This window comes from Rhodococcus erythropolis R138 (assembly GCF_000696675.2).
Lineage (GTDB): Bacteria > Actinomycetota > Actinomycetes > Mycobacteriales > Mycobacteriaceae > Rhodococcus_F > Rhodococcus_F erythropolis.
On the sequence record NZ_CP007257.1, the window covers coordinates 1 to 57671 of the forward strand.

Annotated in this window: 43 protein-coding genes and 6 pseudogenes (1 of these 49 running past the window's edge); 27 read left to right on the forward strand and 22 right to left on the reverse strand. The window is 60.9% G+C overall.

From position 1 onward, the window contains the following. Positions 1-1150: 1150 nt before the first annotated feature. From H351_RS29090 to H351_RS29100, 3 genes are all read right to left on the reverse strand, one after another. Positions 1151-2335: a beta-propeller fold lactonase family protein gene (locus tag H351_RS29090; protein WP_158510651.1), complete on the reverse strand. Its 1185-nt coding sequence runs from the start codon at positions 2333-2335 to the stop codon at positions 1151-1153. 563 nt (positions 2336-2898) lie between these two features. Then, entirely contained in the window at positions 2899-4161 is a 1263-nt protein-coding gene (locus H351_RS29095; protein ID WP_144440144.1) for an McrC family protein, read from the reverse strand. A 385-nt stretch (positions 4162-4546) separates the two neighbouring features. Beyond that, entirely contained in the window at positions 4547-5053 is a 507-nt protein-coding gene (locus H351_RS29100; protein WP_029257032.1) for a hypothetical protein, read from the reverse strand. A 631-nt stretch (positions 5054-5684) separates the two neighbouring features. Here H351_RS29100 and H351_RS29105 point away from each other — a divergent pair. From H351_RS29105 to H351_RS29115, 5 genes are all read left to right on the forward strand, one after another. Beyond that, positions 5685-5867 carry a hypothetical protein gene (locus H351_RS29105; protein ID WP_029257031.1) on the forward strand — a complete coding sequence of 61 codons (183 nt, stop codon included), beginning with the start codon at positions 5685-5687 and terminating at the stop codon, positions 5865-5867. Then, a complete protein-coding gene (locus tag H351_RS31955; protein WP_144440145.1) occupies positions 5864-6088 on the forward strand; it encodes a hypothetical protein in 225 nt (74 codons plus the stop codon). Before H351_RS29105 ends, H351_RS31955 begins: the two co-directional genes overlap by 4 nt. Before the next feature lie 36 nt (positions 6089-6124). After that, a complete protein-coding gene (locus H351_RS32150; RefSeq protein WP_158510652.1) occupies positions 6125-6301 on the forward strand; it encodes a hypothetical protein in 177 nt (58 codons plus the stop codon). After that, positions 6298-6468, forward strand: a complete 171-nt coding sequence (locus H351_RS32155; protein ID WP_158510653.1) for a hypothetical protein — start codon at positions 6298-6300, stop codon at positions 6466-6468. Before H351_RS32150 ends, H351_RS32155 begins: the two co-directional genes overlap by 4 nt. A gap of 393 nt (positions 6469-6861) precedes the next feature. Continuing rightward, entirely contained in the window at positions 6862-7500 is a 639-nt protein-coding gene (locus tag H351_RS29115; protein ID WP_059016395.1) for a hypothetical protein, read from the forward strand. Positions 7501-8120: 620 nt separating this feature from the next. Here H351_RS29115 and H351_RS32830 read toward each other — a convergent pair. From H351_RS32830 to H351_RS29125, 3 genes are all read right to left on the reverse strand, one after another. Continuing rightward, on the reverse strand, positions 8121-8252 hold the full coding sequence (locus tag H351_RS32830; RefSeq protein WP_276328052.1) for a hypothetical protein: 132 nt from the start codon (positions 8250-8252) through the stop codon (positions 8121-8123). A 177-nt stretch (positions 8253-8429) separates the two neighbouring features. Beyond that, on the reverse strand, positions 8430-9194 hold the full coding sequence (locus H351_RS29120; protein ID WP_029257029.1) for a hypothetical protein: 765 nt from the start codon (positions 9192-9194) through the stop codon (positions 8430-8432). Positions 9195-9377: 183 nt separating this feature from the next. Further along, on the reverse strand, positions 9378-10067 hold the full coding sequence (locus tag H351_RS29125; RefSeq protein WP_051636562.1) for a PE-PPE domain-containing protein: 690 nt from the start codon (positions 10065-10067) through the stop codon (positions 9378-9380). A 398-nt stretch (positions 10068-10465) separates the two neighbouring features. On the opposite strand from H351_RS29125, the gene H351_RS29130 reads away from it, so the two are divergent. Beyond that, positions 10466-10687, forward strand: a complete 222-nt coding sequence (locus tag H351_RS29130) for a hypothetical protein (protein ID WP_029257027.1) — start codon at positions 10466-10468, stop codon at positions 10685-10687. 311 nt (positions 10688-10998) lie between these two features. Here the strand turns inward: H351_RS29130 and H351_RS29135 are convergent, their stop codons facing one another. The 4 genes from H351_RS29135 to H351_RS29150 all read right to left on the reverse strand — a co-directional run bounded on the left by H351_RS29135 (position 10999) and on the right by H351_RS29150 (position 15399). Further along, a complete protein-coding gene (locus H351_RS29135) occupies positions 10999-11964 on the reverse strand; it encodes an FUSC family protein (protein WP_029257026.1) in 966 nt (321 codons plus the stop codon). 239 nt (positions 11965-12203) lie between these two features. Next, the gene (locus tag H351_RS29140; protein ID WP_029257025.1) at positions 12204-13193 is read right to left on the reverse strand and encodes a linear amide C-N hydrolase; all 990 of its coding nucleotides are present in this window, start codon (positions 13191-13193) and stop codon (positions 12204-12206) included. 146 nt (positions 13194-13339) lie between these two features. Then, the gene (locus tag H351_RS29145; RefSeq protein ID WP_029257024.1) at positions 13340-15106 is read right to left on the reverse strand and encodes an oleate hydratase; all 1767 of its coding nucleotides are present in this window, start codon (positions 15104-15106) and stop codon (positions 13340-13342) included. Between the two features lie 56 nt (positions 15107-15162). Further along, positions 15163-15399, reverse strand: a complete 237-nt coding sequence (locus tag H351_RS29150) for a LapA family protein (RefSeq protein WP_244891522.1) — start codon at positions 15397-15399, stop codon at positions 15163-15165. Positions 15400-15896: 497 nt separating this feature from the next. Between H351_RS29150 and H351_RS29155 the strand changes: the two genes are divergently transcribed. Further along, the gene (locus tag H351_RS29155) at positions 15897-17645 is read left to right on the forward strand and encodes an alpha/beta hydrolase (protein ID WP_081051213.1); all 1749 of its coding nucleotides are present in this window, start codon (positions 15897-15899) and stop codon (positions 17643-17645) included. 455 nt (positions 17646-18100) lie between these two features. Here the strand turns inward: H351_RS29155 and H351_RS32670 are convergent. Continuing rightward, positions 18101-18205 (reverse strand): annotated as a pseudogene (locus H351_RS32670) (IS481 family transposase); the annotation flags it as partial. Positions 18206-18460: 255 nt separating this feature from the next. Between H351_RS32670 and H351_RS29160 the strand changes: the two are divergent. Further along, positions 18461-19522: an IS110 family RNA-guided transposase gene (locus H351_RS29160; RefSeq protein WP_029256907.1), complete on the forward strand. Its 1062-nt coding sequence runs from the start codon at positions 18461-18463 to the stop codon at positions 19520-19522. Between the two features lie 14 nt (positions 19523-19536). Here H351_RS29160 and H351_RS32675 read toward each other — a convergent pair. Next, positions 19537-20439 (reverse strand): annotated as a pseudogene (locus tag H351_RS32675) (IS481 family transposase); the annotation flags it as partial. Between the two features lie 143 nt (positions 20440-20582). Next, a complete protein-coding gene (locus tag H351_RS29170) occupies positions 20583-21224 on the reverse strand; it encodes a hypothetical protein (protein ID WP_029257021.1) in 642 nt (213 codons plus the stop codon). Positions 21225-21394: 170 nt separating this feature from the next. Between H351_RS29170 and H351_RS29175 the strand changes: the two genes are divergently transcribed. The 4 genes from H351_RS29175 to gad all read left to right on the forward strand — a co-directional run bounded on the left by H351_RS29175 (position 21395) and on the right by gad (position 26984). Further along, positions 21395-22675 carry a metal-dependent hydrolase family protein gene (locus H351_RS29175; RefSeq protein ID WP_051636561.1) on the forward strand — a complete coding sequence of 427 codons (1281 nt, stop codon included), beginning with the start codon at positions 21395-21397 and terminating at the stop codon, positions 22673-22675. Positions 22676-22870: 195 nt separating this feature from the next. Continuing rightward, entirely contained in the window at positions 22871-23506 is a 636-nt protein-coding gene (locus H351_RS29180) for an ATP-binding cassette domain-containing protein (RefSeq protein ID WP_029257019.1), read from the forward strand. A 3-nt stretch (positions 23507-23509) separates the two neighbouring features. Then, positions 23510-25495 (forward strand): YhgE/Pip domain-containing protein, encoded by a 1986-nt coding sequence (locus tag H351_RS29185; protein WP_029257018.1) that lies wholly within the window; start codon positions 23510-23512, stop codon positions 25493-25495. A 109-nt stretch (positions 25496-25604) separates the two neighbouring features. After that, positions 25605-26984, forward strand: a complete 1380-nt coding sequence (gene gad / locus H351_RS29190; RefSeq protein WP_029257017.1) for a glutamate decarboxylase — start codon at positions 25605-25607, stop codon at positions 26982-26984. A 197-nt stretch (positions 26985-27181) separates the two neighbouring features. Here gad and H351_RS32160 read toward each other — a convergent pair whose 3' ends face one another. Then, positions 27182-27799 (reverse strand): FUSC family protein, encoded by a 618-nt coding sequence (locus tag H351_RS32160; RefSeq protein WP_158510654.1) that lies wholly within the window; start codon positions 27797-27799, stop codon positions 27182-27184. Between the two features lie 819 nt (positions 27800-28618). Here H351_RS32160 and H351_RS29200 point away from each other — a divergent pair. Beyond that, positions 28619-28999, forward strand: coding sequence for an SHOCT domain-containing protein (locus H351_RS29200; RefSeq protein ID WP_029257015.1), 381 nt, complete (start codon positions 28619-28621; stop codon positions 28997-28999). A gap of 326 nt (positions 29000-29325) precedes the next feature. Here the strand turns inward: H351_RS29200 and H351_RS29205 are convergent. Continuing rightward, positions 29326-30521: pseudogene (locus H351_RS29205) on the reverse strand (IS256 family transposase). Between the two features lie 167 nt (positions 30522-30688). Here H351_RS29205 and H351_RS29215 point away from each other — a divergent pair. From H351_RS29215 to H351_RS29240, 4 genes and pseudogenes are all read left to right on the forward strand, one after another. Next, positions 30689-31795, forward strand: a pseudogene (locus H351_RS29215) (IS3 family transposase). 83 nt (positions 31796-31878) lie between these two features. Further along, positions 31879-33034: pseudogene (locus tag H351_RS31650) on the forward strand (IS3 family transposase). A gap of 614 nt (positions 33035-33648) precedes the next feature. Beyond that, positions 33649-35097, forward strand: a complete 1449-nt coding sequence (locus tag H351_RS29235; RefSeq protein ID WP_051636560.1) for an Abi family protein — start codon at positions 33649-33651, stop codon at positions 35095-35097. Positions 35098-35672: 575 nt separating this feature from the next. Beyond that, complete coding sequence (locus H351_RS29240) at positions 35673-36614, forward strand: DUF2971 domain-containing protein (protein ID WP_029257009.1); 942 nt, start codon at positions 35673-35675, stop codon at positions 36612-36614. Between the two features lie 132 nt (positions 36615-36746). Here H351_RS29240 and H351_RS29245 read toward each other — a convergent pair whose 3' ends face one another. The 3 genes from H351_RS29245 to H351_RS29255 are packed head-to-tail and all read right to left on the reverse strand — an operon-like array spanning position 36747 to position 40058. After that, positions 36747-38588 (reverse strand): AAA family ATPase, encoded by a 1842-nt coding sequence (locus H351_RS29245; RefSeq protein WP_158510655.1) that lies wholly within the window; start codon positions 38586-38588, stop codon positions 36747-36749. A 5-nt stretch (positions 38589-38593) separates the two neighbouring features. Then, positions 38594-39073 carry an ABC-three component system middle component 2 gene (locus H351_RS29250; protein WP_037120035.1) on the reverse strand — a complete coding sequence of 160 codons (480 nt, stop codon included), beginning with the start codon at positions 39071-39073 and terminating at the stop codon, positions 38594-38596. After that, on the reverse strand, positions 39057-40058 hold the full coding sequence (locus tag H351_RS29255; RefSeq protein ID WP_037120736.1) for an ABC-three component system protein: 1002 nt from the start codon (positions 40056-40058) through the stop codon (positions 39057-39059). The genes H351_RS29250 and H351_RS29255 overlap by 17 nt, the downstream gene beginning before the upstream one ends. Before the next feature lie 354 nt (positions 40059-40412). On the opposite strand from H351_RS29255, the gene H351_RS29260 reads away from it, so the two are divergent. From H351_RS29260 to H351_RS29280, 5 genes are all read left to right on the forward strand, one after another. Beyond that, positions 40413-41549, forward strand: a complete 1137-nt coding sequence (locus tag H351_RS29260; RefSeq protein ID WP_029257005.1) for a hypothetical protein — start codon at positions 40413-40415, stop codon at positions 41547-41549. Positions 41550-41736: 187 nt separating this feature from the next. Beyond that, a complete protein-coding gene (locus H351_RS29265) occupies positions 41737-43332 on the forward strand; it encodes an exonuclease domain-containing protein (RefSeq protein WP_051636558.1) in 1596 nt (531 codons plus the stop codon). Positions 43333-43428: 96 nt separating this feature from the next. Beyond that, positions 43429-43986, forward strand: coding sequence for a hypothetical protein (locus tag H351_RS29270; RefSeq protein WP_029257003.1), 558 nt, complete (start codon positions 43429-43431; stop codon positions 43984-43986). A 238-nt stretch (positions 43987-44224) separates the two neighbouring features. After that, entirely contained in the window at positions 44225-45271 is a 1047-nt protein-coding gene (locus tag H351_RS29275) for a hypothetical protein (protein ID WP_144440147.1), read from the forward strand. A gap of 269 nt (positions 45272-45540) precedes the next feature. Continuing rightward, entirely contained in the window at positions 45541-45678 is a 138-nt protein-coding gene (locus H351_RS29280; RefSeq protein WP_244891523.1) for a hypothetical protein, read from the forward strand. Between the two features lie 56 nt (positions 45679-45734). On the opposite strand, the gene H351_RS29285 is transcribed toward H351_RS29280, so the two are convergent. Next, positions 45735-46124, reverse strand: coding sequence for a histone-like nucleoid-structuring protein Lsr2 (locus H351_RS29285; RefSeq protein ID WP_051636556.1), 390 nt, complete (start codon positions 46122-46124; stop codon positions 45735-45737). A gap of 496 nt (positions 46125-46620) precedes the next feature. Continuing rightward, positions 46621-47934 carry an alpha/beta hydrolase family protein gene (locus H351_RS29290; protein ID WP_029256999.1) on the reverse strand — a complete coding sequence of 438 codons (1314 nt, stop codon included), beginning with the start codon at positions 47932-47934 and terminating at the stop codon, positions 46621-46623. Positions 47935-48236: 302 nt separating this feature from the next. Here H351_RS29290 and H351_RS32165 point away from each other — a divergent pair, with 302 nt between their 5' ends. From H351_RS32165 to H351_RS29315, 5 genes are all read left to right on the forward strand, one after another. Beyond that, entirely contained in the window at positions 48237-48515 is a 279-nt protein-coding gene (locus H351_RS32165; protein ID WP_158510656.1) for a hypothetical protein, read from the forward strand. A gap of 51 nt (positions 48516-48566) precedes the next feature. Continuing rightward, entirely contained in the window at positions 48567-48791 is a 225-nt protein-coding gene (locus H351_RS29300) for a hypothetical protein (RefSeq protein WP_029256997.1), read from the forward strand. Between the two features lie 1398 nt (positions 48792-50189). Continuing rightward, entirely contained in the window at positions 50190-54272 is a 4083-nt protein-coding gene (locus H351_RS29305) for a Pls/PosA family non-ribosomal peptide synthetase (protein ID WP_244891524.1), read from the forward strand. Beyond that, entirely contained in the window at positions 54269-55009 is a 741-nt protein-coding gene (locus H351_RS29310) for a BPL-N domain-containing protein (protein ID WP_081051217.1), read from the forward strand. The genes H351_RS29305 and H351_RS29310 overlap by 4 nt, the downstream gene beginning before the upstream one ends. Next, positions 55006-56241, forward strand: a complete 1236-nt coding sequence (locus H351_RS29315) for a heparan-alpha-glucosaminide N-acetyltransferase domain-containing protein (protein ID WP_051636555.1) — start codon at positions 55006-55008, stop codon at positions 56239-56241. The genes H351_RS29310 and H351_RS29315 overlap by 4 nt, the downstream gene beginning before the upstream one ends. A gap of 184 nt (positions 56242-56425) precedes the next feature. On the opposite strand, the pseudogene H351_RS32975 reads toward H351_RS29315, so the two are convergent. Then, positions 56426-56650 (reverse strand): annotated as a pseudogene (locus tag H351_RS32975) (IS6 family transposase); the annotation flags it as partial. A 260-nt stretch (positions 56651-56910) separates the two neighbouring features. Beyond that, positions 56911-57671: the 3' portion of a hypothetical protein gene (locus H351_RS29320; protein WP_029256993.1), read on the reverse strand. The gene runs 103 nt beyond the window's last position; 761 of the gene's 864 nt are visible here — the last part of the coding sequence; its start codon lies off the right edge, out of view; it ends in the stop codon at positions 56911-56913.

Genomic DNA, 57671 nt, shown 5'->3' on the forward strand with positions numbered 1-57671 from the left:
GTTGTTCACGCCAGCGGGCCCACACGTGCGGTCGTCCAGGCTGCGCGGAGGTCCTATTCGGCCAGCGCCGGACCTCACTCCACAGAGAGGGACGAGCCCACCAGCTCATGACCTCATCGGAATTCCCTGGTGCCGACACCATCCTGCGGACACGAACAAGATTCCGGCGCGCAGGTTGTCGCAAAGGTACACGCACGCCAAGAATTTTTGTGATCCCTGTCACATTGGATTTTTGCGGAAACTACCCCCATGCCCGCGCCAACTGACCTCTAGCCCCCCTCTAGCGCGGTTTTACGCCACCGGCGAGATCGCGGACCGAGTGTTGTGTTGGCTTTCCGGGAGAAGGGCACCAGTTAAAGTTGTCGACAGTGACGCACCAACCGAAGTTCTAAGAGACATTCGGCCAAGGCATCACATCGCCTCCAAGCCTTCAACGGTGGCTCTCCACATTCTGCGCTCCGCTCCCGGAGCCGCTCATGAGGGGAAGGAGGTGAAACGAATGGTCAATCTTCCGCGTAAAAAACGGAAGGACCGGGACTACGTGGCGATAGTTACCGCTATCGCGTCAGTGGCCCTGGTCCTCATTGAACTGTTCCGTTAGGCAGACCAGCTGGGCTTTCGTTTGGATGCGGATGCCCAGCTTTTCTGTTTCCTCAGCATGTCAGGGTTGGCTTGCAATCCTGACAAGTTGCGTCGGTGCAACCCAAAGTATCGCCATTTCGAAAGTTCCGCAAAAGGGTCGCGGCTGAATTCGCATCGCAAGATCGCTACTTTCACCCTTACCCAGAGACACTGGCCGTCGATTCACCGCTCAGCGTGGACCTCAGAGGCCGAAACGCTGCCCACACGAAATGCTTGACGAACACCCCTCGACCGAGGGCGGCGAGCCCAAGGATTTTCAGCATGCCGCGCGGGCTCCACGACCTCGGTGTCGAGATGTAGCGGGGATCAGCAGGACACGCTGCTCCACTGTGACGGATTCCGGGTGTGTCGCGTTCTGTCGCTGATCTAGGTGGCACGAGTCCGGTCGAACCGCCCTTCCGGTGTGATGCCGGGCCGCGTCCTGTTTCTGCTGTCCTGTCGGCATGAACGACGGTGGCCGCCCACCCCCGTCGGGGTGGGCGGCCACCGGGCATGTGTGGTGCTGGGGTCAGGAGGTCCAGGTCGCCGAACCGAAGGAGCCGAGCGAGCCGGTCGGGGTCGGGGTGGTGTCGGTGATCTCGAGAACCACCGGCAGAACGGCATCGTCACCGATGCCGTTGGAGGCGGTGAGGGTGAACTCGAATCGACCAGCGACCGTGGGGGTTCCGGAGAGCACTCCGGTCGGGGTGAGGGTGAGTCCGTCGGGCAGGGCGCCGGCGGTTGCGGTCACGGTGGGGGCGAGTCGCCCGGTGGCGGTGAAGGTGTGATTGTAGGACTGGCCGACGATCCCGGCGGGTGGGGTTCCGGTGAGGGTGGGCGGCTGCTCGATCGCGATCACCGACACCGTGCTGCTTCCGAGGTCGGTGATGTAGGCGTGGTTCCCGTCTGGGGTGATCGCCGCCCCGCGCGGAATCGTGCCGACCGGGACGGTCGCGGTGACGGTGTTGGTGGTGGTGTCGATCACCGACACCGAGTTACTACCGGCGTTGGTGACGTAGGCGCGGTCACCGTCGGGGGTGATCGCCACCCCGTATGGAGCCGAGCCGACCGGGACGGTTGCGATGACGGTGTTGGTGGTGGTGTCGAGCACCGACACCGAGTTGCTGAGCTGGTTGGTGATGTAGGCGCGGTCACCGTCGGGGGTGATCGCCACCCCGTATGGAGCCGAGCCGACCGGGACGGTCGCGATGACGGTGTTGGTGGCAGTGTCGATCACCGACACCGAGTCGCCGCCGAGGTTGGTGACGTAGGCGCGGGTGCCGTCGGGGGTGATCGCCACCCCGACCGGAGTCGTGCCGACGCCGACCGGGACGGTCGCGATGACAGTGTTGGTGGTGGTGTCGAGCACCAACACCGTGCCGCCGGAGAAAGTGGTGATGTAGGCGCGGGTGCCGTCGGGGGTGATCGCCACCCCGAGCGGAGTCGTGCCGACCGGGACGGTCGCGGTGACGGTGTTGGTGGTGGTGTCGAGCACCGACACCGTGTCACTGTTCCCGTTGGTGATGTAGGCGTGGTTCCCGTTCGGGGTGATCGCCACCCCGGTCGGATTCGTGCCGACCGGGACGGTCGCGGTGACGGTGTCCGCTGACGCCGGCACCACCGAGATAGAGAGCGCTGCGGCCACGGCCACGGCCGCACCCAGAAACAGTCGCATCCGCCGCATCGGCAGACGTGATCGATCGACAACGGTCATAGAAACTGCGTCCTTCCAGGTGCGGACCGCACCCGTGGGGCGCGCAGCAGCCCACAAGCGACGCGGGGTACCAGAAAATAACATAACGGTCATCCGTCCCGAAACCGATTGCCCGCCGGAAACACGGCACCGACAGTCCCGGATGTTCGGTGGCAGTCAAACTAGCGTCGCGCTTCGCTAATCTTCGCCGCAAATCGACACTCGGCAACCTCCTGCCGGTGTCGCGGTCACCACCATCGACTCCGAACGGACCACGGCGATTGTCGACCACAGAGTCGTCGACTCGATACTTTGGGCGCCGCAACCCTCTATCGACATCCTTCGTCTACGTGGATCCGGCAGTGCCGTCATGTCTGACGATCGTGAACACCGACACGCCTCCGGCCCCGATTCTCACTTGGTCGCCCTGCTGCACGAAATTCTCCTCTGACGAGATGCCGATGACTGTCTATCTTCTCAGCTGCTCGCCGACGAATTTCCGTCTGTCTCATTCCACGACGTCGACAAGCCGATGCGTCATCGGGCCCAATGCGTCATCCTCAGATCCTGCTTGCCCGCAACGACTACGAGTCGTGTCCGACCACCGAGAATTCATCACCTTGCCGAGCCCTCATAGCCTCGACGAGCACGTCGATCGAGGCCAGCAACTCCGCTGGCGGCGTGGTCAGGTCGAGGGCGTGGCAGTAGATGGTGATGTCGGCGCCGACAACCTCGACCGCATGGGAAGCGGTGTCGCCTTTCGCGTAGATCAAGTGACCTTCCCGTAGTCCGAGGGCAGTGCAATAGGCGGTCAGTTGATACATGTCCGCGTTCGGACCCCTCTTGCCGGCAGTGATCGTTTTGTACTTGGCGTCGATCACTGCCACAGGCTTGTCGTCGCTGTCGTACCAGGTCAGGTCAGGTTCGATCGTGACACTGCGGCCATGATCGAGATACCGCGTCGGGCCGGATCCGGGGCGCACACCCCTACCGCCCCGGCGGGCGATCGCAGCAGCGGTGGTGGTCATCAGGAAATCCTCGAACACTTTCCACATGTCGAGGACGAAGCCTCGCACGACAATGTTCCCGATGCGGTGCTCGATGGACCGATGCTCGGTGATCAGCTCCGACAACTGCAATGCCCAGTGGTAGCGCTCGTTCAATCTCGTTCGCGCCGGGGACGGTTCGGCACCAGAGGTGGGCAGCGTGACGTCTGCGAGGGCGCGGCGGAGCCTGGCCAGCCTCGTCTGCAGACGGGGCGGGACTACCGCGGAATCGAGCAGAATCAAGGTGGCGGCGAGCAGCAGCTGGTTTTCGGCGATGTCTTCGTCGTATTCGTCATAGCGGATCTCCACAGGCAGTGCGAGCCCGAATCGTCGGGTGATCTGATCGCCCGCGCGTAGCCGTCCGCGCAAGACCGGGCCCGAGTCTTCGACTTCGCGGTAGCCGGAAAGCAACCCGCGGACAGTCGCGCGCTCGGCGGCGACGACGAACGCTTCGGCCAACGCCGCAACCAGGTCGGTATCCGTATCGGCGAGTGCGGTGTGCTGCGACCACCACGCAGGGTCACCGGCGTAGCCCATCATCCACATCACGCAGCTGATCGGTGTTTTCGGTTCCACCCTCACCGTGAAAGCGTCGATGGTCACGGCACCGATCTTCCGGGTGGCGGACAGTGTGAACACTCCGGGAGTGCTCGTGGGTGTGACCGTGACCAGCCCAGTGGCCGCGAACGCTGCAGCACCCTCCGGCGTCAACGCCACCTGCGGGCGGCACACCAGGCAGCCGGCGCAACCGTAACCGCATGGTGCCCGCTCGAAGAGGGTCACCGTGACTGGAACATTCACCGGTGGTCAGGCTCTTCTCCACAGCAGCAAGGCCGTATCGGGCATCGAGATCCACAGTGCGGTCAACGCTTCTCGGCTTGATGGGCAGACCCCGACAGCACGCAACGATGGCTGTGAGCACCTTCCACTCCGGGCGGCGTAGTCAATCGAGATTGCGATGTAGCCACGCGAGCACTTTCCCCTGGAGCGATGTCGAAAAACGCACGGCTGCTGCACTCTTCGACAGTCGTTCACAGCTGATCAGTAGAGACGCGGAGCGACCACACGAACTCCTGACGCAGACCGGCGTACCGTCCCGGCATGCGCAGCGCACCGCGGTCGAGCTCCCCAGGCAGGGGTCAGGGTGCACCGACCGCGCTGCGCCAGTGGAGATTCCGGCCCTCAGTCAGCTTCCGAAGTTCACGCCCGTCTCCGGTATGGGTGCATCTGTGCTGGGGATTGTCACAACCCATGATGCTTGTTGCACTGTGTAGACGGTGTAGGGGAACACGGTAAGGTAGGGCTCGATTCCTGGATAATCCGATATCCACATGCTCGTAGCTTCGCCACTACTGGTGCACGTTGCCAGAACCACGTATGAGCCGTCGGGGATGTCCGTCACGACCTGAGCGGTTGTCGCGGCCGGGATCTCGCCAGTGGTTCCAATCGTTTGACCCGCTCGCAGCGTGTCCTCGACCGGCGGCAGCACTCCTCCGGGCGCATTGCCGAGCAGTGTCCCGCAGTGCAGCGGCACTCCCGAATTGTTGGTGATCGTATTGGTCACCGTCGACCCCGATGCGGTGTACGCGAAACTGACGTCCGCGGCAGTGGAAGCTGATGCCAGCGTGGGCGCGGCCATAGCCAGAGGAAGAGTTGCAGCACCCACGAGCGCTGCGCGCGTGATCGATCGCATTGAATCTCCTTAACGTTCACGATGAATCGTCATCACCGATCTTTACACTAAAACAGACCGACCACGCCGATTTCGGCAGATGTCGGTTCCTTTGTTAACAATCTGACCCTCAGCATCGAGACGTAAGCACGCGGCGGTCATGCAGGATTCCAGGCGGATGTCGGGCGAGGCTCCCCGATCCCTGATCTCGTCGAAACTTCACAGGGGGCAGGGAGGATCAAGGCCAAAACTGCACCGGTACAACATGCTTAACGATCGGATACGTCACCCCACGTAGATCTTTACTGTCATGCAGCGGAGGTGCCGTACTGAGATCGTCCGATCCGGCGTTGAAGTGCCCCCTACTCGAATCCAGTCAGGTCAGTTCACGCCCGATCGAAGTGTGTGTGCTCCAGAGAAGAACTGGGGCACACACACTTCGATTCAGATGTGGCTTACTCCAGTGGGGCTAGGGTGAAGCTGCGAACAGGAACCCGCTCGAGAATCGCCGGTCGGCGGACGTTGCGCCGCCGAGTTCGATGTCCGTTTCGCCGATTCGTCGCATCCGGTCCCGTTGTACGCCTTCACGAACCCGTGACTGTTGTACGAGCCGGTACCGCAATCGGAATTGGATTGGGATTCAACAGAAGCGATGGACACTCCTCTCGCCCAGACGTACAGCAACCAAAAGGTCTTCAAAGCTGCAGTCAACGCCCTCGGCAGCAACTCCCGGAACTGGGCGAGTTTCGTCAAGGTCCGTGACCAGCACCTCGAAGGACTTCTCTACGACTTCGACCCCGAAAAATCCACACCGCCGTCCTCGACGGGACGTTGACCCTCGCCGATCTCCGCGAGCATTTAAGCGGGCAGGGACGCCGGCGATACAAAGCGATCATCCGCTGGGCGCAGCTGCTGACCAAGCATCCCAATTACTACGACCAGATCCTCGGAATCGCGCGCCTTCGTCGCCCTCGCAGAGATGCCGACCACCCGCTCGGCAACCAGCATCCGATGATGTGCCTCGCCGGCTACCTGATCGCACCTCCCCGCCGCTGACCCGGCGATAAACACATCGACACCGACATCGTGTCGATGACGCCCCGCGATCGAGACCTCCCCGGCATGGGCTTCCCCCTCGCCAGTGAATTCCTCCGCAACCTGCATTGGAACGGGTTCAAACCCGACCGCCACATCACTAGGCGCCTGCGTCTCTGGGTTCCCGAACTCGCGGACACTGTCGGACCGACGTCGACCGTCTCTGCACCTTGATCGGAAGCCGGAACCAGTCCCTGCGCTACTTCCTCAAATATTCACTGATCGGTGTTGCCATCACCCCGGACGGCAACTACTCGCGCGCCGACAACCTCATCTGGATGCTCGGCGCCTATCTGGAAAAGAAGAACAAGGAATCGGACGTGCAGTACATCCACGACTAGAAGTCTGTCGCGGAGGAGCAGAGTTCGGACACCTCTTACCTTCCCGGCCGCTGCTCCCTGGACCCAAGCGGTAAGAGGAGAACACTCAGCACACCCCCCCGGGGGTGACCCACCCGGCTGGTCGTCAGTACCAGCCAGGTGGGTCGAGTGCGCCCAACTCTGGGGGGCCAGGCACACGATCAGTGAGCGGCCCGCCTGAAGTCATGTGACAACATCTCGGCGAGCCCCCATCCATCGCCGTCTCGACCAGAGACGACGCGGAAAAGGAATGTAGCGCACACAGTTCCGCTGATCCGCCACCGCCCTGCGACTTACAGCGGCCACGTCCCTCCCACAGTTCGGCCGATCTAAGCTCACCTGAACAACCAAAGCCACACCCTCACAGGAGCAGCGATGAGTCCTCGGCCCACCTGGCTCCACACCCGATCCACCGAACTCCGGTCCGCCCTCCTCGATCTCGGGCTCACGATCACCGACACCGACGCCCACACAATCCTCGACGACAAACTCACCGAATACGCGACCCTGATGCGAGTCACCCGCCAGACCGCACAGCGAGACTTCACCGACGAACGCCTGATTGCCTTCGCGCAATCACTGGCACGGTCCCTCTCCGACGAAGCCCCCGGCGCCGACCTGATCGAATTCGAACGCACCATCTCCATGCCCGTCGCCGCCGTCGGGTTGACCACCGCGGCACTGGCCGAAGCCTTGAAAGTCGCGCACATCAACCTCGACGACAAAGAAGCCGTCGCCGGCCTGTCCCTACTGTCGACTCTCGGCATGATCACCGCCGACGCGAACGACTCCGTCGTCCCGACCCCACGTCCGCTGCTCTTGCGGATCGCTCGTTACCTCGACGGCGCCGCGGCATCCATCACCGAAGGTGCGAATCTTCCCGACGGACTCGACGACACCCACAGACGGCAATTCGCGGACATCCTTGCCCAGGACGCCGACGGAATCCGGGCCCTCGCCAACACCGACGACGGCGACACTCCGACACTGTGGCGCACCCCCAACCCACGATGACCACCGGGCAGCGAATCGCAGTCCACACGCCGAAAACCTGCCGGACGGCTCGCCCGCCGATAGACCAGGGGTGGCTACCGGCGGAGCGTTCGCCATACCCGTTGGGGACCGGGTGATGCCGCCCCCGAAAATTTACGTGCCGCCCACCCCGGTTACCAGTCTTCGCACAGTTACAGCTACTTGAGCATTGAACTTTGTGTCCGAAACGCATGGTTCATCTTCAGGCTTGCCTGGCGGGTTACCGCTGCCTCAGGGGCGACCTTGTGGCCACAAGATCGCTGTCGGCTTCTTCATGCGTATCGATTCCCACGAGCGTGATGTCATCGTCGGCCGTCAAAATCCAGCCTTTCGCGAAAAACCACCCACGTGCACCTCCACCTATTTGCTTTGTCTGCGTCCGGAACGCTGTACAGCCGTGGACAATTCACGCAGGTCGAGCGCTAGCAAGATATATCAGTCATCGCTCAATGACCGTACGCCGATGTTAAGCATCTGCCTGCCCGGTCAGTGAGAGACTTCCTGCACGTCGGAACCGATGAAAATTCGGATCCCACGTGCAGGGAGTCGTTGATGCCGAGCTCACACTCCGGTGACATGCTCGGCGTCGGGCTGAATGGTGCTCAGCTGAGCGAGTTCAGGGCGGTGATGAAGGAGACGGTAGTGATGCCGAGCTTGAGCAGTTCGCTGATCTTGCCGAGATTCAGTTCCTCGAGCGATTCGGTGCTCAGCGATGCGGTGTCGAAAGATCCCATGAAAACTCCTCAGTACATTATCGATTGAACGGTAGTGACAATCAGCGGAGGGAGAAGGGGGCAGACCCCGGATACACAGGGCTCCGCCGCCTTCTTTGCCTTGGGGCTGCCAGTGCGCCGGGAGGTGGCCGTTCGCAACCGCTACCGCACAGTGGACCTGCCCCTGCCCTTCCGCATCTAGCTGCCGAAGATGTTGCCCAGGTTGCCCAGTGAGCCGGTGCCGGTTTCGGGCTCGGCATCCTTCTTGGCGAAGTTGGTGGTGCACCCGTTGAACGTCACCGCGTCGACGAGGGTGGAGGTTGCGGCCGAGCCACGGCCGATACTCACACCGTAGTGGTCGACGACAGCGTTCGGCTGCGCGTCGGCGATAACGTCGAGGCTCACACGTGCGAAGTCCTTTGCGCCGTCGATGTTCTGGGTGCTCCACCACTGGCCGTCCTGAAGGTTGGCGTGCACGGCGCCGTCGGTGGTGTCCGGTGCGGTAACGCCCGGAACCCACACGAGGGTGGTGAATCCGGTGGACTCGGTGAACTTTCCGCCGGTGGTGCCACTCAAGCGCAGCTGGAACGATGCCTTCGCAGTGGCTGCGCGCTCGGCGAAGCCGATTTCGGTGTCGAGGATGTCGGAAAGCTTCACACCGCCCGCCGAGTGATACGACACGGAACGGTCTTCGACGCCGTCGACCTCGAGCTCGAGGGAGCCGTCCTCGTCGAGGACGTTCTCGGCCGAGTACGAGGCAGTCTGATCCTTCTCGTCGTCGAACGGGATACCCCAACCGTTAGTGCTGGTTTCGGTGGAGGTCGCATCACACGTGAAGCCAGGCGCCGTCTCATCCGAGCCGAGCGAACCCGTGGGCAGGGCGCCGGCGACGGCGGGGGCGATCAGGACTGCGGAGCTGACGAGTGCGGCGACAATTCCGGCGCGGCGAGCAGTGGTGGACATACGAGTTGAACCTCTCGATAAGGAATACGAGTAAAGATCAGCAAAAATTAGCACAGACTGTCCGGTTTGTGAACGTTTAACTATCGCGTGACCGTAATTCACACACAACCGGAAAGCATTGCCCAGTAACGTGTTCCAGTTTTCGCATGATCGTTCAATTTCCCATAATGTGGGATCACATTCCTAGCGATAACTGGTGTGCGTCATCAGATAGCCGGCGAAAGTGTCCGCGCCGAGCGGTTCCCGGGCATCACATACTCCATCGGTGGGAGCGCAGATCCACTCGACCTCCACCAGACGGAACGGTGCCCGCTCTCCCGTGAAAGTGACGCCGGTCGGGGCTCTCTCTCCCGCGAGGGCGACCTCGATTCCTGTCTGCGGCTGACGGGGGTCGGCGTAGAGCCGGACTTGGACCCGGGCGGCGAGATCCGTGCCGAGGTCGCCGCGGTCGATCTCCGCAGCCAGATCCCCGACGATGCGCGCACCCTGGGAGTACCCGAGGAGGACGTATCGGGTCGACGAGCCGCACGCGTGTTCCTGCACGGCAATCCGATCGCGAAGCCGTGACGTGCCGATCGCGACGGAATCGTCGTAGTTCCGCGTCCAGCCGGCGACGCCGGCAAGGATTCCGCCCGGATACTCCACATGCTCGACGACGTACCCGAGAGCCCGGTAGTCGCCGGCGATGGCGTTGAGCGGCGAGGCGGGATCGATACTCGTCGGTGTATGTGGACCCTTCGTGCCGTCCACGGCGAGCACCAGCGGCACCATGCACGTGTCAGGAACGGAGGCAGAGGAATATTGCTGCGGGAATGCGACGGTGATGGCAATCGCTGCTACAGCGACGGAAACGAAACGAGATTTCTTGAACACGACAGTTTTCCCGGTGTACGAGGCGGATGCAGCGAACGCTGCGAGAAGGTAACCGCATGTGAAATTAGCGATCCGGGAATCGGCGCGCGAGGTGATATATAGGGTGACCCGCCCACAAAGCCACCGAACAGGAACGCGTTTCGCTAATGCCTTGCGGCTTGTTCGATCGCGTCCTGCCCCAGCCCGGGTTTCGCATTACCAGTTCACGATCGCGATCCGACAGGAGAGGGCGAAGCTCGACATTGCCTCCCGAGCACCGACCGGTCAGCAATGACGCAGTAACATCCCTGACCGTGGTGCGCTGCTTTCCGCCTCGGTTCCAGCGCACCACCCCACACCAACACAGGCAGTCACTTCCCTTCGCGCTGCCTGAATGATCGACACTGCAGGAGCTACCCATGACCTCCCCCGCCGAGCGTCTGATCGCCAAACTCGAGCAACTCCCCATCGGCGATGACGCCCCCATGTGTTCACTCCTGCGCACAACGCTGCTCACACACGCGCAACACGGCAGCGACATCACCGAACCCACCGTGCTCGGACTGCTCGCTATCACCGGAGTCCTCGAAGAACGCCTCACCCGACTCGAAGCCACGATCCAACCAGCCGTCACTCCATGACCCCAGCACCGCCTCGCTCGAACCGACGAACGCATGCACGAACGGCTCGGCGTGTCAGTCGAAACTGCTCTGATTCTCGGCTGCATCCTCTTCGCCATCGTCATCGCCTGGTGGGCGGCCTGAAAGAAACTTCTCTGTCGAAAAGGCAAAGACAGCAGGTTTTTCGACATAGATTGTCGACACGAAATCTCGACACCCCGACCTCACAACGATCTGCGGGCATGCATACCTCACAAAAGCGTCGAATACCGATCAGTTCTCGACAAGTGTTCGTTCCAGCTCACGGACTTTTTGCGAGGAAGCGACCTTCTTCACCGTTCCGTGCGGGTGTGATCCCGGTGCAGCCACTTGTGATAGTTGCCGAGCACAAAATACAGCACGACAGCGACCGCACCGGCGACAAGGACGGCGACAACGCGTTGTGCTCCGAGATCGACCACCCTCGACGATCCGGATAACGAAGCCATGAGAATCACCGTCGGTGTGAGCAACGAGATGTAGAGCAGCCGTTTGTCATCCTCGAGGTAAGCGAGCGTCAGTATCGCGCAGACGAGAAGCAGTACCACCACGAGCGGCGTCGGGAGAAACGACGCCAATGCCGTGACGGCGACAGCGCCGATCGCCGTCCCGAGGATGCGTTCACTGATCTGTCCGGGGTGCTCGTGTGGATCTGGAACGAAGATCAGGCAGAACGCGAGCAATGCCCAGGTCACTCTGGGTAGGTCGAGCAGATCCATCACACCGACAATCACGACGCAGCCGAGTGCGAGTAGAACTCCGTATTCGAATGCTTGCCGTGCCGGCAACGCGTGCCGGGTAGGGGGCAGACGGGCAATGTATGCCGCCGCAACGACGAGCAGGGAACCGAGCAAGGTCCCCGCCGCGGCTTGCCACGGCGACGAGCCCGGCTCGAACCCACTGAACACTACGAAGTTCACCGGTGACCCCGAGATCGCGGCCACGCTGCCACTCGCGAACGCGCCCTGCACGAGGCACACGCCGATCAGCACGACCAGGATCAACCACCTGTCGCTGCCGGCCATCTGGACGCCCAGGAAACTCACCGCGCTGGCCCATAGTGCGGCGAGCAGTTGCTGGCGTCGGGACAGCCGACGAATCGCTGGAACCAGAAACATCATCCCGAGGTAGGCAGCATTTGCGAAATGGGGTCCGCCGACGAACGCAATGCTGCCTATCACGATCACCGCTGTCAGGACGAGACCGGCAGCCGTCATCACCGATTTGCGTGAAACACCGAACGCCTGAACGTCAACCATCTCACTCCCGTGCCGCCGGGTACGGCCCGGTTCGAGAAGTTGCTTACTGCAATAGAAATACACTGGTTAGTGACGATCAATCGTTGCAACACTGGTCCATTGATAGACCAATGGCGTGCGACTGTGCTGCCTGCCGCCCGGCCAGCTCGCCAATGTGACAGTGCCTCGGTCACGAACAGTGCCAGCGAGGGTGGCCACCTGACTGGGTGGCCCCCCTCCCTGCGAACTGCTGACTTCGATCAGGCCGACAGGGTCAGGAATTGCATCGCGGCTGTCTTCTCGAATCGGCGAGAGACGTTGCCGGCAAGCCCTCCTTCGAGGGATGTATCGCCCATCAGATCGAGTTTGCCCGCAGGCGCACCCTCGCTGAAGTTCAACTTGTCCAGATCCACCCAGACGACATTAGGTCGCGTGGTCGAGTCGAAGACGTACCGCTTGTTGGTCAAGTCTGCCACCGTCTGCCAGATCGTCTGCGATGCATAGGGTTTGTCCGGGTCAGGAATGCGGAAAGGTTGCGCCGCATTACGGATCACACTGAACATTCCCGCGACAGCCTCGACTTCACTCTTAGGTTGGGGCAGTCGGCCTACGTAGTATGCGGCGCGGGCGAACCGGTCGGCTGCGAGTGTGGTGCCAGGCAGAGGGGTAGTGCCCCCGAAGCCGTCGACCTCTTTGAGAAGTTCGATCTGCTTGTCGTAGGCCGGGGAATTTGTCATCACGAGGTGTTCGCGGCTGTGCCAGACGGTGGCCTTGCCATCCAGGTATTCGATGATCGCCGAATCACCGGTCGCATCGTCCAACGCGAGATGAACTGCAGGCACTTCGCCGGTCGCCGGATCGCCCAGTGGGACAACCTGAACGTCGACGTCGCTGATCCACGCGGCGGCATCGGCAACGGTGGAGAAGTTGTCCAGGAAGTACTGCAGCCAGACCGCCATGCTCAGAGCCGGTCTCGACGTGTCGTGAGTACCGTAATCCGATTCCGCTAGCCACAGAATATGACCTGCTAATCCCGCTTCGTTCATACCGTCGACCGACATCATGTCGAAAGCGCCGGCCACGACACTGCCGTATTCGGCAGTCCAACTCAGAGAACCGCCTACGCCGTCGTCGCGTTTGATCCCACGCGGAAGCGACCACAGGTTCGTACCGGTGTCGCGATGGTAATCCATATTTCGTCCGACAAGAACAGATCCGGCCGCGTCAGGCCACATCACCCTGGTACACATTGATTTTGCCTTCCGTAGTTCTTCGAGAACTTCATAGTTGCCCGAGGTCCAGACCGAGATTCAGCTCCGAGACGCCCCTTCGACCACACCCGAACGGGCATTTTCTCTCAGAAGACCTCATTGACAAAGACATTCAGAAACCAGCGTCATTCTCGGGGGAGAATGTGGTATTCGTGCAGCAGCTGTCCGATCTCGTTCTCGTCGAGCTTCTTGTCCAGTCGGCGGCGAAGTAGTTTCGGCAACGGCACGCTCTCCTCCTTCTTGTCATTGAGGAAGTAGGTTGCTTGGAGAAGTTTGCGGATGTCGTAGGTGGAGCCGAAAACTTCCGGCACTCCGCGCTCGATCCCGAGCAGGCTGTACGCGGCCTCCATCCCGGTGCGGACCGAGTACTCCGTCGTGAAGATGCAGTCGCGTGTTGTTTCCGCGAACTGGCCGAGGAAGGCGAAGTTGACAGCACCATCCGGTACAACCGCAGGCCGGTCACCGGCCTGACGGGGCATGAAAAAGGAAGTGACATAGGGCATCATCACTGGAACGGTCTTCGCCGCATTGGCCGCGAGTTCCGGGATGTCCTCGACTGGAACGCCCATGTGATAGAGCCACTCTTGGGTGATTTCCTCGCCGGTGCATTCCTGCATCGGCTTGTCGACGTAGTCACCGGGGACGTCGACGAATAGTGAGTAGACCCAGACGACGATCTGATCCTTGGGTTGTTGTTTGAAATGCGGTTGCCGGTTTACGGTCCAGCTCATCAACCACTTCGAATCTCGCGCTGTCACGATGCCGCCGGTGACTACGCGTCCGCTGAATGGGTCACGCTTGCATATCTTTTCGATGTATTCTGGGATTCGGGCATCCAACGTGGTCACTGTCGCCGATTCCCACTTGGTTTCTGCGACGTGCCCACCGAAGACGTCTGGTCGCCCGAATGCGGGGTCTTTCGTTGCTATACGACGCCACAAATCCCACGCTGGAGCAGGGCCCTCGTCGAGTTTCGCCGGCGTGTGATGGTCTCCGTTGTTCGAGTTCTCGGTGAGCGAGCCGATGGTAGTCAACACCAAATCGCCGTCACCGAGGTCGACCCCACCCGTAACACCCTCGGATTTCCAGTGAATGCGTTTGGCCCGCTTGACTTCACCCGTGATATCGAAGTCAATGTCGGTGACTTCAGTATCGAACCGAAAATTCACTCCCTGATCGAGCAGCCACGTGTACAGCGGCAGCACGAGAGACTCGTACTGGTTGTATTTGGTGAACTTGAGGGTACTCAGGTCCGGCAGGCCTTTGATGTGATGGATGAATCGATGCAGGTACAGCTTGATTTCGAGAGCACTGTGCCATTCCTCGAACGCGAACATCGTGCGCCAGTACAGCCAGAAATTGCTTGCGAGGAAATCCTTGCCGAACACCTCGTTGATGCGCTTGTTCTCGAGTTCGCTACGCGGAGTGAGAAAGACCTTCATGATGTCCTTCTGCGCCTTCGAGTTCAGATTGAACTTGAAGTCTGTATGCGCGTCCTCACCCTGACGTTCGGTGACGCGCTGCAGCGAATAGTTCGGGTCGTCTTTGTTGAGCCAGTAGAATTCGTCGAGCACACTGGCGTCCTCGACCTCGATCGAGGGGACAGAGCGGAACAGGTCCCACAGACATTCGAAGTGATCTTCCATCTCGCGGCCACCGCGAATGACGAAGCCCTTCTCTGGTTCCTTGATCCCGTCGAGTGCACCGCCGGGCAATTTCAACCGCTCCAGGACGGTGATGTTGTTTCCCGCCATCCGGCCGTCGCGGATCATGAATGCCGCACCGGCAAGCGATGCAAGCCCCGATCCAACGAACCATGCAGTCTTGCCGTCCACCCCGTCAGGCTTGCGTGGCCGCGCGAACGCTTCGTAGTTTCCACTGCTGTAATACATTGTTCCCCATCTCATTTAGAGGTGTAGCGATAGATGTATTCGTCGGAGTCATGGTTTCAATTGGTGGTTTTCGTGCGGCGGGTGGTCAACAAGCCGGCGATCCAGCCGAGAAGGAGGATCACGACAAGGGTGAGCCAGAGCGGGGACTGCACGGATACCCAGAACAGTTGGATCGTGGTCGCGGCGCGGTTCTGGACGATGAAGATCACCGCCAGCACCACCAGCACCGAGGCGAGGATGTTACGGGAGGTGAGCAGTGATCGTGCAGAGGTATTCCGAGTTTCCGAACCCATAGGAGGCTCCCCCTTTCCTTGTCAGTGATATCGACCAAATCCTTTGTTCGACGAGACGCCAGGCTCTCCCGTGAAGGTCCAGTTCCTCCTCACCGCAATCGGTGAGTATTTGATCGTCGGCGAGCATGGAAATGTCGTGTGCCGCTGGGTCATGACGTCATTCCGGGTGATGCCGTAAATTCCGGAACAGCGTCAACGAGGGAGGTCGTGACAATCGAAATCTAACACGCGCTACGGCGAAATGTCGGGTTTGCAATTCGGGTAGAAAGGTCGACTTCTTCTCTCGCCCATCTGGTAATTTCATGTCGACTACCGGACTTTGAATTCAACGCAAGTGTCACTTCATGTCACACCAATTCAGTGCGCCGTCCCGTGATCAGCGCAAACTATAGGCAGTGTGCGGGGGGGCAGCTGTCCCAATAGTCGAAGAATCTTGGGGAGCACCTGTTGTACGAAATCAAGTCCGTCGTGATCGGCGGCCGAGAGGATCAACGCCCATGAGCACCGCGACGGTCACCCCCGAGTTGGGCCCGCCTCAGGATCCCTTGGGCGGGCGCGGACCCTGGTTGGTCGCCCGTGCCACGTCGAATCTTCGCCGGTGGCTTGCGCGTTTTCATCCGGTCGGCCTCGCAGGGGCCCTGTTGTTCTATTGCTGGTCACTCTCGCCGTCTCTACTCCCCCGCGCGTGGTACCTGCAGGGAGTAGCCACAGGCATCAGTCTTGCGACCGGGTACGGACTGGGCGTTCTCATCGCCTGGGTCGTACGCAAGGTGGGGGTATCCGTGCGCTGGTCGGCGAGGCAGAAGAGGATCGGTTGGTACCTGCTGGCTGCTACCGCGCTCATCGTTGTCCCGTTGTTTCTGGTTCTCGGATCGTGGTGGCAGGACATCAGCCGAGATCTGGTGGGCATGGAACCGGGAAGTAGCTGGGACTACCCCGGGGTGCTTGCCGTCGCGGTGGTCGTCGCGGTCATCATATTGGTCGCCGGACGCGGGTTTCGTCGTGTCGCACAGCGGCTCAGCCGCCTCACCATGCGATTTCTTCCCGCACCCGTCGCGCGAGCCTCCAGCGTGTTGGTCGTCGGCCTTGTCATGGTGCTGCTGGTGGAAGGGTTGGTCTCGACCGAGATTGCACGGATCGCGCACGGATCGGCAATGGCGACGGATGAGGGCACCCCCGACGGCATCGTCGCGCCACAGGCCCCGGAACGCTCCGGCTCGCCCGTCTCCCTCGAACCGTGGGATTCACTCGGCCGTGAGGGCCGCACGTTTGTCGCCGGCGGCCCGGACCTGCAGGAAATATCCGCAGTCACGGGAGAAGCAGCGTTGACACCGATTCGTGTGTACGCGGGATATCGGTCGCTCGACGGAACCGGCGCCGAACCCGGTGAGGAGTCGATGGGCATCCTCGCCGACCATGTCGTAGCGGAACTCGAGCGCACCCGCGCATTCGAGCGGGAGTATCTGGCAGTGGCCACGACGACCGGGCGCGGGTGGGTCAACCAGGATGTCGCGGCCGCGCTGGAGTACCTCGCTGGCGGTAACTCGGCGATCGCGGCGATGCAGTATTCGTACCTCGCGAGCCCCTTGGCATTCCTGGCCGACCGGGTTTCGCCCCGTACGGCAGGTCGTGCTCTGTTCGAGGCGGTATACGACCGGTGGAGCCAACTTCCGGCGGAGACACGTCCGAAGTTACTCACCTTCGGCGAATCCCTCGGATCGTACGGAGGCCAGTCCGCGTTCTCCGGCATTCAGGACATGATCACCAGAACAGACGGTGCTCTGTGGGTGGGAACCCCCAATTTCACCGAACAATGGCGCCGCATCACCGACTCCCGAGATCCGGGAAGTCGCGAGATCCTGCCGGTCGTCTACGGCGGCCGCAACGTACGTTTCGCGGCCACACCGGCAGATCTAGCCGACATTGACGGTCTGGGAGAGTGGGATTCACCCCGGATCGTGTATTGGCAGCACCCGAGCGATCCCATCGTGTGGTGGTCGTCCGACCTGATCTTGCATCGCCCCGACTGGTTGGCCGAAGAACGCGGCGCAGACATCGACCAGGGAATGTCCTGGATCCCGTTCGTGACGTTCTGGCAAGTCACCCTGGACATGGTGTTCGCCGCCGAAGTACCCGGCGGGCACGGTCACTCGTATACGACCGAGGCCGTGCTCTTTTGGGCAGATGTTCTCGGCATCGAAGATTCCGGGCGCATCGACCGCATATTCGACAAGATGAATCCGTAGAGCGACAAGTGAGTCGGCCGCACGGGTAGCACCATGAACCGCCGCGAACATCACTCACGGCCTTAACCCCTACACCCGATTACCTCGCCGGTTCGTGAAACGCTGAATCGAAAAGGACAATTCAATCGAAACTTCGCTACACGATCTCAGACGAACCTGCACTTCGGATATAAACCGCACTTGAACTATTAGCAGCCGCTTCGAATTAACCAGGTCAGGACGTCTCACACCCTGACATCTTGGTAGCGTTATACCATCGGCAGTTTCGTGTGCTTCACGGAAAAGGACTCACGTCACCGTCAAACACCGAACGCACGCGTGAGATACCGAGAACAACCTCGCGCGCAACTGTCCCGCGATATTTGTGCGAACAAGAACGAAGGCTCGTCGAGGCAGTACAGAGAACGCCACGATGGACTAAGGACGGCGGCAGTCCCTTTCCGCCGCCGCCGTTCCTAGTTGAATGAGGCACGGACGTTAGTTGCGCGGTGCCGGCGGTAAGCGGCGGGCGGTCGTCCTCCGCGTGCTGAATGCGGTCGGTGGTAATTGTAGTGAACATTCCGACTTATATGAGTATCACGGCAAGTGACCGGGATTGCAGCCCATAGCGTGTCGTAGCAGGCCGGAAGGAATGACTCGTGAACATTCTGTCTCCCGCAGTCGGGATGACTCTTGTCTGGTGTGTCACCCCCTCCGGTCTGCGTTCGCGGTGTGACTCGAGAGAGGCGTGACCACAAGCTGCTGTGAGAGGTACTTGAAGTCGGATTGTCCACCGCGGATCCCCCATCCATCGAGCGAAAAGGGAACCGAACCCCATGATCGTCATCGGTATCGATCCACACAAGTCCACCCATACTGCGACCGCACTCGACTCCGCCACCAACACCGATCTCGGTTCGATCCGCATCGACGCCTCGGTCATCGAATACAAGCGATTAATCGTTTGGGCCAAAGCCTGGCCGGACCGACGCTGGGCCATCGAGAACGCCGACGGCCTCGGGCACCACCTCGCACTGTGGCTCCTTGCCATCGGTGAGGTCGTGCACGATATTCCCACTACCGCCACCGCCCGAGTACGTGAACTCTCCCGTGGTGGACGACGCAAGAACGACCGCATCGACGCTGCGGCCGCAGCCAGCGTCGCAGCTCTGCACGGCGACGCCAGGCAGGTCTATCCGGAGACCGTCAACGATGCGCTTGCTTTGCTCGACGAGCGGCGAGTCAATCTGTCGTCCAGTCGAACTCGCACCGTTAATCAACTTCACGCCTTATTACGTGAGCTGATGGCCGGCGGTGCGCCAACGTCGTTGACACCCAAAAAAGCTGCTGCCGCGATCCGAGGCTTTCGGGCCAGAACCGCACCGGACAAGATCCGACTCGAACTGGCCAAGGAGCTGATCACGGACTTCGCGCGGTTCGACGAACAGCTCGCGGCGAACAGCCGCAAGATCACCGCGTTGCTCGACGAGCACGGCACACATCTGCGCAATATCGACGGAGTCGGTCCAGTTCTTGCTGCCCGCATCCTAGGCCGCAGCGGCCGAGCCAGCCGGTTCCCCACCGCTGCTGCGTATGCCAGCTACACCGGAACTGCACCCGTCCAGATCGCCAGCGCCGACTCCTCCCATCACCGATTGTCGAGATTCGGCGATCGGCAACTGAACTCCGCCCTCTACACGATCGCCATGATCCAGATCCGGATGCCGTCGAGCACGGGACGAGCGTTCTACGACAAGAAAATCGCTGAAGGAAAAACACCCCGGACCGCCGCTCGCGCACTTAAACGGCACCTCGCTACACACCTGTGGCGAGCCATGCTCGCAGATGAAAAACGGGGCATTCGAGCCATATCGAGAGAATCCCTCACTGCCGCTTGACAAATAGAGAGGCACCAGACTTCGACGGCGGTGCGACGCTGGGCTTCGCTGGTGTACTCGCGGGAGTACAGCAGTTCTTCGGCGAAGATGCGGTTGTACCGTTCGACTTTCCCGTTGTGTTTCGGGGTGTACGGCCGGATGCGGTAGTGCCGAGCTTCGCGGAGTGAAGATGTGAAATCTGCTGCCCGATAGCATGATCCGTTGTCGGTGATCACGCGCTCGATCCGGGTGATGCCGTGTGCGGCGAAGAAGACGCGGGCGTTGTTCATGAAATCGATGGCTGTTGCAGCGGTTTCGTTGTCGCGTGCCTCGGTGTACGCCAGGCGGGTGTTCCCGTCGATCGCGGAATGCAAATAGGTGTACCCGACCCGGGCTGGCTTGTTCTTCTTTTTCCGGCGCTGGGATCGTTTGGCCTGCTCGGAGCCGCGGCCGTGGGCACGCCACCCGCCGCCGTCCGGGATCTTCCCGACCTTCTTGATGTCGACATGCACCATCTGGCCAGGTCGTTTCGCAACGATGACCTGCGGTTTTCGGTTGGTTTCGCCGTTCGGGTCGATGAACCGGCGACGGTGCAATCCCAGGCCTCTCAGGATTCTCGTGACCGTTCGACGGGCAATGACGATGCCGTCGGTTCCCAGTTCGAAAGTGATGCGTGAGGCCGACCATTTCCGGGTTCGGCGCATCGCTTCGATCTCGGCCACGATGCCCGCGGCTGTGGCGGTCGGCTGATGATGTGGCGTACTGGACCGGTCCTGTAATCCCAGCTCACCGAACTTGCGATACCGGTTGACCCAGGTGGAGGCGCATTGTCGTGAAATCCCCATTTCGGCGGCGACGTGGGCGATCGGACGACTCTGGCACCGCTCGACGAGTCGTCGTCTTCCTTCGACAGTGAGTGGGGCATTACGGTGTGTCACAGGGCTGGTCCTTTTTGGTCGAGAACGGTTGTGTCGCAACTCCCATTCTTACGCCGAGGACCAGCCCGTCTACTTCAGTCCCGCGTCAACAACGTCCATACCCACAACACCTAGTTCTCGATATCAGCGATGACGTAACTCGCTCAGACTGCTTCTGCCATCGGAGCAGCAGGACGACTGCTCCTTCCGAGGAATACTGCGGACGCCAGCAGGAAGAATATTGCGCCGACAAAGGTTCCGATATTAGCCATGTTCGGATCCAACGTGTTCCCGTCTCGCAAGACGAACGATCCGATCGCAGAGACTCCGAATGCGATGGATCCCAAGGTATTGAGCCACACGCTCTGCCATTCCTTCGATTGCGGTGCCCAGTAAGCGCCTTCCCTCAGCAGGATGAGGACAGCCAGTCCGCTCGAGACGAGGAAGGCTATCGAGCCCTCCGCGTTCGGATTCCAGACCAAATGCATCTCGCCTCGTAACGTCAGCGCGTGCAGCGCAGCCCCGGTACTGACGTTGAACAAGATCGTCCCGAGTAACTGCACAGCCGCAGACAACCAGACGGCCCGGATCGCGGGACGCCCCGAGTCGGTGGTGGTTGCTGGCCCGGCCAGCACCAACTGAACGAACGCCGCGCAGGTAAAGAACCAGGAGCCCGCGAAGAAGAAACTGTTGGCGAGTGCGGCACCGAAGAAGACCGACAGAAAGGGTGCCGACCCGAGCGCGAAGAGGGCGGATCCGATGACGAATCCCCAGGACTGCATTCGAAGGGTCGGATGAATCAGCATGCGCTGCAGTGTACTTCGAATCCGCTCAAAAGGTTCGCGATCGGGACCTTGGTCACCGCGCAAAGGTTTTCGATACGTCCGCGACGGGTATGTAACAGCCGAGTTATAACAATCTGAACATTCTCTTTTTTACTGAGTCATGACTCAGTTTTGGTGCTAGTGTCCGATTTATGACAGCCACCCCGCCTGCTGGACATCGTTTGCTGTTTCGTAACGTTCGAATTTTCGACGGCTCCTCCTCGTCTCTTGTTGCCGGGGACGTGCTGATCGACGGAGAGACGATCGCCGCCGTATCGGAGTCCCCGATCGGCGATTACCCGGGCCGGGAGACCACCGTCGTCGACGGTGGAAATCGAGTCTTGATGCCGGGCATGAGCGATGCTCACGTGCATCTGGTCGGCAACGCGAATACGTACATGGACATGGTGACGGGCAGCGAAGCGCATATCGCCCTCAACGGCCTCGCTGAAGCAAAGAACATGCTGCACCGCGGGTTCACCACGGTCCGGGACATGGCCGGCGACACCAGCAGCATCAAATCGGTCATCGACCGAGGCCTGTTCGAGGGGCCGCGCATCTACCCTTCCCAGGCTGCCATCTCCCAAACCAGCGGACACGGCGACTTCGGATTCGTCTACGAATGCCCGACCGCGTTGGGAGGCAAGCAGTCTCGCGCCGAAGAAATTGGTTTCATGCGCGTCGCAGATGGCCCTGACCGGGTACTGGCAGCTGTTCGCGAACAGCTGAAGAAGGGCGCATCTCAGATCAAGATGATGGTCGGCGGCGGCGCAGCGTCGATGTACGACCCGCTCTACACGGTCCAGTTCACCGATCCCGAACTGCGTGCAGCAGTGCACGCGGCCACCGACTACGGCACCTACGTCGCCACCCACGTTTACAACGTCACCGGCATTCGCCGCGCCATCGATGCCGGCGTGAAATCCATCGAACACGGTCATCTCGCTGACGAGGCGACGATCGCTCTGATGGCCGAGAAGGACATCTGGCTTTCGATGCAGCCCTTCGCCTTGGGTGACCATCATTACCCCGACCCTAGCCGTGCAGAAAAGGACCGCGAAATCTGCACCGGCACCGACGACGTATACAGCTGGGCACGCAAACACGGCGTCAAAACGGCCTGGGGCACAGATCTTTTGCTCGAACCGCAGCTCGCGCCGCGGCAGAGTGAAATGGCCGCCCGACTCGGTGATCACTACAGCAATGCCGAAGCACTTCGGATGCTCACCTCCGGAAATGCCGAACTCTTCCGTCTTGCCGGCGAACGGGACCCCTACGGGCAAGCACCACTCGGAGTGATCGCCAAGGATGCGTGGGCAGATGTTCTTCTCGTCGACGGGAACCCTCTCGAGGATCTGAGCCTGCTCGCCGATCCGGCCAAACATCTCTCCGTCATTGTCAAAAACGGTCACGTCGTCAAAAACATTCTGTGACAACACCTTCATCGCGCTGAGCCGTCCGGGTGCAGATCGAGCTGCACCCGGAGGAGACTTTCGCATCGCGTTCCACCATGCCGGGAGTCAAAATTGGTTGAAACAAGTTCGGAGAGCTGGCAATTACCCGCAAATTCATTGACGGGGACGTTAGTCTCCGCTCGAGGCATCGAGTTACACGGACCCTGGGGCCGCGTGTTCGGTCCACTCGACATGGATATCGATGCAGGCGGTGTGACTGTGATCGCCGGCCAGGCCGGCGCAGCGCGAACCGCCCTGCTGATGGCCCTATGCGGACGGATGCGATTGTCGTCCGGGTCATTGACTGTGCTGGGCTACGAGAAACCCTCGAGAATTCTGGCTGTCTCGGCGATCGCATGTCTGAACGAACTCGACGAAGTTCGCCCATCGGTGACGGTGCGGGACATGGTGACCGAACAGTTGCGATGGAATTCACCGTGGTACAAGTTCGTTCCCCGGGTGAGCGAAGATCAAGTAGCAGATATGTGTGCGTACACATTTGGCGGCGTAGACCTCCCCCCGCTCAATGCCTTCGTCGACGATCTCCCGGAGATCCAACAGCTGTTGCTGCGGATCGCCGTCGCGAACACCAAAAGACCACCGCTACTGGTGGTGGGTCGAGTCGACAAGATCGCCGACGACGACGAGCGGACAATGTTGTTACGCCGACTGGTCGCATTGGGAGAGCACCAGTCGGTGATCACCGCCGATGTCAACGACCTTCCGCCGGACAGCGGCGTCCATGCCGTGGTGAACATGCACGGCCTGCTGGGCGCCGGTGACATCGGCGTCATGACCGAAGGACGGTGAGCGATGCTCGCAGGTATATCTCTGGGCAGTGATATCAAACGCTACTCCCGCGGCACCCTGCCACGAATCGCGATCGTCACCATCATCTTGTTGCCGTTGCTCTACGGCGCCATGTACTTGTGGGCTTTCTGGAACCCGTTCGGCGAGGTGAACAAGATCCCCGCAGCGATTGTCAATAACGACTCGGGGCGAACATCGACAGGCCAACAAGTCGATGCCGGCGATCAGGTCGTCAAGTCGCTCATCGCCTCCGGGCAACTTGATTTGGCGGAGGTCTCGGATCAAGAAGCCCAAGCCGGACTCTCGAGCGGCAAGTACTATTTCACCATCACCTTGCCGGAGAACTTCAGCGACGCTGTCGAGTCCCCCAACGGTGACAACCCCGAGAAGGCCGATCTCACCTTCACCTTCAACGACGCCAATAATTATCTAGCCACCATCATCGGGCAGGACGCGTCCGAACAGGTCATCAATCAGGTCAACTCGACCATCGGCGCCCAAGGCGTCGGCCAAGTCCTGACGGGCCTACAGACCGCCGGTTCGGGCCTGGGCCATGCTGCCGACGGAGCGAAGACCCTCGCGGCCGGGATCGAGACCGCCAAAGGTGGGGCCGATCAACTGAGCTCCGGTGCAGGCGAACTCGCCACCAACATGGTCACCGCACGCGATGGTTCCGCGCAGCTCGCAGCCGGCGCCGGGCAACTCGCCACAGCCATCGACGGCGTCGCCGACCCACTGCTCAACGCCCTCGACTCCACTGCCGTCTCCGACGTCGGTGCGCAAGCTGCGCAACTGCGGCAATCCCTCACCACCCTCGGGGATCGCCTCCCCAAGCCGCCACAGGTTACCGTCTCCCCGGCAATCCAGCGGGTGCTCGACCTTCTCGGACCCAGCACCGATCCGCTCGCACAACAGGCCGTTGCAGCTCTCACACCTCTCGTGGCAGCACAACCCCAAAGTGACACTGCCGCACTACAAGCGGAGATAGCGCGCCTCAGCGGTGATGCGCGCGCGCTCGAATACCAGTTGACGGATCCATCCAGTCCCCTGCAATCCGGACTCGCGCTGCTGCAAAACGGCGGGCTCGCCTCCGACGTCCGGCAACTACGCGACGGCGCCGACCAGCTCAGTTCCGGAGCCACGACTTTGAACTCCGGACTGATCCAGTTGACCGACGGCAGCACCCAGCTCGCGAGCGGAGCCGATCAGTTAGCTTCGGGGATGGTCGAGCTGCAATCGGGCTCGGGCGAACTGGCAGACGCACTCGCACAGGGCGCTGGGCAAGTACCCAGCTGGACCGACGCGCAACGCAACGCTACCGCGGACACCCTGTCCACCCCAGTCGCACTCAAGCAGGACTACACCAACGAGGCACCCACATTCGGTACCGGATTCGCGCCGTTCTTCCTCTCCTTGGCCCTGTTCGTCGGCTGCATCATCACCTGGATGCTGCTGACCCCGCTACAATCCCGCGCAACTGTCAGTAACCTCGGCCTCTATCGCACAGTTCTGGCTTCCTACTGGCCGGCACTGCTCATCGGCATCCTCCAAGTGATCACGATGTACGCCGTGGTCCACATCGGGGTCGGCCTGGACGTCAAACACGTTCCCGGAACTATCCTGTTCCTGATGCTGGTCTCGGCGACGTATTTGGCGATGATCCAGATGTTCAATGCTCTCTTCGGCGTCGCAGTCGGCCGAGTGGTGACATTGGCCTTCCTGATGCTGCAACTGGTCTCCGCCGGCGGCATCTATCCGGTGCCCACGACAGCGACGCCCTTCCAATACATTCATCCGTTCGACCCGATGACATACACCGTGAACGGACTCCGGCAACTCATCACCGCCGAACACGTCGATTCGCGACTCTGGACAGCTATCGCCGTTCTTTCCGGCATTCTGCTCGTCTCGATGACTATCAGCGCACTCTCGGTTCGCCGCAACCGGCGTTACACCATGGAACGCCTGTACCCGTCAATCGAAGTGTAGAACCGAGGCGCAGACCAGAGGTATAGAGCGCTGCGCCACAACACCTTACGACCGATCTCCACTTGCCAGACTGATCCGTCACCGCTCGTTCGACCATTGGAGGAGAAAGATGTCAGACTTTATTGCAGCTCCCACCGAAACCCTCGCACCCGCGTACACCGGCAGGCTCGGCACAGACCCGATTCCCGCTCTGCGGATGCCCAAATCCGAATCCGAACCCGAAGCGGTGTACCGGTTCATCCACGACGAACTGATGCTCGACGGCAGTTCACGACTGAACCTGGCAACCTTCGTCACCACCTGGATGGACCCTCAGGCAGACAAGCTGATGGCCGAGACATTCGACAAGAACATGATCGACAAAGACGAGTATCCCGCGACAGCGGAGATCGAAACTCGTTGCGTCAACATGGTTGCCGACCTCTTCCACGCAGAAGGGCTGACCTCCGACCCTGCGTCCGCAACGGGGGTCTCGACGGTAGGGTCCTCCGAAGCTGTGATGCTCGGCGGCCTCGCACTCAAATGGCGCTGGCGCCAGCGCCGCGAACAAGAAGGTAAAGACACCACGAAGCCCAATCTCATCCTCGGCAGCAACGTTCAGGTCGTCTGGGAAAAGTTCTGCCGCTACTTCGACGTCGAACCAAAATACCTCCCCATGGAAAGGGGCCGCTACGTCATCACTCCCGAACAGGTCCGTGACGCCGTCGACGAGAACACCATCGGCGTGGTCGCCATCCTGGGCACTACATTCACCGGCGAGCTCGAACCCGTCGCCGAGATCGCCGAAGCCCTCGACGAAATCGCCTCAAACGGCGGTCCCGACGTCCCCCTCCACGTCGACGCTGCCAGTGGAGGTTTCGTCGTCCCGTTCCTGCACCCCGAGCTGATGTGGGACTTCAAGGTTCCGCGTGTGGTCTCGATCAACGTCAGTGGCCACAAGTACGGCATGACATATCCTGGCATCGGTTTCGTCGTCTGGCGCTCGAAAGAACACCTACCGGAAGACTTGGTGTTCCGGGTCAACTACCTCGGCGGCGACATGCCGACCTTCACCCTCAACTTCTCTCGATCTGGCAACCAGGTCGTCGGGCAGTACTACAACTTCATCCGCCTCGGCGTCGCCGGATACACCCAGATCATGGAATCGCTGCGCGACACCGCGCTTATGCTTTCCGCCGCAATCTCCAAGATCGACAACATGGCGATCATCACCGACGGCACCGCTATACCGGTCTTGTCCTTCGAAGTCGTCGACGACCCAGGCTTCACAGTCTTCGACATCTCCCACGAACTCCGGGCACGCGGATTCCAAGTGCCCGCATACACGATGCCCGCCGACGCCGAAGATGTCGCCGTCCTACGGATCGTGCTACGAGAAGGCTTCAGCCAAGATCTCGCATACAAACTGGTGACAGCACTGAACGAAGTTGTCTCTCAACTGAAAAGCAGCGCCGCCGACAGACCTGCAAAGAAGGCATTCGCACACTGACCGTTGTCGAGGGGAAGCCGCGGATGGCTCCGCTTCCCCTCGACAACGCCCAGTCCGGTTCGATCCTCAATGCACTTCGGACCTTACTGAACGCTTTTCCTGACTACGCGTTTTGGAATATATGTTTGGTAGGTTCAGCCCGCACAGGGGGCCTTATTTATCGTTTTTCCGCACCACCCGTCGGCGTATTCGCGGACTTACCTATTCTCAATTTTTTCCACAGGCCTCAATGCCATGTCAGATACTTTCAGCACCAATACCGTTGCTGCCGCAGCAAGGAGTGTAAACCCTGCTCTTTCGGCATATCCGTGCATCACGGTCTCCGGGGTGAATGACAAGCACATCAGTGCAGCGGTGAGGAGAGCCGCGAAAACCCAGTACGGCGCTTTCAGATAGGCGATTCCACTGAGAACGGCCACGCATACCCCAATAGCCGTAGTGACGGAATTGATGCCGATGATATTGACCAGGACTGCAGCGACAAGCCCGCCGGCCACAGTTCCCAATACGCGATGGAAGGTTCTTCTGCTGGTTCCAGCAATACCAGGCTGAAGTACTACCAGGATTGTCAGTACCACCCACCATGCGTGCCCCCCGGGTAGCCAGAGCTTGGCGGCGAGAGTCCCGAAGAAAACCAGACAGATCAACATGATCGTGAACCGGCGTAGGTCCTCGTCCGCAGGTCGCTCGTGGTCCTTGTGCGGCAGGTCATCGAGAAGCAGGATGCCCATCAGTACAACCCATGCACCTCCGACGAGCACGAAACCTGTCACGACTGCTGCCGATGCGAGCGAGTTCGGTGCCGAATCGGTCAAACGCGCCCCGGGAGCCGCGATTGCCGCCAAAGCGCCCTGGCTCGCTATGTACGTCGCAGCGCCTTGCCACCCTTTGGTGTACGACCACGCAACGCCTACACATATCGCTGCAACGAACACCGCCGAAATCCAGGCGGAACCACTAACTACTAGCCCCAGGAACACCGAAATCGGAGTCACTACCGCAGTCGCCGCCGCGACCCGCATCCCACGTTCGAGAGCCACTAGAGCCGGCAGAAGTCCGAGGTAGATAAACGGTGCGTACGAACTCCACGCACTCAGATAAAGGCAAACCATCGGAACGAAGCACAGGAGCAGACCCGACACCCACCGCACCATCGACGTACTACTCGTTCTCATACTGTTTACGCCCATGCACCGCGCCAATCCTGTAGACGTAAATACGATATTTGCGGCAAGGATTTCAGATCATCAATGCAGAAAACCTTACCCGAAGGGAGTCAAACGGCACGTGTTTAGGACAGCTCGAGTCGAAACTACCGTGACGGCCAGGCCAACAGGATTCTCGATCGAACCGGGATGGAGATTCATCCTCGGCTCAGCCCACTGTTGGACACGCAGGTGGACCGGAACCGGCCATGCAGGTGGTCACAAATTATTCTGACACGCCCACGGTTGATGCCTGGCATTGATTTTTTCAGGTGCGTAATCATCGGGCGATAGACAGTTTACTTCGCAGTGACTCGACCGAAAGGTCCACGCGATAAGTGGTGCGGCTGCAGCCTTCTGATAGTACTGTCACATCGGCCGCCAATAACTGTGCCCTCGGCCCGTTTCCCTATTAAAGGAGTGCTTTACGTGTTTGATTCTATGTGGGATATTTTTTGGTACACCCTAACCGTGTTTGTGTTCGTGGCGTACTTGTTGGTGCTGTTTCAGATCATCGGTGACCTATTTCGTGACCGTTCGATGTCGGGTTTCGTCCGAGTGTTGTGGATCATCTTCCTCGTCGTGTTCCCCTATCTGACGGCATTCGTCTACATCATCACTCGCGGACGCGGAATTGCTGAGCGTCAGGCAGCATCCCGCACCGCGGCGAAGAACGCCGCAGATGAGTACATCCGGGATGTCGCGGGTAAATCCGCATCGGAGCAGATTTCCGAAGCGAAGTCACTTCTCGATACCGGCGTGATCGACGCAGCGGAGTTCGCGACGCTCAAAGCGAAAGCCTTGAGCTGACCCCGATCGGCTGCGGGAAATAATCACTACCCTCGAAAGCCAGAAGAACCGATGATCTGAACCTGTGGCCCAGTCCGGAAAGACCGAGCCACAGGTTGCGATCATGATCGCAACGTCAGCGGCTATGTCGGCCTCCTCCTCATCGGACTACCGATCAGACTTGGTCGGAGTCTTCGAAAGGCCTGCTTCGACGACTTCGTCGACGACGCCTTGAGCCCGCCTGAATCTTCCAGTCGTCCACCGAGAAAAACACGAGTGACAAGTGCCCTACTAGGTCAAGTCCAAATGCGTGGTGTGTGAGGACGGGCACTGCGTGATCTCCTCGTTCAGGCTGTCAGTGCAGCAGAGGTAGTCGAGTTCATCTCCTCGTCAATTGTGTTGTCGTCACCGGTTTCCGAGGTAACGAGACTTACTCGGGAGCGAGCCAAGACGTCCAGTCCGAGGTATCGGCGTCCTTCGGTCCACTCGTCGTGTTGCTCGGCGAGTACCGCTCCGACGAGCCGGATCAGGGAGGTGCGGTCAGGGAAAATGCCGACGACATCGGTCCGGCGACGGATCTCCTTGTTGAGTCGTTCCTGTGGTTTGTTAGACCAGATCTGACGCCAGATTTCCTTCGGAAACCGGTGAACGCGAGCAACTCGGCGCGGGCGTCATCGAGATGCGCCGCCGCCTTCGGAAGCTTGCCAGACAAGGCATCGAGCATCCGATCATACTGTTCCTCAACACCTTTACGGTCTGGTCGATCGTAAATCGAATGCAGCATCGTCTTCACCCACGGCCATTGCGTTTTCGGGGTGATCGACATGAGATTGACCGCGTAGTGGGTGCGGCAGCGTTGCCACAATGCACCAGGCAGTGTCGCCCCGATTGACGCCACAAGGCCGCCGTGGGCGTCGGAGGTCACCAACTTGACCCCGGTCAATCCGCGGGCGACCAAGCCGCGAAAGAACGTCAACCAGCCGGCCTTGTCCTCCCCGGACGAGACGTCGACACCCAAAATTTCTCGGTGCCCGTCGCGGTTGATTCCGACCGCCAACAGCACGTGCACGTTCATCACGCGCCCGTTCTCACGCACCTTGAGCACCAGTGCATCGGCGGCGACAAAGGTATATGGGCCTTGATCGAGTAGCCGGGTGCGAAACGATTCGACTTGCTCGTCGAGGTCACGGGCCATGATTGACACCTGCGACTTCGACAAGCTGTTGATGCCCAACGATTCGACGAGTTTCTCCATCCGCCGCGTCGACACCCCAAGCAGATAGCAGGTTGCCACGACAGAGGTCAGGGCACGCTCGGCGCGCTTGCGGCGCTCGAGCAGCCAATCAGGGAAATACGAGCCCTGACGCAACTTCGGGATCGGGACGTCGAGTGTGCCTGCACGAGTGTCGAAGTCGCGGTGCCGGTAACCGTTGCGCGAGTTGACGCGGTCGTCGCTGCGTTCTCCGTATCCGGCACCGCACAGGCTGTCAGCTTCGGCGCCCATCAGCGCGGTGATGAACGTTCCGAGCATCGATCGGAGCAGGTCGGGGCTCGATGCGGCGAGTTGGTCGGACAGAAACTTTTCGGGGTCGATAAAGTTGTGATCGGTCATCGCGTGGTCTCTCTTCAGGTCGAGTTGGTAGCTCTCTTGAAGAATCACGCGGTGGCCGTCCTCATCGGGGTAGCGACACGCCCACAGTTTCAGGACGAGTGGTCGTACACCACTCTGCTGGACTCAACCTTTTTCAGATCGCGAAAGACTTCGGTGTCAGCGAGGCCACGCTGCACAATTGGCTGAAGAAAGCCGACATCGAAGACGGCAACCGCCCCGGAATGACCAAGGACGAAACCGCCGAACTCCGCGAAGCGAAGAAACGAATTCGCTTGCTCGAGCAGGAAGCCGAAGTGATGCGACGTGCCGTCGCCTATCTGTCTCGGGACGTCAACCCAAAATGATGTTCCCGCTGGTCCGCGACCTCGCCGTAGACGGAATTCCCGTCACGGTGACCTGCCGGGTGCTCGGCTTCTCCACGCAAGGGTTCTACACATGGAAGAGAAACCCAGTCACGCAGCGCGACTGGGATAACGCGCATCTGATCAACGCCGCCTACGACATTCAGGCCGACGACCCGGCTTTCGGATACCGATTCATCGCCGACGAATTACCTGGCCGCGGCATCATCGCCAGCGAAAATCGTGTCGCCCGGCTGTGCTCGCAGCAACGGATCTGGTCAGTGTTCGCGAAGAAACGAGGACTGAACAGAAAATCGGGCCCGCCAATCCACGACGACCTCGTCGCCCGGAAGTTCACGGCACAGAAGCCAAACCAGTTGTGGCTCACCGATATCACCGAACATTGGACCGACACCGGGAAGCTGTACCTGTGTGCGATCAAGGACGTGCATTCGAACAAGATTGTCGGCTATTCGATCGACTCGCGAATGGAAGCGTCGCTGGCTGTCCGTGCACTGACCAATGCCGTCGCTCTCCGGGAGCCGGCTGGGACCATCGTACATTCCGACAGGGGTAGCCAATTTCGGTCAAGGAAGTTCGTACAAACATTGTCCGACAACGGTTTACAAGGTTCTATGGGCAGAGTTGGGGCATGTGGTGACAATGCAGCCACGGAATCTTTCTTCTCACTGCTGCAGAAGAACGTCCTCGACCGACAACGATGGTCGACTCGCAAAACCGCTACGGCTGGCGATCGTGACCTGGATCGAGAAAACCTACCATCGCAATCGCCGGCAACGGCGCCTCGGGAAGCTCACCCCGATCGAGTTTGAGACAATCAATCAGGCCGCATACGCGGCCTGAAACTATCAACCTCACGTGACCTGCCCCAGGGTTTCTTACCCATTTCGGTGTGAAGATCGAGCCTCGCTGAAAGGCTTCGATCCATGCCACGACCGTATCCGCCGGAGTTCCGATTCCGGGCCGTAGCCCTCGTCCGTGCCGGCAAACCGATCACCACTGCCGCAATAGAACTCGGCATCAGCGCCGCCGCGCTTCACAAGTGGGTGCGCCAAGATCAAGTCGACCGGGGCGAACGGCCCGGTCTCACGACAACAGAATCGGCGCAGTTGTCGAAGGCGAACAAGCGTATCCGGCAACTCGAAGCCGAGGTCGAGATCCTCCGCACCGCTGCGACATTGTTCGGGGAGAACCGCCCGGCCCCAAAAGGATTCACCCGGTGATCGACTCCCTCGTCGACGCCGGGCACCCGGTCAAGGTCTGTTGCCGGCTTCTTGGTGTCAGCAGCCCCGGCTACTACATGTACAAGACCCGGCCGATGTCACCGACACGGATGCGCCGTCAGTGGCTCACTGGGTTGATCCGCGAAGTCCACACGGCTTCGCGACAGACCTACGGGTCTCGACGTGTGCATGCGGAGCTCACGCGCGGTATGGACATCGAGGTCAGTGAGAACCTCGTCGCCGAACTCATGAGGATCGCCGGCATCGTCGGCTTGCCTGGTCCTGCGAAGGTCAAGCGGTTGAAGGGCGTTGCGACGGCCGACGATCTCGTGCACCGGAAGTTTCATCGTCTCTCACCAAATGAGTTGTGAGTCAACGATATTACCGAACATCCGACCCGTGAAGGAAAAGTGTACTGCAGTGCGGCGAAAGGACACGTTCAGCCGGAAGATTGTCGGTTGGTCGATCGATAACTGCCAGGATTCGACCCTGGTAGTGAATGCCTTGGATATCGCGATCAAGAATCCCAAACCACCTCCCGGCGGGATTGTGCACGCCGATCATGGAGCGGGCGTTCACGTCCTGGACATTGACTGACAAGATCCGTTCTGCGGGCCTGATGCCCTCGCTCGGGACGATCGGTGACGGGTACGACAACGCGATGATGGAATCGTTCTGGTCGTCGATGCAGATCGAGTTGTTGAACCGGAAGAAGTGGCGGACCCGGCTCGATCTGGCGAATGCGATCTTCGACTACATCGAGATCTTCTACAACCGTCAGAGTCGGCGTTCGCAGATCGATTATGTGTCGCCGATCGAGTACGAGTTACGCTTCGAGAACCCATCCGTTCCGGCTTGATCTTCACATCGCCAGGGGTAACGAAACTTGGGGCAGGTCAACGTGTCAACCGAAGTGGGTGCAGTCCCGGCCGAACTTCCATCCGTTCTCGACGGCCCGATCAAGGAGAGCCTTTGCCGCGAAATCGTAGGCACCCCGGTCCGAGGGCGGCGGTTCGTTGTAGGCGATGTGTCGGCCCGGTTGCTGCGTGCCCGTCCCTGCTCCACTACTGATCCACGCTCACACGAACCGCAACAACGCGACACGTGTCCTTGACCTCCAGACGCGGAGTAATCACACAGAGCTGTCAGCGTTCCGCTCACCCGCACGAGCAACCGACTTCCGGACCGCGCGGCACGTGACCTGGTCGAAGCCCTTCGGAGCGTCGACCGTCACGGTGAAGGTCTCGCCCTGAACTCGAACCCGACAGCGGACCAGACCTCGATGACTGCCCGCTGACCCTCGACCGGTAAGTCATGCCATGCGGTCGCAGCCACAGCAGATGCCGGCACTAGAAATTGCTCGCAGGTTCGGCTACCATCTAGGTATCACGACTGGTCGTCATTCCCGACAAGGGGAGGCGGCCAGTTTTCTTATCACGGCTTCACGATCTGCAGTTATGACAGCATGACTACGTGACCAGCAATTATTCCAAGCCGTTCCTCGACGTCGATGGACAACTCGATCGCCTGCGGGATCGCGGGTTAGTCTTCGACCGCGAGTTCGCATATCGCGAGCTACAGGCTATCGGCTACTTCCGCCTATCGGGCTACTGGTACCCGTTTCGTCGGCGACCGAAGACCCCCGGTGAGCCACGGCCGTCGGAGTTCGTCGAAGGTGCGACCCTCACAGAAATTCTTGAGATCTACCGTTTTGATGAGCGACTAAGGGTCGAAATCCTCCACGCCCTTTCACACATCGAAGTGGCAATGCGCTTTCGGATCGGCCATCTCCTTGGTAGACGAGATCCTTTCGCTCACAACGAATCAACCGCACTTGCCCCGGATTGGAGCATGGCCCGCAAGCGCAAAGGAAATGGCCCCAACTGCTCCACTCATTGCACCTCGTACGCAAGCGACCATGAGGAGTGGATGCGCAAACAGGAACGTGTCGAGGAGGTTTCGAATGAGGCCTTCGTCGCGCATTTCAACTCGAACTACGGCATGCCGTTACCTGTGTGGACAGCGACGGAGCTTATGACATTCGGTCATCTGAATCGCTTGTTCGCGGGGATGACTCAGCGCGACCGGCAGCAAATTGCCGTTGATTTTGATATCTATCAAGACGACGGGAACGGTGACGCTGGAGCGCTCTCAAACTGGCTGGAACACCTCCGGCAGACCCGAAATTATTGTGCGCATCATGCGCGGCTGTGGAACAGAAACCATACGGCGCCTCTATCAGTGCCGGCAGCTGTGACCGAGATGGCGCATATAAAAGGGGCGGAAGGCACTGGGGCTCTACCAATCTCGCGGGCAGCCAGCCGCATCTATGGCAGTCTCGTCCTTGTCACGTATTTCCTTGCGCGAATCAACCACTCGAATGAAACGCGTGACAGGATTCGTACGCTCATTGAAAAGTTCGCCTCCGGACAACCGACGCGCCTGCATGCAATGGGGTTTCCCGATGGATGGGAGGCGGAGACGATCTGGCAGGCTGATTACGGCCGGGATGAGGAGCTGAGTTCTCGGGCTTACCTGCTGCGTGACGTCGAGCTGCTTTACAACACCGACGCAGCCTCCCAGTTGTGGCACAAAGCGAGTCACAAAGATCGTGCTTCACGGCTGGGGTACTACCGAAAGCAAGGTGCGGCACTGTCCGTTCCAGGTGTAGAAGCCCATCGATACCCAGCGTTTCAGTTCGACTCCGAGACCGGTGATCTCTTCAAACTCGTCATCATCGCGAATCGACGCCTCTTGAATGGGGGTGCCGGTTCCGAGGAAGAACGGTGGACCGCACTGAATTGGTGGGGGGCTCCGAACAACCTCGTCCCCGGAGGTCTCAGCCCGCGAAATGCCCTCGAAGCATGTGCTCTCACACAACATATGCTGGACACGTTACTTGTTCCACGGAACGACGAGTAGAACGACAACGTGCACCGCCAATTACGCCGATTCCGACATATTTCGCTGCCTTTGCGAACAATCCGACCACCGGCATCGACAGATGAGCGCGCAGGGATCATGCAGGATCGCCACCGGATTTCGGGTGAGCGTCCCCGATACCCGGTCTCGTCGAAACTCCACACTGCACAGGAGAATCAATACCAAAGCCTCACCGACACAACGCCTGCGGGGCCTTTCCCGACTTAATACGCCGCCACTCCACGCCCGCAGACGACGGCAAGGGCTGCAGCCGGAGCTGTTCAGGGGGCGCGGCGGCTCAGCTGCCACGCCCGCAGCACGACCGAAGCTCACGTAGGCGTCGAGTTGACCGGCGACACGGCCGAGATCACCGTCAATCGCTGGCCCCGCAGCCTCCAATTGCACCCGCGCAGCAACCCGCTTGTCCCAACGTTCGTCACCCCAGCGGTGTGAAGATCAGGCGGGATGGACGAGGTCTCGAAGCATAAGTAAGAAATCCTGCGGAAGGCCAAGTCAACCAAAGCCCGGGCAGTCCCAACGACGCGGGAAGAGGTTGCACACCTATGCTCCGACGCATGGTTGATACACCGGCGCCGCCCGAAACACTGCACCACTACACCACGGCCGCAGGGCTACTGGGAATCGTGGAGCCGGTCCGGCTCGGCGCGTTTTCCGAGCGGTCGCCTGACATGCAGTCGGTGCCACGGACGCGGTCGATCGCCTTGTGGGCCACCGATGCCAGGTTTCTGAACGACTCAGCCGAGCTCCGCTACGCTGCCCCAGTACTCGCCGACAAGATTGAGGCACTTCTGCCTCCAATCGATCAGGTCAGCGACGAGACGACCACTCGAATCGGGACCGTGGCAGCGAGGCTCCGCGCGGGCGAGTTCATCGGAGAGGGATTCGAAGAGGGAGCCATGCATACCGCGTATGTCACGAGCTTCTGCCGAGACGGTGACCTCCTAAGTCAGTGGCGGGGTTATGGATCGAGCGGTGGCGGCTACTCCGTGGAGTTCCGCACCGACGCCCTGCGTGAACTGAACTTCCCATTTGGACAGGCAGGAAACGATGAGGTCGGATACATCGGAGGTTCCATGCTGCAACAGGTCGTCTACGGGATGGATGAGGAAGCGCTCGATGCCGCTGCTCGAGAGCTCGTTCACCCTGATCGGTACATCCCGTCAATGACCGCGGCTGTTGCTGTATTGGCTCGTTTCAAGGACCCAGCGTTCTCCGAGGAGAACGAGTGGAGGCTTATCCGGGCCGCCGGCACCTACGCGATGGCGTGTCGATACAGGCCGTCATCGACGGGCGCGGTCGTTCCGTACATCCAGCTGCACCGTTTCCATTGGGACAAGCCGCATGATGCGTTCGCAGTTGCATCTGCCATCAAGTCAGTAACTGTCGGGCCAGGACCCGACACGGCCATACGGCGCGATTCGGTGCTGCAACTCATGCAGCAACGGGGATTCCGGGATGTCGAGGTCTATACGTCCGCGATTCCGTTCCGGGGTTGAGCTTTGGCGCACTCCGATGCTGGATCCGACAGGCACGATGTCTGCCAGATCCAACCGACTTCCGGACTGCGCGGCGCGCAGTTGATTGAAGCCCCTCCGGCTCAAGGGTCGGTCCAGTGGCACGGAAGACACTTAGTCGAGCGGGTAGAACCCTGGGCGCCCGGTCTTCGCGTTACCAGTGAAGTAGACGACTTTGCACGCGGGCGCGTCGACTACCGGCGGCGTCTGATTTTCCAGGACAATCGTCTGGCCAGGGTGTTTGTTAGCCAGGTAGTCATAGAATGCTTGTGCTACTGAGGCACTGAGCAGTTCTTCCTCGGTGGTATCGATCGTCTCGCTGCCGCCTTCTGCATGCTCGGCGTCCCGATAGGTCAGCACTGGGGTGTCCAGAGCTACGAAGCCAGGGTGGGGCAAGTCTCGCTGGGTGCAGTACTCGCTCAGTGCGATGCTGAAACCGGCATGAAGCACCGACCTCATCCCCTTACCGCGATCTTCGCGCCGGCGATGCTCGACCATTATCTCGGGGGCGTCAGCGAAAGTGAATAGTGCTTCCGCTCCTCCGGGTACCTGCCATTGGGTCAGGACGGAGCGGAGAGTGCCGGAGAACGCCCGCTGGGTGGTTGTGGTGACTCCGTGGGAGACACGTTCGACAGCGGATGGTTGCTCCTGCGCGACGCTGGCGAGGAGCTGTTCGAGATCGGCCACACGTGTCCACAGCTCCATCCAGCGCTCGATCTGAGAGCGTCGAGTTATGAGCTGTTCCAGATCAGCTTGCGCTGGGCGCAGCGCGTCTTCCACCTGGGCGATCTGGCGGATATTGGCTTTGACGTCGGTGTCGAGGCTCAGAAGCCGACTTTGTGCCAGTTCCAGCTCCTGCTGCATAGCGCCCAGCGTCAAGGACAAGTCGCGCTTTAGGGCCTCGTTTTTCGCCGATTCCGCATCGACCGATTCGGACAGTCGCACTGTTTCGTAGACCGCGTGTTCACGTTGTTGATGCTTCACAGTCGCGCCGCAGAAAACGCACGCATCCGCGTCGAAGTATCCGAGCAGAGTACCGGTTTCCTTGACCAATTGGAGCCGTGCCAAGTCGGTGGCGTATTGGGCGTCGAGGAGGTTGAACCGATTGAGAAGCACGGTCGTCTCATTGACCCGTTCTTGCTCCAGCTGGCGCTGATTCTGCTGCTCAACGCGCTCTTCGACCAGGTGGGCGCGGCGCGCAAGGCTATCGGTCATCGAGTTGGAGGCTTGACGGATCGCCGCGTCGACTCGGGCACGCACGTCAACACATTCGTTCAGCTCTGGGGCGTCCTCGAGTTCTGCTCGCACCTGACCGATAGCCCGGTCCAATACCTCGACCTGACCTCTGTTGATTCGGCGGAATTCCGCTGGGTCCTCCCCCTGGGGTAACCCTGAGTCGTCGACCCCCTCGAGTAGCAACTTGAACGCAGAATGTTCCGCCGTTTTCGTCATGGGTAGACCGCTCTCGATGGGGGATACCCGCGAGTCCATGCGCTCCTCGTCCACAAGGACCAGGTGGGCGATGTTACGGAAACTCATCGCCTGGACAACGTTGTTCTTGTTCTTGCGGAGTTTGGCGTCGGCGATGCCAAGCCGGTCTAGAAGGAAGTAAGAGATGTTGTCAGGGTTGTCCTTCTTATGTTGCCCCAAGAGTTGCCGGTCGGCTTTCCGGTCCGGGGTAGAACGGACATCATCCTCGAACACTGAAATTCGCCCGCCGCGCAGCTCGCGGGAGAGAGTCACAACCTCGCCGTCATCGAGCTCGATACCCAGCATCATGCTGCGATATCCCGCTGCTTCAGGCAGGTCACGCAGGCTGCTTCCGCCGAGCATGAAATTCAGAGCCTCGATTACGTAGCTCTTGCCGGTCTCCGAGGCCCCATAGATCACGGTTAGTCGAGGAGCGAATTCGATCGTGGCGGGCGGACGATCGGGGCCGACTGCGGTCAGATGCAAGAGTCTCATCCTAGTGGCCCGCTTTCGTCGTTCGGTTCCCATGTGAATTCTTCTGTCCACCGCTGCGAAATCATTCGGATCCTGTGTCGAACCTCGTCGGTCGGCAGGTCGACGAACTCACTGATCAGCCAATCCGCGACCTCATTGAGTTCCCCTACCAGCGGCGAGTCGACCAGCCGCAAGAATGGGCCGGCTTCCTCGCTGGCCCGGTAGCTGACACCATCCGCTGCGGTCACGAGGTCTATCAATCCCGCGCGAGACATGACGTGCACTCCGTGCTCCAACACAGAACGCTTGATTCCGAGTTCACCGTTACGTGTCGGCACGGCGGGGAGAACGCTCAAGGGCCCGCCGAGATCTGCGCTGTGCAACAGGCAGTAATCCATGAGGACCAAGCGGTCCAGGCCAAGTGCGCGAGGGAACGCCGCTGTCAGGAGGATGAGGGATCGGACTCCGAGTTCGAGCGGACTATTGAGGGGTTGCATGGCACCAGCGCAGTCTGTTGTCATTTGCCAATTGGTGGCACATACCGGTCCGGTCGCGGACTTCAACTATGGGGAGTAGGCCGTTCGATGTGATCGCCAGGGTGTGCGAGGTCCCGACCACTGTTTGCAGACGCTGTAGTCCATCGCGGTGGTCGAGGTCGTGTACGTCGATCACCCCGTCGAAGATCTCCCGTTGCAGCGCGTCGAAGGTACCGACCGGGACGGAATCTCGAGCGAACAAGCGCAGTGCCTCAGCGCTGTAAAATGCCACCCGTTGTCGCATGTAATGGCCGCCAGTGTGCTCGTGCGCTGCGGCCTCAGTAGCGGTGAAGGTACTGCCGTGTCGCTCTGCGTACGCATCGAGCATCTGCTCGATGTAGCGCTGCTCCCCTATGGAGGGCTCTGGTGACGGGGCCGGCGAGTCGGGACGCGCGGGAAGGTCCACGCCGAATCGCGCTGCGTGCCAACGAGTTTTAGAGTGCTGTTCGACGAGTTCGCACAGTTCGACCGTCCCGAAAACCGAAAAATCAGCCGTCCGGATGAAAGACACGACCGCCTCCAACAAGTGCCCACCCAATTGCTTCACAAGGACGCTTTTGGTCTTCACCAACTCCTGCTCAAGACCAGCGCGGAGCTTCGTCGGAGAGTGGATGAGGTTGGAGAGTGACGTGCCGCATCCCTTGGGCGCGGCAAATCGATAGCGCCGCGGCCATCGGTAGTGACCGGCCATCACGCCTACGACAATTTTCAGGATTTCGGGGTAGGCATCGCTGGGAATAAGTGCCTTGCCGTAGTGCTTGCACTGGTAGCAATCCCAGTCATCCTCGAATCCGGCAGCGGTTACAAAACCTGCGACATCGACCCCGTGATCGTTGGCACCGCCGTTGCGCAGCACTTGCACATAGTCCAACGTCGTTGCCCACTCCAGAACGAACTCCTCCCACTGAGCATCGTCGTAGAGGAAGATCCGCTTTTCGGGGGACAAGGACAAATGGCTCGGTTGGGGCGTCCACGAGCTGCCGTCCAGCACGGAGGGCGCCGCAAGCGGAATGAGAACTATCTCACCAGTCACTGACTGCTGGGTCACTTCCTGCCCCTCATTTCTTTGCGAGGCCATCCGGATCGCGAAATCTTGCGGCCCTCAGTGTCCGACATTCGGACACTATAACCGGCGGCAACAGGCCTCAATCCTCAGATCTACATCCCTACAGTTTTTCCTGCCATACACTACGAACAAGAACAAGGAATTCCGGCGAGCCTAGTCCGCAACACCGGCTTGGCAGAATCGGCGAGACACCCCGCCCGCTACCTCAACGCTGGGATATGGTTCGCTGCGTCAATGGCAGCCCAAAAGTTCCGTTACCTCAAAAGAACAGGCAAGATCTTCCTTGGCAAAAAAGAAATGCTGGTCGATGACGATAGAGACAACTGGCGGATGCCCATGGAAACCGTCGGCACCGGTTCGCTCGCCTCATTAACTACGGCACTGCGCAGTTCCACTGAAGGCGATCATTACTGGACTTCTCCGGAACTTCACCTTTCAACGTATCCAGAAGATGGTTTCGATCCCAGGTACGGAAGCTTCCACCCTATTCACATAGGATTGGATACAAATGGACTATATATTGAGGTAAACATTGGTGACATAGACCTCAATGAGGTCGATGAGCACATCATTGGGGCGCATCTTCGACCGATGCTGGATCGCGTTGGTGCACAATTTATCCAGGCAATATTTGATGTATCTAACGGATATGCGTACATGGAAGTGCAAGTGCGCCCCCTGGTGCGAGGCAAGACGGTGCGGGACGCCTGGCAGATTGGTGAGGATATGGTCGAACTGCTTACGTGCATCAACAACGGCCACCTAACTGCCGAAACTGCGTTCGATCTCACTCTTGCAGGTAAGGTAGAACTTCTGGTCGGGCATCGTGAATCTGACTGGCTGGAAGCGAAGAGTCTTGGTTATGATCTTGATGGCGATGCCGGACAAATTGAACTTGCGCAGGACGTTGCTCGGTTTGCAAACGGTAGCACTTCCGGGCTCCTGGTAATCGGATTGGCCACCAAAAAATCGAAGGGAATAGAGACGATAACGAGCGTCCTCCCCTCAGGAACAGCATTTCCCGAAAGCCGCTATCTGGGTGCTATCGATCGGAAACTTTTTCCTCCAATCGCAGGAATCAAAGTGCAGAACGTTCAGATTATAACTAAAGACGGCCGGGCGGGGCACATACTTGCAATTCTTGTACCTGCCCAACCGGAAGAATCCAAACCGCTACTCGTTCACGGCGCCATAGTCGGCGCGAAGGTCGAGGGTGCATTTATCAGTATCATCCAACGGCGCGGGGAGGAGTCCATCCCCACACGACCGGAAGCAATACACGCAACTATCGCTGCGGGTCGTGCGCTTCTTCGACAAGGCAAAATACCCAGAGAAGGACAGCCGACTCCAGTAGCCTTACCTCCGTCGTAATTGACTGGATTCCGACACACACCACTATCAGTGTCTGTCGGTTCCACATATTTGAGCTTCATCTCGCACGCAACCACGCGAAACCGGACCTCGAGGTGCCGGATATAGGAAGGAGACGCGCACTTGCCGGCACGTTTCCGGATCTCGGCCCGATCGACACAGAGTAGGACGCACAATGCTTAATTACATGGCCATCGATTTCGAGACAGCGAATTCGTACCGCGGCTCGCCCTGCTCGGTCGGTCTGGTTCGCGTCCGCGACGGAGTTCCTGTCGAGGAATGCCATTGGTTGATACGGCCGCCGGAGCAGGTGGACCATTTCGATAGCTTCAATATCGCACTTCACGGCATCACCCGCGAGATGGTGGCGACCACGCCGCGATGGAAAGATGTATTGCCGTCCATTGTCGATTTCATCGGTGGCGACGTCGTGGTCGCGCACAACGCCGGCTTCGACATCGGCGTCATCCGCTACGCCTGCGCAGTCGACAACATCGAATGGCCAGAAATTCGGTTTCTCTGCACGATGGTCCTTGCGCGGCGCGCCCTGTCGCTACCGACCTACCGGCTGCCGTACGTCCTCGAAGCGCTCGGAGGGGTGATCGTGGATCACCACGATGCGCTTGCAGACGCCCATGCCGTCGTACAGGTCGTTCGCGGACTCGCAGCCGTCCAGGGCGTTTCGGACCTCGACGCGCTCGCTACCTCGGTCGGTGTCAGTATCGGCCGAATGACCAGCGGCACATACAAAGGCAGCGTCGCAACCGTTCCCAGCAAAGGCGGCGGTTCTTCCCCTCTCCTTCAGCCTGACATCAATCCAAACGCCGACCCCGACGGGTACCTCTACGGCCGCGTGGTGGTGTTCACCGGCACGCTGATGTCGATGACACGGCAGATCGCGTGGGAGGAATGCGCACGCGTCGGTGCCGCCGCCAACGAGTCGACGACCAAGCGGACCAACGTACTCGTCGTCGGCGACATCAACCCTGCCGCCCTACAACCGGGCTCGAAGATCACCGGTAAAGCTCGGCGAGCGTTCGAACTGCAGGAAAAGGGCCAAGACATCGAGGTGATGACGGAGGACGACTTTTTACGCTGTCTGGGCGGGAAAGATCTCGACGAACCCGAGGTTCTACTCTCGACCGAGGGCATCAACGGTTCCGTTGCACCAGTACCGGTACCCAGCCGCCTTCGGATGATTCCGATGGCGCAGCGCCCGGAACCTCAACCGCCGCAACAACTAAAGCCGCCGAAACCACCCCGGCCGTTGCGGCGAACACCCGTCCCAACCACCCAGGCATGCTCCATCGACAACTGCACTAACACCGCGGCATTCAAAACACGCACGAAACCGACATGGTGCGAGCAGCACATCATCGAGCAACAACGCCGCGGCGGACTGGTCCCCTTGGAATCGTTCACTCACCCCGACGACTGGCAACTGACCGAATGCCTGACGTGCACCGTCCAGGCGCACTACCGATTCGAGTACACCCTCGACAAAAACACCTACGCCGAACCCACGTGCCGTGCCTGCTTCTGGCGAGCATGGGCGAGGCAGTCCCGGGACATGCATGGCGTTTGGGCAAAGGTGGAGCCGGTTCCGTACGAGAAAGCCAAAAACATTGCTGAAAAATCGCAATACGAGTACCTCGGACCGCTCACGGCTCCGTCGCTACCTGACGACCCGCACCACGTACGGTGTCGTCGATGCGGACGGATCAGCGCTGAACGCCTCAGCGACATTGCGTCCGGTTGCTCGACCTGCAAACCCAGCAGCTAACACTTTCGTCAGTGCCGCACACGATGACAGTGACAGCGGCGGCCCTCACCTAGAGTAAGACCGCCCATGTCCAGTCCTTTCTCGTAGGAGTTCTCCGTGACCACCGCACCACACACATATCTTCTTCCACTCGCGGTGATCGACGAACGCTCCGGGAAAGTATGCATCTGGCACATCGATGTCGGACCCGACATCGGATTACCCCGACTGTCCGGCGGCTGGGTCCTCGAACGCGACGACACCGACACGATCGTCAACCTTGTTCGCGGTCGGCACGTCGTGCTGTGCAACGGCACCGACATCATCACTCGCGAAAACATCACCACCGCAGGAACAGTCGATATCGACGCAACCGTCGACGCCGTCACCGCTGAACGTGATACGTTGCAGGCCCGCTTCAACTCCCACGCCGCCACGCGCAAGACATTAGTGTCGCCGACGTGGCCGGAAATCACACATCCGAAAGTCATCGCCGCGACTGTTCCCCGCACCGAGACCATCATCGAGCAGGCCGGAGATGCGTTCCCTCTGGCCCGGGGGTTGAACGTCCTCGCCCAAGCCTGGACACAGATCGAAAAGCAGCGCCTGGCAAGGCCTTTCCTCATCGAACCCGACGGGCCCCATCCGCGACCACTGCCGCTGGTCCTGCGATAACGACTGCTGCGACGCGGCACTCGCAGAAAACATTGTCGAGTACCACATGCCGTGCCCACGAGCAGCATTTGTGAGATCGGCGCAACCGTCGTTCGAATGATCCCCTGACGCCAGGCATCCTGCCTCTCACTCGAACCTCGACGTCACAGCAACCTGACAGCACTGCCGGAGGTCGCTTGCCGGCTCGTCTATGATTCCCCGAGCTTCGGTGACCGGCATCGCAGCGGTGGAGAGGTTCATGGCAACGACGAAGCAGAAACTCGGTTGGGGACTAGGCGCTGTGTTGGTGCTGGCGATGTTCGGCAGTTGCATCAACGACGACGGTCCATCGACCAACTCGATCGCAGCGCCCACGACCTCCGCTCTAGCGTCGCCCACGACAACCTCTGCGGTACCGATCCCGGTACGAAAGCGAGTCGAATGGGAAGGCACAGTCCTCGACTACGACGCAGCCGGATCCGGCGCAGGCCTCTACATCGACGTCGACGGAGAACGAACCCGCGTCGACATCAGCCACGTCGGCGCCGTGACCTGCGGCGGCTACACCGCCTCCGACTCGAATCGCGCGGTGGTGCGGCAGCGGCTGGCCGAACTTGCACCGATCGGCACCGCCGTACGGGTCGTACGTTCCATGCCCCTCACCCCTGGCGGATACGTGTACATCGCAGGATCAGCCGACACCACCATCACCGCAACTGCAACAGAACCGACCACCACAGCCGAGTCAACAGCGGCGTCAACAACGGAATCGGCCAGCGCCACAACGACCCCAACAGAAAAGACCTCGGGATCGGCCACCACCACCGGCGCCCCCTCGACTGCGAACACCTCCACCGCTACCGAAATCCTGCTCAACGAAGTACTTCTCGCCGAAGGACTGGGCACCCTGGACATGCCGGGCATCAACCTGTCCGTCCTGTCCACGACATCACTCGATCAACAGCTCGCGGCAGCCCGCCAATCCAACAACGCAGCCCCGAATTCGCTACGGTGGCCGGCACTGTTCACCGCGTACCAGAATGCTTGGGACAACCGCATCGGATTGCAGGCGCAATGCCGGGCCGACGACGATACCGCGATGATCAAGGCCGAACAGAAAGCCGAGCTCGATCGACTCCGGGCCGGCCCCGACGGGGTCCTCTACACCAGCGACGACGATCGCACCACATACAAATTCGACGACAACGGAAACATCTACGCTGACACCCCCACCTACAGCAGCAGTGGGGGCAGAGGGAGCGGCGGGGGTGGTGGCGGCGGGTTCTGCCGTAGCCGCTGGTGCTGACAACACCGATCCACTAGACAAAATCGCGAAACCCCTTGCGCACGAGGAAATTCTCGTGAGTAGCTGGCCTAAAAGGTTGACTGGACACTCACGCAAACACCTCCTCGAAGCAGCGTCCCCGGATAGGACATCCCATCCCCGGCGTTACGGATTCTCTGCCCACGTCCGATTCCGGCGTTGAACCCTGAAACAATGTGGTCGGTTCACGGATTACCGTGATCCCCACTTCCGGATCACGAGCCGGTAATACTGAGCTGCGGGTCGGAATCGTGAGCAAGGACTATCCCGAGACAGTCATCGACAACTCTGATCTGGTGCGAGATTGGGCGTCGGTGCTGCGGCGGGCGACCGCCCTCGACGACGGCCGTCTGGTTCTCGCCGCTGAGGACGGTCTCGAGCTCACCTGAATCTTTCCGCCTCATCGGTGAGAATCACGAGATGCGGGTGCGGTGCGGGACGAGTATCAGTGAGAAAAGATGCTGCTCACAAGTTTTCGGGGTGCGGCGTCGAACGCATCGATGACGTCGGCTTTGATGCGCCCACGTGGAGAAACGTCGAAGCCGTTCTTGCCGGCCCACTCCCGGATCGCGTGCAGTTGCTCCGCTGACCGACCAGACCCTGATGCCTTACGTGCGGTCGAGGTTGGCGTACGAGCCTTGCCTGACGCAGAGACTTTCTCTGCCGACTTGATATACGGGGCAAACGCCGCTTCAATCTTGTCGGCATTGGCAGGACGTAGATCGATCCGATAATCGGTGCCCTGATAGGAGAAAGTGACCTGATGGCCCAATCCGGTGTCGATGGGTTTTCCATCGAGATCGTCGATGAGTTGGCGAATCACTATTTCGGCCACAGAAGTCCTCTTCGTTGATTTGCTGAATGAGTATGACGTTCATGTTATCTGCAGTATCAGGAAGTCGCGCCGTCTCTACCGACCTCGGTCATGTCGCGCACGACTTTCGGCTGTCGGTTCTGACGATCACGAAAACCGAAAGACCCTCAGCGCCTAGTAATTTGCGAAATACCAGCCACGACGAACAGAGCCCTGAACAACGGGGCTCGAATGTCGCAGGACCGCTTGCCTCCATGTAGTGAACGGGATCGTCAACGCGCACTACTTCCACATTCGAGGGGGACAACGGATTCACCTGTTCATACCATTTGTACTGTTTACGATGGAGGTGTGCGGTCGGCATGAGATCGGTTTCGCGCGGACAGTGGGTCATCGGAGTTGTGTGCTCAACGCCGACGACGTTCGAGCACCCAGGCTCGATCATGCAGGGCCGGGGAGGCTGTCTTCTCGGCTGGCGGTACCGGAAACTGACCAGTGCCGATCGCGCTTGCACGGATCAGGGGAGCGTGCGAAAGGTCCCTGATCCGACGATCCTGCCGTCGGCTTCCAGGGTGTAGTTGTACGTCGTGTTCGGTGTGAGACTGGAGATGATGCTCAATGTGCGCAGGCCGGTCCGGGTGGTGTAGTTGTACACGTAGAACGGGCCTTGAATGGCGTTGACGCGGAACGTCGTTCGACTGGTTCCGGCGGGAACGGTGACGACCACGTCTGCGCCGACCCTCGTGGGAGTGAGCGTGTGACTCCACAGTGCCGGGGGCGCCGCAGTGTCGGTTGCCGGAGGTGCCGCAGTCGTTGTTGCCGGAGCAGGCGCTGTCGTTGTCGCCGCGGTAGGCGTCGTGGTCGGGGCCGTCGTCGGAGTGGCTGTTGTGGTGGCGGTTGCGGGGATTGTGGTTGACACGGCGGTCGCAGTCGGCTGGGTAGTAGCGGCGACCGTGGTGGCTGGGATCGGATCGTTCGACACATGATCATCGAGGTGACCTGCCAGAACTGTGCCGAACGTGCCGGAAAGGTCATGACCTAGTCCTGCGGGGGACTCGAGATCGGTGGTGAAGCCTCGAGCTGAGTACCACGCTAATCCCTTCTGCGCGTCCAGAAGTGCGTTGTAGCCGTCGCTGACATTGGTCCCGTTGTCCGCGCGGCCGGTGTACCAGTGCATGGGTAGGTCGGCGATCAAGTCGCTGGCGAAGGGCTGCGCCGGGACACGTGGCACACCGCCACCACCGAAGACCACTGAGCCGCCGCCGTCGATCTTGCTCGAGTACTTCGGCAGGAAAAATTGGGTGATCAACTGCGCGCCGCCGCTGTAACCGACCAGCCAGATGTCCTCGGTGTCGATGTTGTAGCCGGCTTCGAGTGTGTCGAGCAGGTCGGCGACGAAATCGGCGTTCGCGCTTCCGTTTTCCCACCACGTGATTGCACCGGCGGAATCAGGGGTGCGGATGGGGACGGTGATGTAGCCCCGCGCGCGGGCGTGCGCCACGATGCCCGACGGACCGCCGAGGCTGTACGAAGAGGTGGGGTTCGCGAATTCGTACGCCCCGTCGCCGTGGAACTGCAACACGAGACCGGCCGCGTGATCCTGCGGGATGCCTGCGGCATAGACGTGGTATTTCGACGAAAGACCGTTCGAGGCGGTGAAGGACTGAAAGGTGCGATCCGAATAGGTCATGCCGGTGCCGTGAGTACTTCCCGCCGACGCCGTCGATGGCGATACGACGATCGCGACGAGACCGACCACTGCTGCCAGCACGGCTACCGGCAGAGCGGTCAGGGCTACTGCGGCAGAGGTTGTCAGTCCAGCTCGGGGCATCGGCGCTCCCTTTCGTCTCCGGTGCGCGGCGCAGGTGCGCCCTTCACCGTCGAATGAACAATGCCACTTCGGTCACCGCACGGCCGACATTTCGCGATAGTGCCCAAGAGGTGGCGGATGTCGGATTGCACGGTTGACATCGCGAACTCTGGTGGCATGTCGCCGATTGTATTTGTGGCCAGCGATGGGGCAGTGACGCTGCGGCTTCCCCGCGGCGGGCAATGCCGGCTCAGGTGTGTGCAATGAGTTCGCAGAGAGCCATCGGCTCGTCGCAGCATCTGCCGCACGTAGCACCGGAGTAGATGAAGGATCGAGCGCAGGCGGCCGCTGCGGAGCCTGGCCTGCGCGTCAACGGACATCCACCGGCGCGGTATCGCGTCACCGCCGAGAGCGTCGACGCGCCGCCGAATCGAGCGGTGGCGCGAGCGCTCTCCACGAGCGCCGTCAGAGAGCGAGCAGCGTGTGCGGTAGGACGGAACTTCATCCCGTGCACGACCTCTGAGCGCCGGCGCAGTAACATCGGTGGCCGTGGTGCGCTGCTTTCCACCTCGGTTCCAGCGCACCACTCCCACCGCCAGTAGGCAGCCCCGTCTTCTTCTCTGCCTGCGTGTTTCACATGTCCAGGAGCTACAGTGACCTCCCCCGCCGACCGGCTTACGGTCAACCTCGCGCAACTGCCCATCAGTGACGACGCACCTTTGGTTTCGCTGCTGCGCACAACGCTGCTCGATCACGTCGAACACGGCACCGACATCACCGAACCCGCTCTGCTCGGGCTCCTCGCCATCACCGGTGTCCTCGAAGAACGCCTCACCCGGCTCGAAGCCGCCGCGCTCCACTCCTCCCCCGCACCATGACCCCGTCATCGGCTCGCGGTTCTCGGCGACGGCGCCTGCGCGCATTGTTCGCCGTGACAGTGGAAACGGCGGTCATACTGGGATGCATCGCATCGGCTATCGCCATCATCTGGTGGGCAGCATGACGACGTGGCGGAATGCAACGGCAGGACCACTGCACTCGTATCTTCACACGCAAATCGTTGGCGGCAGGGTTGTCGATGTGTGAATCTTCTCCGCCACGGTCGAACGAACGCCTCGCGTGAAACAGGGGCCGGATGTGTGAACATCTCGCCGGCCCAACCTTCACCGAGGACAGTTCTTGCGCCCGCACGACATTCGAACACCTATCCACGGTTCCTCTCATTCGCACCAAGACGGCGATCTCGGCGCCCAATTCGAGTCCTCCCGCACACCTGGCGCTCTCAGAGCGCTGCTATTTCACGCCCGATTTCGTCGCTTCCGCGACAACGGCGACGGGCGACCCGCGCACTGGGCGGCGGAACCTCGCCGCGACACAGCCTCGTATGGCCACGGCGCAAGCATCAGGTGAAGGAACGCCGTTCGGGCCTCCCGTGACGGGGACGTCGACCTTTTCAAGCTGAGTGCCACTGTAGACGGCCATCCTCAACTTCCCCTGCCCCACACGAGGGGTGCAATGCGCGGCCGGCCGACTGCTAATGCCAGTTAACTTCTTGCTGGCTACTCTTCGGCAAGATGCGGTCATACGCCCACGTTCGGATGCTCTGACGTAGTCGGAAGAGCGAGACTCAACCCCCTCCTGCCCCCGCACTATCTCCGGTGATATCAGCTCCGTTCGAGCTTGCGGTGCCAGTCGCCAGCCGTTTTCCCACCGCTTGCCGCAAGCAGAGACAAGGGTCCGCGAAAGAGGTCCTGGACGACCATTTCCCAGCTCGCTCATCATTCGCAGACACCCAACCAGGGACCTTGGACCCTGTTGCATCGAACCGATCCCACTCCAGCGAATCGGACAAATGATGCGCATTGAGCTGCGTCGATAGCCTCCCTAATCGGTCCTCCACCGAGCCTGCGGCCACTCACGGGAGGCTCCCCTGCCGCCTCCACCTCGCCCGTGGGACTAATGTCACATTCACTGATAAGTGCCGGCTCGGGCCACATGTCGAGAGTTTGCTCCCCGCTTTGCCTGGGATTTACCTGTGAATCTGCTGGCAGGGCGGATTTCCCGACAATCGGGACGTTTCCCGGCGGCGACAGGTGTGATCTTTCATCGATGTGCAGGTGACGAATTCGAGTGATTTCAGGGCTAGGTTTTTCTCGCATCACGACGTACCGTTCCACTGCAATCACTCAGCTAGTTAAATGATGAAGTACACCGTGGTGACGGCGAGGACGTCGGAACCCGAGTGGAAGGCGGGATGATCCCGCGAAAGGGACGTCATGCCGGAAAACAACCCGTGGACTGACACGTGGACCGGGTCGAATGCCAGGCACAGCATGCGGTCGCTGCGGCCGCGGCGGTTGAATCATGTCTTCGAGGCAAGTGCGGACGCGGTTCCGAGTGCGATCGCACTCGAGTGCGACGGAGCCTCGATCACGTACCGCCAACTCGACGAACGCTCGAACCAATTGGCGCACATGCTTGTCAGCCGCGGGGTCGGGGTGGGTTCACGCGTTGCGATCTTCCTCCATCGGTCGGTCGATACGTATGTGAGTTTGTTGGGGGTCCTCAAGGCGGGTGGCACGTTCGTGCCGATCGACCCCGGTGCGCCGGCCGAGCGGGTGACGTACGTCGTCGAGGACGCAGCGGTCCAGCTCGTGCTGACCTCCGTCGAGCTGACGCCGAAAACTGTAGGCTGCCAGGTCCAGCGGCTGGTGCTGGACGGGGCAGCAGCGGAGTTGAGCACCCACGCACGCGATAGGCCGGTCCTGGACGCACGGTCTGATCCGGACCCTGCGTGCTACATCCTCTACACCTCCGGCTCGAGTGGTCGACCCAAAGGCGTCGAGGTCGCCCAGTCGAGCATCTGCAACTTCCTCGACGTGGTCCCGGGCGTGTATGACGTGCAACCGAACGACCGTGTCTACCAGGGCATGACGATATCTTTCGACTTCTCGATCGAGGAGATCTGGCCCACCTGGGCTCGCGGGGCGACGATCGTGGCCGGACCGACGGACAGTGGCCGACTCGGCGGCGAATTGGCCGATTTCCTCGACGAGAACGCGGTCACGACCCTCTACTGCGTACCGACCCTCCTGGCCACGATCCCCCGCGAGCTGCCCACGATTCGGAACCTTCTGGTCGGCGGTGAAGCATGCCCGCGCGAGCTGGTCGAACGGTGGGCGCGACCAGGACGCACCATCCTCAACACGTACGGTCCGACCGAGGCGACCGTGACCGCGACCTGGGGTGAACTCGTCCCTGGCCGACCGGTCACGATCGGTCGACCACTGCCGACGTACTCCGTGGTCATTCTCGACGAATTCCGGGGGCTGGTGCCCCGGGGCGAGGTCGGCGAGATCTGCATCGGCGGGCGCGGCGTGGCCCGCGGATACGTCGGGCGCCCCGACCTGACGGCAGACCGGTTCATCGAACACTTTTCGGTACCTGCAGGCCAGAAACTCTACCGGACTGGCGATCTCGGCCGCTGGACAGCCGCCGGTGAGATCGAATACCTGGGCCGTGCGGACGCCGAGGTGAAGATACGCGGTCACCGGGTCGACCTCGGCGAGATCGAAAGCGTTCTGCTCGAGCATCCGTCGGTATCGGAAGCTGTCGTATCACTGGTATCGGCAACACCGGGTGAGGCGCCGTCGGAGTTGTGCGCCTACATCGTCCTCGCCGACCCGAGCACACGCGAACGCGTCGTCGGGGAACTCGCCGCAGCCGCATCCCAACGACTTCCCGCCTACATGGTTCCCGCCTTCGTCGACGTCATCTCCGCAGTGCCGGTGATGCCCAGCGGCAAGGTGGATCGATCGACACTTCCGGATCCGACCCGGCGGCGGCTCACGGCGCACACAGGGCCGGTCATCGGTCCTCGCACCGCGCACGAGGCCCGCATCCGTGACATCTGGGCTCACGCGTTCGGGGTACCGGCGGCAGAGTTGTCGGTCGAAGCGAACTTCTTCGACGATCTCGGTGGGCACTCGCTCCTGGCCGCCACCGTCGTCTCCGCTCTGCGTGAGACCGACATCGGAGCCACTTTCTCGATCCGCGATCTGTACAGCCATCCCACCGTCCGCTCGATCACGACCATGCTGGCGACACCGCGATCACAGGCCCCGGCAGCGACGAATGTTGCGCTCACACACGCAGATACGGACGTCGCCCGCGCCGGAGGGATCCAGCTGGCGGTGATCTACCTGTTCCTGCTGATCACCACCCTTCCCGTCTCGTACGTCTACACCAAGAACGACGGATTCGTCTCCGTACCGGTCCTGTTCGAGATGTTGGCGGCCATCATGATCACCTACCTCTCTGTTCGCTGGTTCCTGCCAGTCCTCGCCGCACGGCCGCTGGCCGCAGGAATCACACCCGGCCGCTACGCCCTCTGGGGACCGACGTATGTGCGATTGTGGACGTTGGACCTTCTGCTCGCGGTAGGGGCGTTGCCGGTGGTCAGTGGTTCACCGTTGATGTCGATCTACCTGCGTATCCTCGGGGCGAACATCGGCCACCGCACCACCATCGCAACCTCGTCGATCTCGTTGCCGACGCTGGTCGAGATCGGCGCCGGCGCCTCGATCGGGTACGGCGCGACCATCAGGCCCTGGCGCGTGGAATCCGGCGTGGTCGTGGTCGACAAGATCGTCGTCGAACCAGGGGCGTTCGTCGGCGCGAACGTCGTCCTGGAACCAGGATCGACGGTCGGAGCGCGCGCAGTGCTCGGCGATCAATCGCTCTTGCCGTCCGGACACATGGTTCCGCAGGAAGCGAGATGGGCGGGCTCGCCCGCTGTTCCCGCCGAATACGCGGACCCGGCGGTGGAGACGATGATGCGAGCCGACAGTGTCCGCGCCCGCTGGAAAATGCGTCACATCGCCGCTGCGATCGCAGGATTGGCTGCACTCGAAGTGGGAGCGATCGCGCTGATGGTTCCCGGTATCGCACTGGTCTGGGGCGCGCTGCTCACGTGGGGCGTGTTGGCGGGACTCGCGGCGACGTTGCTGACCGGCCCGATCTTCGTGATCTCGGTCTGCGTGTTCGTCGCCGTGAACAAGCGCCTTGTGCTCCGCAGCGCGCCAGCCGGAATGCATCCCGCCCGTTCAGGTCTCGGGATCCGCAAGTGGATGGTCGACAAGTTGCTCGAGTTCAGTTTGCTGTTCACCAACTCCCTGTACGCGACGCTCTACACCGCACCGTGGTTGCGACTGCTCGGTGCCGACATCGGCCACGGAGCGGAAGTGTCCACCGTCGCACACATCGACCCGGACATGCTGACCGTCGGCCCCGACAGCTTCGTCGCCGACATGGCCAGCATCGGCAGCGCCAGCTTCGCCAACGGACGAATCATGTTCCAGCCAACAAGAATCGGTGAACGCACCTTCGTCGGCAATGCTGCTGTCATCCCATCCGGCATGGACATCGGCGACCACGCCCTGATCGGCGTCGCGACCGTACCACCGGTCAACGGCGTTCCCGACGGCACCTCCTGGCTCGGATCCCCCGCGATCTACCTCCCCAACCGCCAAGACAGCGGCGACTACGACGACGAACTCACCTACACCCCGCCGCGGGAGGTGATACGCGACCGGTACGTCATCGAATTCTTCCGCGCCACACTGCCACCCACAGTCCTCGGAGTGAGCTTCTACCTGTACTTGCTGGTCCTGTCCTCACTCACCTTCGGCCGGGAGCTCACCGTGCCCGCCCTCGTCGCGCCGCTGGTGGCGATGGCATCGAGCCTGGCAGTGATCGGGTTCTGCGCCGCCGTGAAACGAAACACCGTAGGACGCTACCGGCCCCGCGTGGAACCTCTGTGGAGTCCATTCGTGCGTCGCTCGGAGTTCGCGACAGGACTCTACGAAAGTGCAGCCGTGCCGATCGGTGTCGGAATGCTCGTCGGCACACCGTTCCTGCCGATGATCCTGCGGTGGTTCGGCGCAACGATCGGCAAACGCGTGTGGTTCGGCACGACGTACCTCACCGAATTCGATCTCGTCCACATCGGCGACGACGCCACCATCGGCACCGAAGCATCCCTGCAAACACACCTGTTCGAAGACCGCGTGATGAAAATGTCCACCATCACCATCGGCGAGGGCGCCAGCATCGGAACACGCTCGATCGTCCTCTACGACACCATCGTCGGCGAACACGCCTCACTCAGCCCCCTCTCGCTGCTCATGAAAGGCGAAGAACTTCCCCCCCACACCCAGTGGCGCGGAATTCCCGCCGAAGCAGTCCGCGACGACGACATGGCATTCGGACACCTCGCTACCCTGACGCAGAGCCCGCACCGGCCTCACCGCGACGACACCTCCATCCCCCTCGACACCGACGAAGGAGTACCCGCATGAAATGGGTATCGCTGGCTCGGAACACAACCCGCCGACGCACCACCTACAGCACCCGGCCACACCCGCGAGCACTCGTCTACCGCGGCCCAGCATCCCAACCCGGATGCCCGGAAGCCGTCGCCGATCTGTTGTCTTCGAGCGCCTGGAATTTCGACGTGCACTTCGTCGGACCCGACGAACAACTACCGATCGACGAGGCGACCCTCCATTCCGCAGCGCTCTATGCCCAACCCGGCGGCGGCGACCTCGACGGCGCCTTCACGCACCTACGCCGCCACGTGCCCGCGATCCAACACTTCGTCCGCGCCGGCGGACGCTACTTGGGATTCTGCCTCGGCGGCTACCTCGCCGGCCGCAGCCCCGGATTCGACCTCCTCCCCGGCGACGCCGACCAATACGTAGCCCTGCGCAGCGCCGAACTCCACGACACCTCGAGCACTGTCCTCGAAATCGAGTGGCGGGGCCAGATCGAGGAAATGTACTTCCAGGACGGACCGTACTTCTGCCTCGATCCCCGCTACCGGGACCACGACGACCACGACGCCGACATCCTCGCCCGATACCGCAACGGCAGCATCGCCGCACTGAAGATCGACTACGGACACGGGCGCGTCGCAGTAGTCGGTCCCCACCCCGAAGCCGACGAAACCTGGTACACCGACGACGGATTGATCCCACCCCACCACCTCGCCACCGACCTCGGCCACCACCTGATCAACGCGGTGATGACCCGATGACCGCCACCCCACTCACACCCACCGAAACCATCCCCGCCGCAACGAAACAGCGCCTTCACGGCATCGACGCAGCCCGCGGCATCGCCCTCCTCGGCATGATGGCAGTCCACTCCCTCGTCGCCGTCAGCGACGACGGATCACCAACCCTGTCCTACAGCATCGCGGCAGGCCGATCATCAGCACTGTTCGCCGTCCTCGCCGGAGTCGGAATCGCCTTCACCACCGGCCGCGCCCGAGTCGAACGCGGAAACCGAAGCGCGACCGCGGCGTCACTGGCCGCACGCGCAGCAACAGTCGGCGCCATCGGACTGATCATGGGCTACACCGACGCCGAATACGCCGTCGTCATCCTGCCCTACTACGCGATCCTCTTCCTCCTCGCGATCCCCCTGGTCTACCTCCCCACCCGCACCCTCGCAGCCCTCGGACTACTCATCGCAATCGCCGTACCCGCAGGCATCGAAATGCTCGGAACCTCACTACCCACTCCAAGTTTGGACAACCCGACACTGATCGGCATCATCGACAACCCAGCCGGCTGGGCCACCGAACTCCTCCTCAACGGCGAATTCCCCGCCCTGCCCTGGACCGCCTACATCTGCGCCGGAATCGTCATCGGACGCCTCCGACTGACCTCGGCCACCGTCGCCGGATCCCTGCTGATGATCGGCACAGCACTCGCCGTCGGCGCCCGCATCCTCTCCGAAACCCTCATCTTCCACCTCGGCGGACTCGAACACCTCATCACCGGCAGCGAACTTCCACGCCAAGACATCCTCGACCTCATCTCCTACGGAGCCGACGGCACCGTCCACGGATCGACCTGGTGGTGGCTCGCCGTCGACGGCCCCCACAGCAGCACCCCACTGGATCTGCTGGGCACGATCGGCTCCTCCACCGCAATCATCGGAGCAATGCTCTTCCTCGGCCACCTCACCGGCACACGACTGGAAAAATTGACCACCCTCGTCACCATGCCCTTGGCCGCCGCGGGTTCGATGACCCTGACCCTGTACGTACTGCACATCTGGTTCATCAACTCCCCCTACGACACCTACACCCCCTGGACCGGATACCTCCTCCAAGTCCTCGCCGCCATCACCATCGGCATCTTCGTCAAACTCACCACCGGACGCGGCCCCCTCGAAGCCTTCGTCACCATGACCGCCAACCGAAGCAAACAAGCAATCACAGACACGACGAACGCACAGACCGCCGACCGCCACACATAACCGCCTCCACCTACCGACCCAAGATTGAAGCGGATCCCGGTCCAATTCATGAGAGCGGCTGTGTATCAACACTGATGTGCCCCCGAATGCACTCCGACAGGGATGTCACATTAACGTGAATGTTCGGTGGCACAGTGTGTTCGGATGCGTAGTGATACAACGGTCTTGTCGCCGGCGCCTTTCCTGCGGCGACGGCACTACCGGTAGCCTCGCGCCATACGGCGAACTGATCAGCCATCACCCGCCGGTACTCACCGGCCGACAGCAGATGCCGTCTCTGACGGAAGTGCGATCCGATCACCCTAAACGCGGACAGGAACCGCTGCGCGTGACCAGGTGATTTGAACCGCCGCATCACCCCCTCCCGCTGCCGGGTCGACTGATGACTGTTTTCGGCGCGGTTGTTCAAACACCGCTAACGGCGATGCTCCATCGTCACCTGTCCTTCGCGCGTCCGGCGAAGTGGGTAGGTGGAGACAGCGGACACTGCCCACCTCCCGGCCCAACAGACTGGACGAGTTACGCGCCGAACCTCACATGACGCCCCCGATTGTCGCCACTGCGTTCGCTGCCGACCCGATCAGCGCCTGCCACAAGGCGATCCGCGTCAGATGGTACCGATCCCCCACACAATCGGTGGCCGCTGTTGAGCCGCCCAGCGTCTGGCCGTTACCTTCCCTCACCGAGGGAACGGCTCTGCAACGCCGCCAACTCCTCACGCGCCCTCTGGGCCACATCCGACCGAAACCCCATCAGCGCCATCGACGCCACCGCTTCCGCACCGACCGCCGACACACCGAGAAGGTCCGCGATCGCCTCACGCGCAGCCCTTCCACCCTTTGAGGCAACGATCACCCCGAGCACCTCTTGAGGACGGTCGAGAGCAGCCACCAGCGCAGTGAGCTCCGCCACCCGCGACGCACCTCGCTCCTCCCGATCTCCGGCAGGGCGGCGCCGAGCAGACATCGGCGCATCCACCGACGGCCCGTCCCACCGAAACAACTCCGCACCCAACTCGCCGTGCTCGGTGAGATGGAGGACCTCGAAACCGCCGGCGTCCTCCGGACCGGTCAGTCGCACGAGCACACCCGTGCGACTGTCGAACGCCAGATCAACCGCCACACCCGACGACTGAGTCACGGCGATCGACCACGCCGCTCTTCCCCCGACCACATCCAGGCACGGCTCGGATACATTCACCTGCACACTCATCCGCCGCAACACCGACTCCGGCCCCAACAGATCCAACGGACTGAACATCGATCCCAGATGCACAACCCCGAAGCCGCCGCGATGGCACTGGATCTCGTTGTCGATCCGCACGAACGCCTCCCCGTCGACGCTGGACATGTAGACAACCTCACCACCACGCTCGACGCGCCGCCGCCCTCCGGCGCCGTGCCAGAACCGGAAATCCCCGCCTGGGGTCT

Bases quoted from the DNA above. Each gene is read 5' to 3' on its own strand.
- H351_RS29090 (WP_158510651.1), bottom strand. From the start codon at position 2,335: ATGACCGTTGTCGATCGATCACGTCTGCCGATGCGGCGGATGCGACTG.
- H351_RS32165 (WP_158510656.1), top strand. From the start codon at position 48,237: ATGAAGGATCGAGCGCAGGCGGCCGCTGCGGAGCCTGGCCTGCGCGTC.
- H351_RS29240 (WP_029257009.1), top strand. From the start codon at position 35,673: ATGGTTGATACACCGGCGCCGCCCGAAACACTGCACCACTACACCACG.
- gad (WP_029257017.1), top strand. From the start codon at position 25,605: ATGTCAGACTTTATTGCAGCTCCCACCGAAACCCTCGCACCCGCGTAC.
- H351_RS29185 (WP_029257018.1), top strand. From the start codon at position 23,510: ATGCTCGCAGGTATATCTCTGGGCAGTGATATCAAACGCTACTCCCGC.
- H351_RS29275 (WP_144440147.1), top strand. From the start codon at position 44,225: ATGGCAACGACGAAGCAGAAACTCGGTTGGGGACTAGGCGCTGTGTTG.
- H351_RS29120 (WP_029257029.1), bottom strand. From the start codon at position 9,194: ATGTCCACCACTGCTCGCCGCGCCGGAATTGTCGCCGCACTCGTCAGC.
- H351_RS32830 (WP_276328052.1), bottom strand. From the start codon at position 8,252: ATGGGATCTTTCGACACCGCATCGCTGAGCACCGAATCGCTCGAGGAA.
- H351_RS29135 (WP_029257026.1), bottom strand. From the start codon at position 11,964: ATGGTTGACGTTCAGGCGTTCGGTGTTTCACGCAAATCGGTGATGACG.
- H351_RS29315 (WP_051636555.1), top strand. From the start codon at position 55,006: ATGACCGCCACCCCACTCACACCCACCGAAACCATCCCCGCCGCAACG.
- H351_RS29160 (WP_029256907.1), top strand. From the start codon at position 18,461: ATGATCGTCATCGGTATCGATCCACACAAGTCCACCCATACTGCGACC.
- H351_RS29130 (WP_029257027.1), top strand. From the start codon at position 10,466: ATGACCTCCCCCGCCGAGCGTCTGATCGCCAAACTCGAGCAACTCCCC.
- H351_RS29140 (WP_029257025.1), bottom strand. From the start codon at position 13,193: ATGTGTACCAGGGTGATGTGGCCTGACGCGGCCGGATCTGTTCTTGTC.
- H351_RS29290 (WP_029256999.1), bottom strand. From the start codon at position 47,934: ATGCCCCGAGCTGGACTGACAACCTCTGCCGCAGTAGCCCTGACCGCT.
- H351_RS29105 (WP_029257031.1), top strand. From the start codon at position 5,685: ATGGACACTCCTCTCGCCCAGACGTACAGCAACCAAAAGGTCTTCAAA.
- H351_RS29260 (WP_029257005.1), top strand. From the start codon at position 40,413: ATGGCAGCCCAAAAGTTCCGTTACCTCAAAAGAACAGGCAAGATCTTC.
- H351_RS29170 (WP_029257021.1), bottom strand. From the start codon at position 21,224: ATGCTGATTCATCCGACCCTTCGAATGCAGTCCTGGGGATTCGTCATC.
- H351_RS32150 (WP_158510652.1), top strand. From the start codon at position 6,125: ATGACGCCCCGCGATCGAGACCTCCCCGGCATGGGCTTCCCCCTCGCC.
- H351_RS29115 (WP_059016395.1), top strand. From the start codon at position 6,862: ATGAGTCCTCGGCCCACCTGGCTCCACACCCGATCCACCGAACTCCGG.
- H351_RS29305 (WP_244891524.1), top strand. From the start codon at position 50,190: ATGCCGGAAAACAACCCGTGGACTGACACGTGGACCGGGTCGAATGCC.
- H351_RS29100 (WP_029257032.1), bottom strand. From the start codon at position 5,053: ATGCGATCGATCACGCGCGCAGCGCTCGTGGGTGCTGCAACTCTTCCT.
- H351_RS29310 (WP_081051217.1), top strand. From the start codon at position 54,269: ATGAAATGGGTATCGCTGGCTCGGAACACAACCCGCCGACGCACCACC.
- H351_RS29250 (WP_037120035.1), bottom strand. From the start codon at position 39,073: ATGCAACCCCTCAATAGTCCGCTCGAACTCGGAGTCCGATCCCTCATC.
- H351_RS29145 (WP_029257024.1), bottom strand. From the start codon at position 15,106: ATGTATTACAGCAGTGGAAACTACGAAGCGTTCGCGCGGCCACGCAAG.
- H351_RS29175 (WP_051636561.1), top strand. From the start codon at position 21,395: ATGACAGCCACCCCGCCTGCTGGACATCGTTTGCTGTTTCGTAACGTT.
- H351_RS29265 (WP_051636558.1), top strand. From the start codon at position 41,737: ATGGCCATCGATTTCGAGACAGCGAATTCGTACCGCGGCTCGCCCTGC.
- H351_RS29155 (WP_081051213.1), top strand. From the start codon at position 15,897: ATGAGCACCGCGACGGTCACCCCCGAGTTGGGCCCGCCTCAGGATCCC.
- H351_RS29150 (WP_244891522.1), bottom strand. From the start codon at position 15,399: ATGGGTTCGGAAACTCGGAATACCTCTGCACGATCACTGCTCACCTCC.